Annotated in this window: 44 protein-coding genes (2 of these 44 running past the window's edge); 21 read left to right on the top strand and 23 right to left on the bottom strand. The window is 40.5% G+C overall.

Translation table 11 applies throughout. From position 1 onward, the window contains the following. Nucleotides 1-126: the 3' portion of a hypothetical protein gene (locus H8B21_RS18235; protein WP_165295434.1), read on the top strand. The gene continues 150 nt to the left of window position 1, outside the view; 126 of the gene's 276 nt are visible here — the last part of the coding sequence; the start codon falls outside the window, past its left edge; the stop codon is at nucleotides 124-126. Nucleotides 127-135: 9 nt separating this feature from the next. Here H8B21_RS18235 and arfB read toward each other — a convergent pair whose 3' ends face one another. The 14 genes from arfB to H8B21_RS18300 form a co-directional block, all read right to left on the bottom strand. Next, entirely contained in the window at nucleotides 136-543 is a 408-nt protein-coding gene (gene arfB, locus H8B21_RS18240) for an alternative ribosome rescue aminoacyl-tRNA hydrolase ArfB (protein ID WP_190315287.1), read from the bottom strand. A 104-nt stretch (nucleotides 544-647) separates the two neighbouring features. Beyond that, complete coding sequence (locus H8B21_RS18245; RefSeq protein ID WP_190315288.1) at nucleotides 648-2342, bottom strand: RagB/SusD family nutrient uptake outer membrane protein; 1695 nt, start codon at nucleotides 2340-2342, stop codon at nucleotides 648-650. Between the two features lie 18 nt (nucleotides 2343-2360). After that, nucleotides 2361-5633, bottom strand: a complete 3273-nt coding sequence (locus H8B21_RS18250) for a SusC/RagA family TonB-linked outer membrane protein (RefSeq protein WP_223815129.1) — start codon at nucleotides 5631-5633, stop codon at nucleotides 2361-2363. Then, nucleotides 5515-7659, bottom strand: coding sequence for a surface glycan-binding family protein (locus H8B21_RS18255; protein ID WP_223815130.1), 2145 nt, complete (start codon nucleotides 7657-7659; stop codon nucleotides 5515-5517). The genes H8B21_RS18250 and H8B21_RS18255 overlap by 119 nt, the downstream gene beginning before the upstream one ends. Before the next feature lie 32 nt (nucleotides 7660-7691). Then, entirely contained in the window at nucleotides 7692-9770 is a 2079-nt protein-coding gene (gene hepC, locus H8B21_RS18260; protein ID WP_223815131.1) for a heparin-sulfate lyase HepC, read from the bottom strand. Between the two features lie 20 nt (nucleotides 9771-9790). Next, nucleotides 9791-11047 carry an MFS transporter gene (locus H8B21_RS18265; RefSeq protein ID WP_190315290.1) on the bottom strand — a complete coding sequence of 419 codons (1257 nt, stop codon included), beginning with the start codon at nucleotides 11045-11047 and terminating at the stop codon, nucleotides 9791-9793. A 195-nt stretch (nucleotides 11048-11242) separates the two neighbouring features. After that, entirely contained in the window at nucleotides 11243-15328 is a 4086-nt protein-coding gene (locus tag H8B21_RS18270) for a hybrid sensor histidine kinase/response regulator transcription factor (RefSeq protein WP_190315291.1), read from the bottom strand. 15 nt (nucleotides 15329-15343) lie between these two features. Next, nucleotides 15344-16708 carry a sulfatase family protein gene (locus tag H8B21_RS18275; RefSeq protein WP_190315292.1) on the bottom strand — a complete coding sequence of 455 codons (1365 nt, stop codon included), beginning with the start codon at nucleotides 16706-16708 and terminating at the stop codon, nucleotides 15344-15346. A gap of 19 nt (nucleotides 16709-16727) precedes the next feature. Then, nucleotides 16728-18227 carry a sulfatase family protein gene (locus tag H8B21_RS18280; protein WP_223815132.1) on the bottom strand — a complete coding sequence of 500 codons (1500 nt, stop codon included), beginning with the start codon at nucleotides 18225-18227 and terminating at the stop codon, nucleotides 16728-16730. A gap of 4 nt (nucleotides 18228-18231) precedes the next feature. Continuing rightward, complete coding sequence (locus tag H8B21_RS20690) at nucleotides 18232-18615, bottom strand: sulfatase/phosphatase domain-containing protein (protein ID WP_223815133.1); 384 nt, start codon at nucleotides 18613-18615, stop codon at nucleotides 18232-18234. Continuing rightward, entirely contained in the window at nucleotides 18605-19735 is a 1131-nt protein-coding gene (locus H8B21_RS18285; protein ID WP_223815134.1) for a sulfatase-like hydrolase/transferase, read from the bottom strand. Before H8B21_RS18285 ends, H8B21_RS20690 begins: the two co-directional genes overlap by 11 nt. A 24-nt stretch (nucleotides 19736-19759) precedes the next feature. After that, nucleotides 19760-21436 carry a RagB/SusD family nutrient uptake outer membrane protein gene (locus tag H8B21_RS18290; RefSeq protein WP_190315293.1) on the bottom strand — a complete coding sequence of 559 codons (1677 nt, stop codon included), beginning with the start codon at nucleotides 21434-21436 and terminating at the stop codon, nucleotides 19760-19762. Nucleotides 21437-21447: 11 nt separating this feature from the next. Beyond that, nucleotides 21448-24597: a SusC/RagA family TonB-linked outer membrane protein gene (locus tag H8B21_RS18295; RefSeq protein ID WP_190315294.1), complete on the bottom strand. Its 3150-nt coding sequence runs from the start codon at nucleotides 24595-24597 to the stop codon at nucleotides 21448-21450. Between the two features lie 48 nt (nucleotides 24598-24645). Next, the gene (locus tag H8B21_RS18300) at nucleotides 24646-27243 is read right to left on the bottom strand and encodes a DUF4962 domain-containing protein (RefSeq protein ID WP_190315295.1); all 2598 of its coding nucleotides are present in this window, start codon (nucleotides 27241-27243) and stop codon (nucleotides 24646-24648) included. Between the two features lie 343 nt (nucleotides 27244-27586). On the opposite strand from H8B21_RS18300, the gene H8B21_RS18305 reads away from it, so the two are divergent. From H8B21_RS18305 to H8B21_RS18345, 9 genes are all read left to right on the top strand, one after another. Beyond that, on the top strand, nucleotides 27587-28783 hold the full coding sequence (locus H8B21_RS18305; RefSeq protein WP_190310307.1) for a glycoside hydrolase family 88 protein: 1197 nt from the start codon (nucleotides 27587-27589) through the stop codon (nucleotides 28781-28783). 6 nt (nucleotides 28784-28789) lie between these two features. Continuing rightward, the gene (gene hepC, locus H8B21_RS18310; protein WP_190315296.1) at nucleotides 28790-30760 is read left to right on the top strand and encodes a heparin-sulfate lyase HepC; all 1971 of its coding nucleotides are present in this window, start codon (nucleotides 28790-28792) and stop codon (nucleotides 30758-30760) included. A 133-nt stretch (nucleotides 30761-30893) separates the two neighbouring features. After that, complete coding sequence (gene bshA, locus H8B21_RS18315) at nucleotides 30894-32030, top strand: N-acetyl-alpha-D-glucosaminyl L-malate synthase BshA (protein WP_190315297.1); 1137 nt, start codon at nucleotides 30894-30896, stop codon at nucleotides 32028-32030. Between the two features lie 66 nt (nucleotides 32031-32096). Further along, a complete protein-coding gene (pyrH, locus tag H8B21_RS18320) occupies nucleotides 32097-32801 on the top strand; it encodes a UMP kinase (RefSeq protein ID WP_190315298.1) in 705 nt (234 codons plus the stop codon). Between the two features lie 26 nt (nucleotides 32802-32827). Then, the gene (gene frr / locus H8B21_RS18325) at nucleotides 32828-33391 is read left to right on the top strand and encodes a ribosome recycling factor (protein ID WP_190315299.1); all 564 of its coding nucleotides are present in this window, start codon (nucleotides 32828-32830) and stop codon (nucleotides 33389-33391) included. A 113-nt stretch (nucleotides 33392-33504) separates the two neighbouring features. Next, nucleotides 33505-34479: a sugar phosphate isomerase/epimerase family protein gene (locus H8B21_RS18330; RefSeq protein ID WP_190315300.1), complete on the top strand. Its 975-nt coding sequence runs from the start codon at nucleotides 33505-33507 to the stop codon at nucleotides 34477-34479. 12 nt (nucleotides 34480-34491) lie between these two features. Then, nucleotides 34492-34995, top strand: coding sequence for a SixA phosphatase family protein (locus tag H8B21_RS18335; RefSeq protein ID WP_190315301.1), 504 nt, complete (start codon nucleotides 34492-34494; stop codon nucleotides 34993-34995). A gap of 5 nt (nucleotides 34996-35000) precedes the next feature. Further along, a complete protein-coding gene (locus H8B21_RS18340) occupies nucleotides 35001-37028 on the top strand; it encodes a thioredoxin domain-containing protein (RefSeq protein WP_190315302.1) in 2028 nt (675 codons plus the stop codon). A gap of 5 nt (nucleotides 37029-37033) precedes the next feature. Then, entirely contained in the window at nucleotides 37034-37534 is a 501-nt protein-coding gene (locus H8B21_RS18345; protein WP_190315303.1) for an FKBP-type peptidyl-prolyl cis-trans isomerase, read from the top strand. 53 nt (nucleotides 37535-37587) lie between these two features. On the opposite strand, the gene mnmD is transcribed toward H8B21_RS18345, so the two are convergent. After that, complete coding sequence (mnmD, locus tag H8B21_RS18350; protein WP_190315304.1) at nucleotides 37588-38262, bottom strand: tRNA (5-methylaminomethyl-2-thiouridine)(34)-methyltransferase MnmD; 675 nt, start codon at nucleotides 38260-38262, stop codon at nucleotides 37588-37590. Nucleotides 38263-38403: 141 nt separating this feature from the next. Here mnmD and H8B21_RS18355 point away from each other — a divergent pair, with 141 nt between their 5' ends. The 4 genes from H8B21_RS18355 to H8B21_RS18370 all read left to right on the top strand — a co-directional run bounded on the left by H8B21_RS18355 (nucleotide 38404) and on the right by H8B21_RS18370 (nucleotide 43879). Next, entirely contained in the window at nucleotides 38404-38829 is a 426-nt protein-coding gene (locus tag H8B21_RS18355; RefSeq protein WP_190315305.1) for a cytochrome c maturation protein CcmE domain-containing protein, read from the top strand. A gap of 88 nt (nucleotides 38830-38917) precedes the next feature. After that, nucleotides 38918-41395, top strand: coding sequence for a cytochrome c biogenesis protein CcsA (gene ccsA, locus H8B21_RS18360; protein WP_190315306.1), 2478 nt, complete (start codon nucleotides 38918-38920; stop codon nucleotides 41393-41395). Further along, nucleotides 41395-42159, top strand: a complete 765-nt coding sequence (locus H8B21_RS18365; protein WP_190315307.1) for a Rossmann-like and DUF2520 domain-containing protein — start codon at nucleotides 41395-41397, stop codon at nucleotides 42157-42159. Before ccsA ends, H8B21_RS18365 begins: the two co-directional genes overlap by 1 nt. A 169-nt stretch (nucleotides 42160-42328) precedes the next feature. Next, on the top strand, nucleotides 42329-43879 hold the full coding sequence (locus tag H8B21_RS18370; RefSeq protein ID WP_190315308.1) for an FMN-binding glutamate synthase family protein: 1551 nt from the start codon (nucleotides 42329-42331) through the stop codon (nucleotides 43877-43879). A 32-nt stretch (nucleotides 43880-43911) separates the two neighbouring features. Here the strand turns inward: H8B21_RS18370 and H8B21_RS18375 are convergent, their stop codons facing one another. Further along, nucleotides 43912-44352 (bottom strand): MarR family winged helix-turn-helix transcriptional regulator, encoded by a 441-nt coding sequence (locus H8B21_RS18375; protein WP_223815135.1) that lies wholly within the window; start codon nucleotides 44350-44352, stop codon nucleotides 43912-43914. A gap of 120 nt (nucleotides 44353-44472) precedes the next feature. Here H8B21_RS18375 and H8B21_RS18380 point away from each other — a divergent pair, with 120 nt between their 5' ends. Beyond that, on the top strand, nucleotides 44473-44868 hold the full coding sequence (locus H8B21_RS18380) for a hypothetical protein (RefSeq protein WP_190315310.1): 396 nt from the start codon (nucleotides 44473-44475) through the stop codon (nucleotides 44866-44868). On the opposite strand, the gene H8B21_RS18385 is transcribed toward H8B21_RS18380, so the two are convergent. Both H8B21_RS18385 and H8B21_RS18390 read right to left on the bottom strand, forming a co-directional pair. Next, on the bottom strand, nucleotides 44862-45644 hold the full coding sequence (locus H8B21_RS18385) for an amidohydrolase (RefSeq protein WP_190315423.1): 783 nt from the start codon (nucleotides 45642-45644) through the stop codon (nucleotides 44862-44864). The two genes, H8B21_RS18380 and H8B21_RS18385, sit on opposite strands and share 7 nt — an antisense overlap. A gap of 88 nt (nucleotides 45645-45732) precedes the next feature. Then, a complete protein-coding gene (locus tag H8B21_RS18390) occupies nucleotides 45733-46710 on the bottom strand; it encodes a polyprenyl synthetase family protein (RefSeq protein WP_190315311.1) in 978 nt (325 codons plus the stop codon). 33 nt (nucleotides 46711-46743) lie between these two features. On the opposite strand from H8B21_RS18390, the gene H8B21_RS18395 reads away from it, so the two are divergent. Together H8B21_RS18395 and H8B21_RS18400 are read left to right on the top strand one after the other, a co-directional pair. Beyond that, on the top strand, nucleotides 46744-47946 hold the full coding sequence (locus tag H8B21_RS18395; protein WP_190315312.1) for a glycosyltransferase: 1203 nt from the start codon (nucleotides 46744-46746) through the stop codon (nucleotides 47944-47946). Continuing rightward, a complete protein-coding gene (locus H8B21_RS18400; RefSeq protein WP_223815136.1) occupies nucleotides 47943-48275 on the top strand; it encodes a metal-sulfur cluster assembly factor in 333 nt (110 codons plus the stop codon). The genes H8B21_RS18395 and H8B21_RS18400 overlap by 4 nt, the downstream gene beginning before the upstream one ends. On the opposite strand, the gene H8B21_RS18405 is transcribed toward H8B21_RS18400, so the two are convergent. Both H8B21_RS18405 and H8B21_RS18410 read right to left on the bottom strand, forming a co-directional pair. Next, nucleotides 48272-49522, bottom strand: coding sequence for a cation:proton antiporter (locus H8B21_RS18405; protein WP_190315313.1), 1251 nt, complete (start codon nucleotides 49520-49522; stop codon nucleotides 48272-48274). The genes H8B21_RS18400 and H8B21_RS18405 overlap by 4 nt on opposite strands. 9 nt (nucleotides 49523-49531) lie before the next feature. Continuing rightward, nucleotides 49532-50014 (bottom strand): cation:proton antiporter regulatory subunit, encoded by a 483-nt coding sequence (locus H8B21_RS18410; protein WP_190315314.1) that lies wholly within the window; start codon nucleotides 50012-50014, stop codon nucleotides 49532-49534. A gap of 249 nt (nucleotides 50015-50263) precedes the next feature. Between H8B21_RS18410 and recJ the strand changes: the two genes are divergently transcribed. Genes recJ through H8B21_RS18430 form a run of 4 tightly spaced genes read left to right on the top strand, consistent with a single transcriptional unit; the run spans nucleotide 50264 to nucleotide 55384 of the window. Beyond that, nucleotides 50264-51958, top strand: a complete 1695-nt coding sequence (recJ, locus tag H8B21_RS18415) for a single-stranded-DNA-specific exonuclease RecJ (protein ID WP_190315315.1) — start codon at nucleotides 50264-50266, stop codon at nucleotides 51956-51958. 32 nt (nucleotides 51959-51990) lie between these two features. Then, nucleotides 51991-52725, top strand: a complete 735-nt coding sequence (lptB, locus tag H8B21_RS18420; RefSeq protein ID WP_190315316.1) for an LPS export ABC transporter ATP-binding protein — start codon at nucleotides 51991-51993, stop codon at nucleotides 52723-52725. A gap of 26 nt (nucleotides 52726-52751) precedes the next feature. Beyond that, nucleotides 52752-54266: a GH3 auxin-responsive promoter family protein gene (locus H8B21_RS18425; protein WP_190315317.1), complete on the top strand. Its 1515-nt coding sequence runs from the start codon at nucleotides 52752-52754 to the stop codon at nucleotides 54264-54266. Between the two features lie 50 nt (nucleotides 54267-54316). Continuing rightward, on the top strand, nucleotides 54317-55384 hold the full coding sequence (locus H8B21_RS18430; protein ID WP_190315318.1) for a branched-chain amino acid aminotransferase: 1068 nt from the start codon (nucleotides 54317-54319) through the stop codon (nucleotides 55382-55384). 27 nt (nucleotides 55385-55411) lie between these two features. On the opposite strand, the gene miaA is transcribed toward H8B21_RS18430, so the two are convergent. From miaA to H8B21_RS18445, 3 genes are all read right to left on the bottom strand, one after another. Next, nucleotides 55412-56314, bottom strand: a complete 903-nt coding sequence (miaA, locus tag H8B21_RS18435) for a tRNA (adenosine(37)-N6)-dimethylallyltransferase MiaA (protein WP_190315319.1) — start codon at nucleotides 56312-56314, stop codon at nucleotides 55412-55414. After that, nucleotides 56314-56898 carry an IS1096 element passenger TnpR family protein gene (locus H8B21_RS18440; RefSeq protein ID WP_190315320.1) on the bottom strand — a complete coding sequence of 195 codons (585 nt, stop codon included), beginning with the start codon at nucleotides 56896-56898 and terminating at the stop codon, nucleotides 56314-56316. The genes miaA and H8B21_RS18440 overlap by 1 nt, the downstream gene beginning before the upstream one ends. Before the next feature lie 64 nt (nucleotides 56899-56962). Next, a protein-coding gene (locus H8B21_RS18445; protein ID WP_190315321.1) for a CCA tRNA nucleotidyltransferase crosses the window boundary here: on the bottom strand, nucleotides 56963-57671 show its end. It continues 710 nt past the right edge of the window; 709 of the gene's 1419 nt are visible here — the last part of the coding sequence; the start codon falls outside the window, past its right edge; the stop codon is at nucleotides 56963-56965.

Consider the following 57671-nt stretch of genomic DNA (forward strand, 5'->3'; position numbering starts at 1 on the left):
ACTCAACGTAATGAAGATTTCATTTCCAGATTCCTACACTTAGAGGGACATAAAGTGGCATTTTTGGCCGCCTTTGAAAAAGATGAACAAGGACGACCTTTGGCTGTAAGCCATTTTCGGGAATAGGAGTTACTATTAATCGAAATTGAATTTCTTTCTACGATTCTGTTTCTTTTGGGATTGCTTTTTCTTTCGATCTAATCGATCCAGAATTTGGGACTTAGGAATTTTTGTTGCTACCCGTTTCTTCTCCTTTTTTAGCGCTTGATAAAGGAGATCAAAGAAACGTGCCGTGACAATCTCCTTATTCTTCACTTGGCTTCTTTCGGTCGAAGCCTCCATTTGCAACAGACCGTCTTTATTTAATCGGTTGGCTAATTTTTGGCGAACACGTATTTTCTCATCTTCTGTCATACTTTCTGATTCATTGACATTCCAGATAAGTGTTACCTTTGATTCCACCTTGTTTACATGCTGTCCTCCTGCTCCTCCGGAACGGGAGGTTTTGTACGCAAGCTCTTTTTGTAACAATTCATTGTTCATAATTTAAATTTAAGTATTTTTCTCAGTTAAATAAAAAACTCCACACAAGATCATATAGCTTATGTGGAGCAATAAAACATTGATATACTATTTTTATATCTTCCCTACCAACCTGGGTTTTGTTCAAATTGCTGCATTAAGTCCATATCCCGTTGCGGGATAGGATACAATTCATGTTTACCTTGTGTTGTATACCCTGGTTGCCCAACTACATAATTCGGCGAATTAGCAGATTGCCACCATAATCCTAAGTTCACTGCTGTAGCCCGCACGGTTTCATAATAGATTCCCCAACGGATAAGATCAAGTTTACGGTGCCCTTCAAATGCCAATTCGAATGCACGTTCTTTTCGGACAGCGTCCCGAAATCCACTAATATCTAAACCAGACGGTAAATCGGCCAAATTACTGCTTGCTTCCATTGGCAATCCATACCCTCTTCTACGCACCATGTTGACAGCCGCATAAGCATCTGCCGTAGGTCCTTGCTTCCATTCATTTACTGCTTCCGCGTACAGTAATAGCACATCGGCATATCTTAAAACATACCAATTGATATTTGACATATCGTTATTGATGAGCGCATTACTTTGGGGCACATATTTCTCCGTATCCCATTTGCCTGGTGTGTAATTTTGTTTTTGCGGTTGTTTTCTAGTCGGATCAGCATCGTCCGCTCTAGCTTGTTCGTCCGTATCATTCGCTCCTTTTACCCATAGTACTTTTGCCGGGTTATATTGATAATTAGCAATCGCGATATCTCTACGCAAGTCTTCAGGATATGTACGCCAATCAAGCGCAAAAGTGTGTACAACACGCACGTTTCCCGCGTTTCTTCCTCGTTGACCCGCGATTTCTGTTGCACGGACACCATTCCATTTTCCTATCCGGCCAATGGGATCTTGTGCCCCGTTTACTGCGGTAGGTGAATAGAAAGAAGCTTCAATCAAACTCTCTGCCGGGTTCCAGATACCGGAGCCAGCATTTTTCCACAATTGCTCGTAATCGGAGAGCAAACCATGTTTATTGGAGGTTATTAAAATTTCCGCCGTATTGGCTGCCAATTCCCATTTTGATTCATCTCCAACAGGATATCCAGCCCAAGTCGCATATACTTTTGCCAATAATCCTAGAGCTGCACCTTTCGAAAATCGGAAACTATTATCACTTCTTTTGGTGTCATCAGCTGCGTAAGGCAGATTTTTTACTGCATACTGTAAGTCTTGTTCAATAAACTCATACACTTTAACAGGCTCTTCTTGCACAAAAGTAGACGGATGTTGATTAGACATTGCCGTATTCGTTATTAATGCGATGTGGCCATATCGACGCAACAACTCAAAGTAAAACAATGCTCTCAAACTTCTAGCTTCCGCGATGTATATAGTTGCCAATTCCCGATCCTCATTGGAATAGTTTTCCATCTTTTCCTCAATACCTTCAATAAAATCATTGGCATTATATATACCATTGTATAATGCGGCCCACGTCCGTTGTATTTCAGCTTGATTTGCCGAAAAGGAATTGGTTGGTATAATCCGAAAGTTCTCATTAGAATTACCTTCCACTTGGGAAATATCAGTCCCCAGCGGAAACAAAATAGATAAATGATAACCATACACTGCATCTACAACCATGTTACGATATACTCCCAACAGTACATTTTGTGCTTCTGCCGCATTCGTCATGTAATTATTTTTGTCGATATCCGTATACGATTCTTCCGATAGATAGTCTGAACAAGCCGTATTAAACATTAATAAAACACCTGTCAGGATATAATATATTACTCTTTTCATCTTTCTTAAAGTATTTCGTTAAAACTGCACTTCCAATCCAAATGTAAACACCTTACTCCTTGGGTAAGCTCCCCAATCAAGTCCAGGTGTCATAGGATTACTCGCGTTTACGCTCACCTCCGGGTCATACCCACTATATCCCGTTAGTGTCCATAAATTTTGCCCTACCGCATATACGCGAGCACGAGACAATTTTGCCTTGCTGATCCATGTAATGGGTAAATTATAGCCAACCGCCACATTTTTTAACCGCAGAAAGGAACCATCTTCGATAAAGCGGGAATACACATCGTTCGTCACATACCCATTCGTAGACGGTACTTTATTAGAAGCGTTTGTAGGCGTCCAACGATCGGCTACCTCCGCTAACATATTCCGGCGACCGCTGCGGGATTGTGTTGAATACAAACGGGTCGCATTATAAACATCGTTGCCATAATTAAACTGGAACAGAAAGCTTAAATCGATTCCTTTATACTGAAAGCTATTCGTAAACCCGCCAAACCATTTAGGAATAGCATTTCCGATAACCGTACGATCATCTGTAGTAATGATACCATCACCCGTTTGATCTTTATATTTTACCATACCTGGCGCCAGATTCGACATCCGCCGGTTGTCTGTAACGCCTTCTTTCAATAGTAATCGTCCGTCCGGCGTTGTATTAAAATCACTGTATTGATAGATTCCATCAAATTCATAACCATACATCAGTCCTAACGATTGTCCTACGTACGCAACATAATCGTATTCCGTAAAGTTGCTATCAAAATTCGAGCGGGAAAACATGGCTTCTACACCGTCTTGTAAAGCCCTCAATTCATTTCGGATAAAAGAGATATTAAAACTCGACTCCCAAGTGAAGTCTTTCTTTTGGATAGGTCTACCGACAACCGTCCACTCAAATCCCTTGTTACGAATTTTACCGATATTCTGGTACTGCGCATCAAAACCCGTTACATGCGCAAGTGATTGTGCTAGCAGTAAATCCCTGGTATCCTTTACGAACAAATCGGTAACCATTGTCAATCGATTGTTGAAAAAGCCCCAGTCAAGTCCAAGATTTATCGTAGAAGCTCCCTCCCATTTCAAGTTTTCATTTCGAAGATGTTTTGGTGTCAGTACGGTATGTGTAGTGGTGCCGATACCATATCTACTCAACTCATATAAATCCAAAGAAAGATAATTCGGTATTCTATCATTTCCAACTATCCCCCAACCTGCACGGAGTTTTAGGTTGGATAATACGCTGACATCTTTTAGGAAGGATTCTTCCGAAATACGCCAAGCCGCCGCAAAGGATGGAAAATAACCCCATTTATTCTTACTAGAAAAAACAGTAGAACCATCGGCACGCATAGTAGCTGTTAATAAATACCGATCACCATAATTGTAATTTGCACGAGCAAAAAATGATAAGAGCTTTTGGTCAAAAAAGTCTGTTGTAACTCGGCTAGGTGTAGCCCCTACACCAAGATTATTATTTCCAAGATTATCAAATGGAAAATCCATCGCTTGCCCTAATAGGTATTCTGTGCTTCGGAAAGAAGCCTCCTGTCCGACCATGACATCATAGCTGTGTTTGTCATCTATCTGCTGTTTCCATGTCAGGTTATTGTAGTTCACCCATCTTAGGTTTTTTCCAGCTTGCGTTTGCCCGTATGGTTTCTGTCCGTTACGATAAGCTTGTCTGGAGTCTTGCTTGTAAAAAACATCATTTCGATAATTTGTGGTATTGTATGTTCCGGCCGATCGGAATGTCAATCCTTTCAATATCTGCCAAGTAACAGAGAGATTTGTTCCCCATAACTCTTGTCTCCTGTCATTTGTCACCGACTCGGTTTGCAAGACGGGGTTCACCTGTGCAAGACTTTGACCTTCTTCCAACATCTCCGGGTCTATTGCAGATTCCAAAAGCGTTCGATCATCTACACGTAATCCACCAGTAGGACGTGCACTGAAAATTTGGGCTAGCATATTAAATCGTCCGGCATCTTCTGTCGTACCCACCCCCGCTCTATTGACCATCGCATAATTAACGCGCGCATCCAATGTAATGGAATTGGTCAGTTTCTGATTGATCCGCATATTAGCTGTTGTCCGACCAAATCCGCTGTTATTGAATATCCCATCTTCCTTGTATCGGTTGAAGGAAAAGTTATACCGTGTTGCTTCAACACCCCCATTGACCGATACATTATGGTCTTGCGACCAAGTAGGACGAAATGTTTCTGACTGCCAGTTAATACCTGGAACGCCAATGTAATCCTCTGCCGATTGGTATTTGAACGGAACACCGTCATCATCTTCTCCCTCCCTATAATAAGTCGAGGCATAACGATCGTTTACATCTGCTTGCAACTTCACAAATTCATACGGCGACAACAGTTCCAATTGCTTATATATCTCGCGGTGGCTGGTTGCTCCGGTATAGGTTATCCTTGGTTTCCCTATTTTACCTTGCTTTGTCGTTACCAACACCACGCCATTTGCCGCTCGTGCTCCGTATATCGCTGAAGCCGAGGCATCCTTTAAGACATCAATTGATTCAATATCCGTATTAGCTAAAAAATCCAGATTACTCACCTCGAAGCCATCTACGATATAAAGTGGCGAGGCATCTCCGGTTAATGTCCCCACTCCACGGATATTCACGCTAAAACCAGAGCCTGGCTCACCGTCAGCCTGAGTAATCTGCACACCAGCTACCTGTCCACCTAAAGCACCCAAAACAGAACTTGTTCTAAACTCTTCGATATCCTTTGCTCCTACCGATGCTACTGAACCGGTCAAATCACCACGCTTCACTTCTCCATATCCGACGACAACAACTTCTTCCAACGCCGAAGCTGAAGGTGCTAATCTAATAACTAAGTTATTCTGTCCGCTGATTCGTAGTGCCTGATCGATGTATCCTACATAACTGATTTGTAATGTCTGTCCTTGGCTCACCCGTATAGAAAATGTACCGTTATCATCCGTTGATGTGCTTCCGGGTTGTCCGACCACCGCGACCGTCGCTCCTTTTAGAGGTGTTTCAGATTCATCAAGCACAGTTCCTTTCAGTGTGACACGTTGTGCATACAGCCCAACGGACAACAACAATGCGATAATGGACATGATGAGCCTCTTGTCCAATACTTTCCTTATTATCATATTATACATATTCTTCTTAAAATTTTGAGTCAAACCATAAAACAATCGGAAATATCTGTCCGCCACTTGCAGGGTCATTGCCATTGGTTTCAAAAGTGACCTGTCCCACCATAACACCATTAGCAGTTTCTCCATTATACGTCCATTTATTCGGATTCACGATTACTTGAAAGGTATTGGGATCTATATACGCCAATGTCTGATGATGTGTGTTACTGCTAACATTTCCGAAATAAGACAATGGATCTCTTGACCCGTAATTTGGATTTATTCCTCTATTTTGTGCGTAGGTATTCCAAAGATTCTGTAAGAATGTATTCGCACCATTTGGTTGCCCGCTTCCGTGCGTTCCGAAGAAATTATAGTAATTGAAGTTCCGCCTGTAATCCAATGTGAACCTGCTCATATTATTCACACCATTAATATTAGGCTGGATGGAGCGCCCACCTGCACCGGGATTCACTTGGAAAACAAATGGTGAATATTCAACAACAACCATTTCAGAAGCGTTGCTCGGCGAGGCCAAGGCTTCTGAATTATGGAAGAATACAGGTGTTTGTATGGAATACTCCGATGGCGTGCCTTTTCCTGCAGTAGCCGTCACCATGAAGACACCACAATTTCTGGCAGCAATATTTCCCAGGGTAATTTTGCCGGTGTTTATATCTATTGTTGTTCCTGAGCCCTGATGAATACCTTGGATTTCGTAAGTCACTGATACCTTTGCATCCGTTGTCGGCGTTGGGCTAACCGAAGAAAGCGGCGCGCCTACTGCAATACGAAACTGGTTTGCATAATTTTCAGCCGGCGATAGCCCTAAATTATTTCCATATCTTACATAGGTAAAGTAATTCGGGTTAGCACGCACGGTCAAGGTGAAAGAGGCAATAGTCGGATTGGCTTCTTCACTTTTCGGGTTTGTTGCTTTTACCTTAATGGTATAGTTTCCGATAGGAATCGTATTCCCCTTAGGTGAACTGATATTGCCCACGTGATCAAGCGTTATATTACCTTGCAGTGGAGATGGCAAATCAAGGAATTCAAAGCGCACCTCATCCCCTTTGAAATCGTCATCCAGACTTATATCAAAAGCAACCGCCTGTATGGCATCTACATTTTGGTAAGTAAAATTAGCTATTGGTTCAATATACTCTACCACGTCTAACTCAAACACATCTTCAAAATCGATCCCTTCTGCAGCATAGGCATTCTTCACATTCACAGTCACTGTGTATTTTTGCCCTGCTGTAAGACCATGGTTCTCTGCGACCGAAATGACGCCCGTTTGCGGGTTGATTGTTATTTTATCTGTTGCTGGCAGGATATTTTTGATGGCATATTGCACTCCCTCAGTCGAACCTTTTAACGCAGGTGTATTACTACGAAACGTTGTTTTTCCACTAAACTCTGATTCTTCTTCTAATTTTCCCTGAGCAGGCGTATACGTTAGTGCTAAAGGTTCGGAGGTTACATCAATTTCAATTGCATTTTCAAATATCCCTTCATCCTCTTTTGACGCACCAGTTGTCAATTTTAGAGCAAGTACATATTTGCCAGGAGATAGGCTTGCATCTCCCCGTACAATGGATATCAAACCGGAAGAAGAGATCGCAAAATACTTAGAAAAATCACTTCGTGCTATTTCATACTTGGTAATAGAAACGTGGTCGTCATCTGTTGTTACCTGAGCTGTAGGCAATTCTATCGGACTGGATGCATCCACGACATCCGCCCAGCTCACTGTCAGCTTGTTCGGCGTGACAGTAATCCCATCGGGAACCGGCTTCATCATATTGATTGCTAACGCATCTTTAAACTCATACCGTGTTCCATTCGAAGAACAACTAATGGTAAGCTTATATACCCCCACGGGCATATCCGATGTTTCTTTGATGCTAATACTACCTGTTTCCGAATCGATTTCGAAGTTATTTCCGGAATGTGTCACATCGTCTAGCGTGACATGTGCAATCTTAAAATCTGTTGGTGCAGCTCCAATGTATGAAGGCGGATTAATAACACCCGTCATAGACGGACCTATATCCGTCATCCCAGTATAGTATAATGTAAAATCTGTACTGTCAACAACCTCCGTTTTTTCACACGCTGTCGTCACAAACAAGGATACCCATAGTATGATAAGATATTGTTTCCACTTCATTTTTATATTTATATGGTCCATAATAGTATATGTTAGAGATTACAATTTAAATTATATGTTTTTCCATTCACAACAACGTCAACGCTCACTCCAGAATCTCGATAAGACTCTTTAAACTTTGCATTAATTTGCACGGAAGCTGCTTGGTTAGCGGGATATAACACGGTGATATAACGGGCGGTTTGATTTGCTCCTTTTTCCATATTGATCTTATAGGCCTTGCGGTTTGTCATGACGCCCGGAGCATAGGAAACCCGGCCTTCGAACGGAGTCGTTGTCAACGTTTCGTTTCCAAATGTTCTGGCGATGATATTATTTCCGTCAGCAAAATGAGTATGTGCGCCATGCTGTGCCGTCGATAATACGACTTCATCTTCCCCTTCGCACAGGTGGAAGTTCAGGTTAACCGTTCCTGCCGCGTTCCCAATACCTTCATCCACCAATACAAAGAATTTCTTTTCTACAAAGAAGATATAACGACGATGTTTTAAGTTATTATAGCCTTGATTTTCCGTTACCACAACCTCCTGCTGGCCATTCGAAAACACCCCGAGTGATTTACCTTTTGCATTAACAATATTTTGTTCATTAAGCGTCATGGTATTATGTACTCTCGTCTGACGGTACCATATCCTGGCACTATTGTCGCCATCACTCATATACGCATATACACCAGCATCCGGGAAGAAATTCCGTCCATTGTGATAGAGCTCAAACGTTCCGTTATCCGGCTGGTTATGGCTCCATACCTGAATGGGGCCTTCTGCATAATTATTGCTATGAATCAACATCGTGGAAGAACGATCCCACCCGTTGCGCAACATATAGTAACCAGAAGATACGAATGCTTGGGATTCGGTAGAGGGCTGCGTTCCACGTTGACCATATGTACTCATATACAACAGTTCATTGTCTTGCGGAAACATCTCGTTATATCTTGAGAAGTTTCGATTAAGTACTGATCTCGTCCAAGAGCTCTGCCGTGTATCATTGAAGCCCGGAACAAGCTGACCTCCCGGAGGGTTCAAAAAATAATTAGGGTATGTGAAGTGCATGACTACTTGTGCTGCTTTATGCAAATATTGATTGAAATTTGCCGCTGCATCACCGACTATTTTTTTATTTGCTTCTGCCAATTTCATGATTTCATAAAAATCGGCTATGGCGCTGATATGGTAACTGAAATCCAATTCATAATGCATCCCGTCTTCCAAAAACTGGTTTTTCACTTCCGTATCCAAAATCTGGAAACCTGTATTTCTCCAGTTCGCTGCTTGTTTGAATTCGGGGAACAAAACGCCCGCTGACACCAACGCGCTTGCCTGTGATATTAAGATATTACCACTATCATAAGGGTATTCCACTAGAAAATCAGCGTGCTCGGCAAAATGCACCATAAATTTGGTAAACCATTCCGGTGTGAAATTTGTCGAATTTTTATAATACTCAAATAATTGAGTTTGCCCCAATGTCCGCTCCGCTACTTGAAGTTGCCACCAAGTCGTATTGTTCGTTCCAGATGCTGGTTTTGGATTATTTTCCAGCCAATCGCCATATACACTAATCCAAGACTGAATGTGCTTTTCATCCTTAGTTACACGATATACCTTAGCCTGTGGCACGAACCACTGATGCCTATGCAGTTGCCGTTGGTACTCGTTATCTGCTCCTACTGGCTCGAACGCCCAATTAATTGTACCTCCATCATTTAACGAGTAAGGCATTTTAGCATTGGCATCTTCAAAATAATTGTTCACAAAAAAGCGATAACTATCTAGTGCAAAACTCGCTTTGAGTTTATCATCTTCACTAGCCGATGGATTGATAAGCGAAATTACCGGATTCACGATACCGGTTCGCGACCGATAGTACTCTAGGATAGCTTGTGCAGCACGTCCATACGCTTCCGATTCATAGAATGTCTTCGCATTTTCCAGTCCCGGATAATCGAGATTGATTACTTCAAATATTTGAGAATCTATCGCCAAATTCCAGTTATTCTGTTCTTCATCGTCAGCTGTTGAACCTGGATTCTTGAGGTTCTCTTTCGTGCAAGCAAGAAAAACCAACGCCATAAAATATATAGCGAGGTGTTTTAAGGTTATCATCATATTGGTTAAATTTTTATTCATTAATTAGGTCGAAATAATTCTTTTATTTCCACAGTTTTATTGGGTATTAGTGGTTTAGCATAATAAGCTAGAAATAAAATATAACCGACTGTTAGGTACAGAACGGTCATGGCGTACCGTAACCCAATATAATCGCCCAAAGATCCCACGATCAAAGGCATTAATGCCCCCCCGAAAATACCGGAACACAGTATTCCCGAGAATGAGCCATGATGCTTTAATACGGAATTGAGTGCCAGAGAAAAGATAATGGAAAACATCACTGATATGGAGAATCCGCACGCCATAAAGGCATAGTACGATATTCCCTTCACGCCAAACAACGCGAACGTTATCATCACTAACGTAATGGCGGAGGCTATCTTAAGAATCAATCTTGAATCAAATATTCTTAGCAGTCCTAAACCTACAAAACACCCGATAGACATTAATCCCCAGAACCAAGCAATCACTCTAGCTCCTTCTGTAGTGGGATCGACCCCATGATACTGCTTTAAAAATTCAGACATCCAGTTTGCCAGTGCTTGCTCTGTACCTACGTAAGCCACAATTCCTAGAAAGAACAAAATAACTTTTTTATCTTTTAACAATTCTGCATACAGCGATAGTGTTCCAGCTTTTTCGTCTTGTTTTCGATTCACCTTTGGTATGTTGATAAGGGCAACGGTTAAGAATACCACGATGAATATCAAACTAAACAACCAATATAGCACCGTCCAGTTCATCTCTCCTCTAATCAATGAAGACAAAAATTTTGCTATCCCATCTGCGGATGCCGGTTGTGCGATTTTCTGCATTAAATAAGTAAAGACGAATGGGCCGACAAAAGAGCCTAAACCAAAAACCAATTGCCCCAATACGGAGTAGAATGCAAAATTCTCTTCTCCTCCTGCAACCCGCATTAGCGGATTGATAATAACCTGCAACATCGCCATTCCAATGCCAATCGTAAACAAGGAACCTAAGGCGATGGTATAAACTGGATAAACGGCAATAGCGATAGATCCTAAAAAGTTAAGCGTAAAGGCAATAAGCATGGATTTTTTTTCGCCTAATCGCTCTACCATCATTCCCGCCGGGATGGACATTACGCCATAAGCAAGGAAGAAAGAAAAAGGTAAAAATGCAGCCATTGTAAGACTTAATTGATAAGTCTCGATAACAATCGGAATCAACGGACCTATGATATTGGTGACAAAAGAAATCACAAACCAAATAACCAAAATGATCGCGACTAAAAACTTACTTCTTTGCATCTTTAAAAACGATTATGACTGTGAAAATTTTAGGTTTTTCTCTTTTCATGTTTAAGGTATTCATTTCCGCTGTACGAAAGCTAAATACCTTAACACTTCATCAAAATTAAACTTGATGAAGATTGACCCATTTCAATTTTGATTATTAATGTTTCAATATTGGTTAAATCGATTCATTTTCCCCTTAAAAACAGCTTAGGGCACATTTTTTTCTAAATATTCGCTAGGCATAAATCCATAATATTGCTTGAAAGCCGTAGAAAAGTAGGATGGGGAATTAAAACCACACATATATGCGATCTGTGCTACGGTATATTGTTTTTGTTTCAATAAATCCACTGCTTTTTTAAAGCGGATACGTTTAATAAAATCTGTTGCAGATTCCCCTGTAATTGCTTTCAATTTGAGATACAGATTGGAACGGCTCATCCCTATTTCTTTACTAAATTTATCTACAGAAAAGCCAGAATCACTCGTATTGGATTCGATGATGGTAATAGCCTGACGCAAGAACTCTTCATCCATAGCATTAAAAGCGATATTTTCCGGAACAATCTCGTTACTAGAAGAATAGTATTCTTTTAGTCGTTTTCTGGTTCTTAGAATATTCTGGATTTTAGCATCCAATATGGCTACGGAAAACGGCTTAGCAATATAATCATCCGCCCCGACGGCCAATCCTTGTATTTGATCACCTGTTTCAGTTTTTGCCGTTAATAGGATAACCGGAATATGGCATGTATTGATATTCTGTTTTATTTTTTTACAAAGTTGAATACCGTCAACTTCCGGCATCATCACATCGGAGATAACCAAATCGAACGCCTCTTTTGTCAATATATCTAACGCTTCCCGTCCATTATAAGCAACCCTTGTTTCGTAACGTTTTCCGAAATAATGATTTAGATATTCTACAATCTCTCGATTATCATCCACAATCAATAAGGTTTCGCGCTCCTGCATGGATGCATCAACTTCTTCAGAATGGCTAGTCAGATGAGCATCAGCGGCATCTGGTATCTCTTCCTTTCCAATAATGGCGTCATAATCCACCCGTTCCTCTGGGGCATAATATTTTTCGTCGTAAGGAATTTGGACGGTAAACACACTCCCCTTCCCTATTTCACTTTCTACATCAATACGACCGTGATGCAATTCCACTAACTTCTTGGTGAAAGCTAATCCTATTCCCGAACCTAGGTTCATTTCGCGGGAATCTACTTGATAAAACCGTTCGAAGATTTGTGATTGCTCTTCCGAAGGAATGCCGATTCCGGTATCCAAAACGCTGATTACGAGTAACTCCTCTTTTTTCTGAAGACGGATACTAATCTCCCCTCCTTCTTTGGTATATTTAAAAGCATTGGATAGTAGATTGAAACATACTCGTTCTATCGCATCCCGATCAAAAAATCCGATCATCTTTTCTTCGGGACATATAAATGTATAGCCTATATTATTCTTTTCTGCCATCGTACTGAATGATTCGTAGATTTCTTTCACAAAACGTACGATATCACTCTCCGCAATCTTCAGTCTTTTCGTATCTGCTTCTACCTTCCTAAACTCCAATAGCTGATCCACCAACTGATATAATCTTTTGACATTCAATAACATCAATTCAAGATATTTTTTTATGGTCGAATCTATATCTTTATTATTTAGGAGTTCTTCCAATGGCGATATAATCAATGTCAATGGTGTCCTAAATTCGTGTGAAATATTGGTAAAAAAGTTGGTTTTCATCTTATTGATTGTGTCCACTTTTTCATGTTCTATCCTCTCTAATCGCAGCTTACTACTTGCAAACTCACGTTGCAGACGTTCCATTTTGAGTTGGTGAAGTGTCCGCATACGTTCTGTGACAACAGAATAAGCGACATAAGCAATAGCCAGCCCAAACACCGATATAATGATATAAAACCAATTGCTTTTCCACCATGGCGGCAATATTTTAATTTTTATACTACGCATGGTGCTGAATTCTCCCAAGGGACCGACAGCCTCAACTTCAAACTTATACGTACCCGCCTTTAAATTCGTATATGTGGCACTTGATACGTCCGTGCGCTCCACCCAGTCCTCATCAAACCCTTCTAACCGGTAGCGATATCTGATCTTGCTGGGAGCGATATAATCGAATGTATTAAAATAGATGGTAAATTGCTTATGGTCATGATTCAGCTCAAATGAAGATTGTTTATCAATATGCTGGTCTAAAATCTGATGGTGATCTCCTGCAAATACAGGTCTATTCAACACTTCCAATCTGGTGAACATAATACGAAGCTGGAGTTTCTTGGGAACGGCTTCCTCGGGTTTGAAATACGTGAGACCATTGATGCCCCCAAAAAGCAATATACCATCAGACGTTTTCTCTGTAGCAGAGAGGTTAAACTGACTGATCTGTAAACCGTCTCGATTGTCAAACAATAAGTATTCGCCATTTTGTGGATCAAGCCGCAATAAATTTTTGGCGGTTGTAAGCCACAAATTTCCATCATTATCGCATAGCATCCCATAGATGATGCCTTCTATTCGCTTTCCGTTTTCAAATATTTTAAAAGATTTACTTTGTTCATCGTAGTAATTCAGACCATCTCGAGTGGCTACCCAAATTGTCTGATTTTTATCTTCTACAATAGCTGTAATAACGTCACTACTCAGATTTGATCCGGGGAAAACCTCAAAAACAAGTTGGTCGGGATATAGAATGTTGATACCATTGGTCGTTCCTATCCATATCCTTCCTTTACTGTCTTCCACCATGGTTGTAATTTCATCAGCTGAAAGCCGAGTTCCTTTTTTGTCCAGATAGATATGGGAAAAATTTTGATTCGATTCATTAAATCGATCGAGACCAGATCTTGTCCCTACCCAAATACGTCCCGTTTTGTCTTTTAAAAGCGCATACACCATGTCGCCCGCAATAGACGTTCCATCCTCCGGATTATGTCGAAAAACAACCGTTTTTCCGGTTTTAGGGTTAAATATCCCCATACCTGCATTGTGTGTACCGACAAGTACATTCCCTTGATTATCAAAAGCGATAGCTTTAATATTATTAGAGGCAAGTGAAGTCACGTCTTCTTCGCTATGTGAATAGAATTGAACTACATTTTCTTTCCGATTCCAAAAATTCAACCCTTTATCATTAGTTCCTATCCAAATATTTTGGGCTGCATCTTCTTTAATAACGTTTACGACATTGTCATTTAGAGAGAGATTACCTGTATTTCTATTCAAAAAGCTAAACCGGATATCATCGTTGTGGAAGTAGGAAACACCGCCATAAAAGGTCCCCATCCACATACCATTTTGCTTATCCCGATAAATATATCGAACGGAATTTTGGCTTAATGTATGCGGAACGGACGGTTGCTGAAAGTAGTTTTGTATGACCTTGGTTTTTACATCGAGTATGCTCAATCCTTTAAATGTTCCAACCCATAAATTGCCTTCCTCATCTTTGGCAAGACTCCGCACATCATCATCCGCTAGACTGGAATAGATCGAACCAATCCTATGTTTATATTGTTTTATTCCACGAGTAACACGGGTATATTCAAAAAGCCCATCTCCTTCCGTGCCTATCCACACGTATGTACTATCTACAACAATGTAGTTTACATTTAGTCTTGCATCCAACGCAAATTTACTGACCTTCTTTTGATTGCTGTCCAATTGCAAAATACCTATATCGGTACTAAGCAAAAGCAAATGGTCCATTCTGGCAATACTCGAAATACTGTTAACTTCAGTAGCAAAATCGCCTAGATCAACCTTGTGAAAACTGTCGGCTACCACATCCAATTGATACAGGTCACCGCCATTTGTTGCCATCCATAGCTTACCATCCATATCTTGACCTAAAGCAGTTACAAACCACTCTCCTGCCTTAATTTCGAGATCGTAATTATGAAAGGATTCGGTAACGTAATCAAATGAACTAATCCCTTTATTTCCACCAACCCACAATTTTCCTTTACTATCTACATACAAACTTCGAATATAAGAGGAGGAAATGGTGGTGGTATCCGTTTTGTCCGGTCTAAATACTTGGAAAGAGTTTCCATCATAACGATTAAGGCCGTCTTGAGTACCCAACCACATAAAGCCCAAACTATCCTGCACAATGGTATAGACGGTGCTTTGCGAAAGCCCTTGTTCTATTGAAATCGTTCTGAATTGCCGTTTAGTGTCTTGTGTCCATTGTGCGCATACACACAATGGACAGACCACATAGGCCAGAAAGAATATTTTCAATAGGTGTAATTTCATTTGGATGGCTCAAATTTACAAACCAAATATTTCTCTTTCTGTATCCGAATAGTTTTTCAAGTAATTTCGCATATCAGCGAGGGTTGTTTGATAACGCTTATCGTATACTAAATTTTTTGTTTCTCCCGGATCGGACTTTAAATCAAACAGCTGTTCTCTTCTTTCTCCTTTACTGTAAATAATATATTTATATTGCGATGTAATAACGGCTCGACCTTTTATATCCAGCAAAACGGTATTATCCGCAAAATCGGTCTCTACGACCAATGTATCTCTCCATTCGCTCTGTTTACCATGCATAATTTGACTGATATCTCTACCTTTTAGGTAAGAGGGCCCTTCAATCCCGGCATAAGAACAAGCAGTTGTCATGATATCCGTCCCGTTACAAATAAGTCGATCATTGACTTCTGGTTGAAAATCGCCAATCTTAGAAATAATAAAAGGTACTTTGATCGATTCTTGATACAATACCTGTTTTTGGTTCCATTGATGAGCAGCATATCCATCACCATGATCACTGGTAAAGATAATAATCGTATTGTCTTCCAAACCATATTTTTTAAGCCCGTCTAAAATCATCTGCACATATCCATCAACTCGCTCTACCAATCTATTATATGCCCAACGATATTGTCTCCATCTTCCTTCCCCCCAATCTATTGACGGATAGGTGCGCAGGTTTACTTTTTGTTGTTCACGTATAATCGGAGGTTCAAGAGGTGATATCTTCCAATTGTAAGGTAACTCTGGGCATTCTTCCGGAGGCGGAGGGTTGTCTATAAAATCCATTTTTAAATAGTCGTCTCGTGCCCATTCACAAATATCGTGTGGATTGAGAAACGAAGCCACTAACAAAAAAGGATGGTCTTTGTTTTCTTTCATGAACCGCGCACTGTAAGCAGGAATTGCAGCATCCATGAAATCACCTGTCCAGGTATTTTCAATATATTCGAATCCATGTTGAGCGATATTGGATGCCGGCAATGGTATGTGCCATTTGCCTACGTAACCTGTTTTATAACCCGCGTCTTTAAATATTTTACCCATAAACAATAAGGAATCTGGCCATTGTCCATCTTCTTCTGGATAATTCCCGATAAAGCCGTTCTCACTGGGCATAACGCCACTAAACATCGACGAACGTGACGGCGTACACAAGGGTTGTGCACAATATGCCTCCGTAAATCGCGTACCGTTCGACGCCAAGAAATCCATGGCCGGCGTGTGCAAATCTTGGTTTCCGGCACAACTCATCGCCTCAGCTGTTTGCTGATCGGTCATAATAATCAATATATTAGGACGATCTGAACGATCTGTCTGTGCACTTAATACAGCACACCAGAGAAATACGATAAAAAATGAAATGCATGTTTTCATGTTACTTTTTTGCTTTAATCTATTTCAGATAATTGTACATCGTATCAAGATTAAATTTCTCTATGGCTTCTTTGCTTGGCACCGGCGTTTTGTCTATCTCACTAAAGTAATCGGTGCTATCCCATATAATCTCTCCACCTGTTTCTCTCGGGTCTTTTGTTTCTTTTAAATGGGCAATCATTTTAGACGACAATTCTTGCTTGATCGCTTGATAATCCGCATCGTCGGCTAAATTATGCAATTGATCTGGATCATTTACAATATGATACAGTTCTTCCGACGGACGTTTTGCAAATGCCAACTCAAACGCTTGCTTTGCTATCGGTTCATCTTTATGCTCCAAAATAAAAAATTTCGCCGGTCCCGGGTAGTTTAACATATACGGATCGACATCGCCATATAATGGCGGATCACCTGCAGGCCATCTATCCGCCTCATAATTTTTAATATATAAATATTCTTTCGTCCGAATAGCTCTTCCCGGATAACCTAATCCATGCTGCCTTACAAAAGCATGTCTTTCTCTTCCTATGACGACAAATTCTCGAGAGTCTGCTATTTCCCCATCTTTCTCCAATATCGGCAGCAAACTTTTTCCGGTCATGTAATCCGGCACCTCTGCTTTCGCCAGTGTTAGGAAAGTTGGTGCCAGATCAAGTAATGTGACTAAGTCCTCGGTAACAGCATCTGTCTTAAATTTCTCTGGCCAAGAAACAATCAACGGCACCCTTGTACCAAAATCGTAAAGATTAGCAAGACCTCTCGGCATCTGCCATCCGTTATCGCTACAAATCAATACGATCGTGTTTTCTAAATGACCGCTTTCTTCCAATTGCTGCATAATCTCTCCTACTTCTGTATCAAACGTTTGTATAGCGGCGTAGTAATCCGCAATATCTATTCGCACATCTTCGGTATCTGGTAAATAAGCCGGTGCGTTGATTTTATGGATGTCAATTCCTGCCTTTTGCCCAGAACCAACTTCATAAGGTCGATGCGGATGTAAGCTATTAAACCAATAACTCCATGGCTCGCCTTTTTTTGCATTTTTAATGAAATCTGCAAAGTTCCGGTATTGGTCGCCTCCCGGGTTTCGTGTTCTACCATTGGCCTCATAGCTACCGGGCCCCCAGCCTTTTCCATCATACCCTACGCGGTAGCCGGCTTTTTCCAATAATTCGGGGAAAACTTCGAATTTTGTTGGTAGCGTTCCCCATAAGTTCGCACCTTCTTCTATACGCCAAATATCTTGACCAGTTAGTAACGCAGCTCTCGCTGGTGTACAGGACGGTGAATTACAGAACGCATGCGTAAAACGCACTCCTTCGGATGCAATTTTATCCATGTTTGGTGTCTTCACTACGGAATCACCATATACTCCTACGTGATTCCACGATTGATTGTCAGACATCAACAATAAAATATTGGGTCTATCCTGTTCTTTTTCGGAGGTACAGGATAGGCAAAAAGCTATTGCCAATAAACAACAGCATTTTATACGGGTTATCGTATTCATCATCTTTTTATTTTTCGGTTGGGTTTGTATCTTGATATTGTTCTTGTAATTGTTTCAGTTTACGATGCATCTGCTGCGCTACATCAGCATACGCTGCGGATTGATACACATTGTTCATTTCTTTTGGGTCTTTTTCAAGATCATACAGCTCCCATTCATCAATATCATTATAAAAGTGAATCAGCTTATACCTGTCTGTCCGAACGCCATAATGTCTTTTGACCATATGCCAACTCGGATACTCGTAATAATGATAATAGACGGCATCGCGCCAATTTTCTACTTCTTTCCCGTCGTTATCAATCACCGGCTTTAACGACTGACCTTGCATATCTGCGGGGATTTCGACACCTGCATAATCCAATAAGGTAGGTGCAAAATCAAGGTTCATTGCTAAAGCAAATAATCGTATTGTCTAACTCCCCTTCTTGTTCCAGATAATCGAGCAATCGACCTACGTTTTCGTCTACCGCAGCCACACAAGCCAAATAATCTTTCATGTATTGTTGATACTTCCAACGCACCAGATCATCCCCCTTCAAGTTTAAGCGTCTATATTCTGCTACGCGTTTATCATACACATCCGTCCAGGCTTTCTTCTCTTCTTCGGTCATCCGATCGAACACTTGAAAAAAGCGTTGCTTATCTACTGATTTATTATTCGCTTGGGTAAAATCGTCTTCTTTTGTATCACCAATCGTTTCTTTTGGAATTTCAGCTAGAGAATCTAAATCTGCTGCTGATGCCAGTTTCAAATCCCATGCGTCCCACATGTCGGAGGATATATTCATCAATTGCTCTTTCGCGGCTCTTCCTCTATTACTAAAATCGTCTAACAAGTTTGCAGGTTCCTCAAAAGTGGTATTATCAAACATACCCAAGTGTCGCGGTGCAGGAAGCCAATTTCGATGAGGCGCCTTATGCTGATAAATCAATAAAAAAGGTTTCTCTTTATCTCTATCATTTAGAAAATGGATCGCCTTATCCGTAATCACATCGGTCACGTAGCCTTTCTCCGCCACTTTTTTACCATTTTCTATAAATTCCGGTTGATAGTACTCTCCTTGATTAGGGAGAATACTATAAAAATCAAAGCCTACCGGCATTGTTCCTAAATGCCACTTCCCAATCATCGCGGTTTGATACCCCGCTTCTTTCAGTAGTTGTGGATAGATAATCTGCGTACTGTCAAACACGCTATGGTTATCTTTAAAACCGTTGATGTGACTATGCTTCCCTGTTAGGATAACCGCTCTAGAAGGACCACATACCGCATTCGTGACGAAACAGTTGTTAAACTTAATCCCTTCATCTGCTAACCGGTCTAGATTAGGCGTGGAGATAAAACGCTTGTCGTAAGCACTCAGCGCTTGTGTTGTATGGTCATCGGTCATAATGAACACGATGTTCAATTTCTTCTGCTCTTCTTTCTGAGGAGATGAGCAAGCCGTTGCTCCTACAAGTAATGCAAGGGCAAACAAACGGCCTATCTTATTTCTTATCGTTATCATTTTTTATTAGCGTAGCCCTATGTGTTAATAATTTGGATTCTGGGTAAGATTTTGATTAATGTCTCTTTCTTTTTGTGGAATAGGGTATAGCTCGTGTTTATTATCCGTAAAGTAGTTTCCAGCTATATACGGAAAGTTTCCATATATCGCATTTAGGTCCTCTTGCGCCGCTCGCAAGGATGTACCTAATCTATTCCATCTAATCAAATCAAATTTTCGAAACCCTTCATAACACAATTCAAATGTTCGTTCTTCTACAATCTTCTCGAAGAATTCCTCTTTGCTAAGCCCGCTAGGTAGATCGGCTGTAGCCGAAGGCTGATCTACAGGCACGCCAAATCCACGCCGTCTTACCATATTTAGATACCAATACGCGCTGCCATCCGAATTTGCTCCCGGACCATTTATTTCATTTTCTGCTTCAGCATACATTAACAGAACGTCCGAATAGCGTAATAACACCCAGTTTATATCCGTGTTATTTAAATCTTTCGGCTCGGTACCCTGCCAATCTCTTCTCCATTTTCCAGGAGTCCATTTTCGCACGTTTGCCAGAATAGGATTTGATAAATCTACTTTCTGACTACTACCATTGATTTCATATCGAGCGATCGCGATATCTTTCCGTTGATCCGCGGGATCATATTTATCATATAACGTTGGAATTATCCGAAAGAATGCATTTGCTCTTCCATAAACAGCTCCCGCCGCCGTAAGCGGACTATTCCAGGAACCGATATAACCGCTATATGGCCGTGCACCAGATGGATTAAAAAAAGCAACCTCAAACATACTTTCTTTGGGTTCAAGTTTCAATTCGCAATAATTTCTAAATATCGTTTCATAACTTGTGTTCAATGCATGTTGTCCACCATCAATAATCTCTTTTGTGAGTCGTCGCGCCTCTTCATAGCATGTCAAATAATTGGAAGGTCGCTCCATCTGTCCGTTCTGTCTTAACGAATATCCACCTCGTCCTAGATATACTCTCGCCAAAATTCCTTTTGCTGCTCCCCTACTTATACGTTCGTCAAGTGGTTTTTCGGATGCTTCTGGAATATCGGGAATCGCCTCTGTCATATCTTGAATAATCTGATCGTAGATTTCTTCTTTATCCGTTCGCGCCGATTTCATATCATCTGTGGCTTTTGTATAGTCTGTTTTTAATGGAACATCCCCATATAGCCGAACCAGATCAAAATAGTAGAGTCCACGTAAAAATTTAGCTTCTGCCAGACATCTTCTTAATTCAATTTTCTCTGCTTCACTTCCGTTCGCAAACATATCCATTTGTGGTATGTTTGCGATCACGAGGTTCGCTCTATTGATTCCTTCATAGAGTGCCCGCCATGCTTCGGTGATATAATTATGACCTGTAGCAAAGTTATAATGCGCCAATGTTCTATTGTCGTTTGAGAAACCCGTTCCTTCCATATAAGCCAGGTCCGAATCGATATCAAATACCAAAGACATATAAAATCCATAGGTATTTTGACTCGCCATAATTTCATATACACCCAGTGCTGCTTTTTTTGCATCCTCAGTATTGTCAAAATAAGTCTCTGCCGCATATAACGAATAAGGGTCTTCTTCCAACCATTTTGAACAGGAGGTTAGCGCCCAGGTTGAAACTGCAAAAGCACACCAAACGACATACCTCGCAACATTGTTCTCTATAAAGATTAATTTCTTATTTTTCATAATTTTCATTTTTATAGTGATAAATTAATGCCTGCCACAAAGGATTTAGCGCGTGGGTAAGCTCCAAAATCAATCCCCGGTGTTAAACCGGTACTGTTTCTCGAACTCACTTCGGGATCATAGCCTGAGTAGCCCGCAATGGTTCCCAGATTATAGGCTGTTGCATACACCCTTAGTCCATTAATTTTAAATCTAGAAAGGAAACTCTTTGGAATTGTATAACCTATACTGATATTGTTGATTCGTAAAAAAGAACCATTTTCAACCACATAATCATAAAAACGTAGTGCTGTATTGCTGTTATAAACCGGCACGGTTTTTCCTTCGTTCATCGCTGCCAAGGCTGCAGGGTCGGTTACTCTATTACCACTTGCATCGATAGACATCCATCTATCTGCGAAATAAGAAAGTGTACTGCGATAATCCAATTGTGTTTGACTGCTATATAACTTATTGGCATTGTACACATCATTTCCATAAGCCCAATTGAGGAAAATGCTCAAATCAATCCCCTTATACGAAAATGTGTTATTAAGCCCGCCCATACCTTTGGGTATTGCGTTTCCAATAACCGCTCTATCGTCAGGATTAATTGTTCCATTTCCATCAGTGTCAACAAACTTTAAAAAACCAGGCTGTGGTATATTGTTATTATCATATGGTATTCCATCTTTTAACGTATAGGTTTGGGTATTGGAGTCAAAATTAAAATCATCGACTTGGTATAAACCATCTGTCTTGTATCCATACATCTGTCCTAATGCCTGTCCTACTTGGATGATATAATCGCTCTCGGTCAATACTCCCCAGTCCGAAAACACATTCCTAAACGATTCTCCATCCGTTAATGCCAATACCTTATTTCTATTAAATGCCCAGTTAAAATCGGTGGTCCATTTAAAGTTTGGCGTATTAATATTGGTTGTGTTTATACTTAATTCCACACCGCTATTCTGTGTCGATCCTGCATTAATCAACATTGTCGAGTAGCCCGAACTCATCGGTACTTCCGCTTGCAGCAAAAGGTCTTTTGTAGTATTTCGGTAAAGTTCAGCTGTCAATTGTATACGCTGATTAAAAAAAGCCATATCCAATCCTAAATTCTCTGCTCTTGTAGCTTCCCATTTCAGATCCGGATTGGGCAACGTATTCGGAAATACGGTCACATTAATTCGGTCGTTTAATGGGTAAGTACCTGTAGACAATAAAGCAAGGGAAGTATAGTTTGCAATTCGGTTATTACCCGATGTACCGATAGAAAAACGAAGTTTTAAGTCGGAAAGAATACCTTGGTTTTTCATAAAATCCTCCTCAATGATTCGCCAAGCGAAAGATGCCGCAGGAAAGTATCCAAATTTATTGTTGGGACCAAACTTTGAAGATCCATCAGATCGTAAACTCGCAGACACCAAATATTTACTTTTGTAATTGTAATTTGCTCTCGCAAAGAACGATATCATCCGCTCATCTTGGTTATTGGATTCACCTATAAAAGTGGATGCTTCATACAGATTATCCAAGCCCAATGTCTCGTCAGGAAAACCCGTTGCTGTAACTCTGTTATACTTGGTCAAGAGGTAGTTCTGCTCTTGCCCTAATAAAACATCAAATTTGTGGTCTTGATTGAATGTATTTTCATACATAAGCGTGTTGGAATAACTCCAACCACTTCGTACCTGATCTGCCATAGAGCCTTGTGGACCATTATTTCGTTTTGCCATCATCGAACGTCTATCGTAGAACAAATCCGTCTTTGTCGAGATGTTTCTGTAATTCACCAGACCTCGATAAGTGATATGGTCTGTTAGCTTATATTGTACGTCGGTATTTAAATAAAGAAACCTTCCCAAAATATCTCGGTGTTGTGATTCTGCATTGACTAAAGGGTTTTGCAACGTGTTACCTTGTACATCTTCCAGTGCCGGATCTTCTTCCATGTTTAGGAAATCTTCATCGGTCCCCGCCAATCCATAGAGCGGTCTATACGTTAAGATATTCTGTAGCTGATTGAGATAGGTGTTTCCTTCGTTCGTTCCTAACCCGTATACTTTCTGCTCCGAATAGTTAACACTTCCATTTAAACTCAACCGCTCATTGGCTTGATGGTTTAGAGAGAGTTTTGCCACATGCTTTTTTGCCCCACTATTCAACATGATTCCTTCATCATTATTCATCGAATAGAAAAGGCTATACCGCGTAGCTTGATTTCCACCATTTACACCTATTTTATGGTATTGACTATTCGCAGTACCTCCAAAAACCTGCTCTTGCCAGTTTATACCTGGCCGGTTCATATACAATTCTTCCAGTTGATCAAATGTACCATACGTTTGTTCAAACCTTGCCAGTCGTGATTCATCGGCCAAACTTCTTTCATATTGCAAAACGGTATAGTCATATGGTTTCAAAACCGGCAATGTATTGTTTATACTTTTACCACCCATGTAGGTATCATAGGTTACATTGGTCCGTCCGGCTTTATTTTTCTTCGTGGTCACTAGGATAACACCATTCGCCCCTCTGGAACCGTAAATAGCGGTCGATGCCGCATCTTTCAAGACATCGATACTCTCGATATCGGTTGGGTCTAAGAAATTTATACCTTCTGTTTGGGGAATACCATCAATCACATACAAAGGTTCGTTACTCTGGGTGATAGATCCTCCTCCACGAACTTTGATGGACATTTCCGATCCGGGAGCTCCTTCCGATGCGGATACCTGTACGCCGGCAAGCCGACCAGCCAACGCCATCGTCACATCCGGCACAGGAACTTTGTTCAATTCCTCGCCCGAAACAGAAGCCACCGAGCCTGTTAAATCCTTTCGTTGCACGGAACCATAACCGATAACAACCACCTCATCCATACTCTTCGTTTCCTCCAATAATTGGACGCTTCGTGTGGCATTATCTCCCGCTTTTATTTCTATCGGCGTGTATCCGATATACGAATAAATCAATACCGCATCTGCGCTGCTCGTTGTTATCGCATAACCACCTTTTGCGTCTGTGGTCGTCTCTTTATTCGTTCCTTTTTCCTTAATACTAACACCCACCAGTGCCTCTCCGGTTTGACTGGTCACGACTCCATTCACGGTAGTTTTCTGCGCATACAATATAGTACTGTATAGCAAGGATAATATAAACAGTAGCTGTCTCATAGATAATACTTTCGTTTTTGATTAAACCTTATTTCATATTCTTATTTTCTAAATTTCCAAATCCGGTAGTTGATCTTTTAATACCGTTGTTTTCCCATTTTCGGTAACTGTCGTTACATCATTATATTCGAGCGAAACATCTCCTTTTTTATTTCGTACAGAAAAAGATGGAGCACCTGTGCCGTTTATATTGACACGAATCACCCAATCATCTACTTCGATTGTATTTTCATCTATCCAATGAGGAGCAGATACCACCTCTTTCTTATGATGGGTACGAATGACTGTCGCATAACGATAAACAGCCTGTTTAGAAGATATTGCTGTAAAATGCCAGTGGTTTGGATACGGAGCGAAATGCCCTTTATCATCAGCCCGCAACCAATTAATTGCCGGAACAAAAAATTGATCGGTTTGTTGAGTATGCAAATTCTCCGGAGCGAAAATATAAGCATTCGACTCACCATTCTGATTGGTTGCTTTTACATGTACCATCTTTTCACTCGCATGAACTTGCATTGAATCTTCTACCGTATGCAATAAATAATTCCATGCTACCGGTTCATAGGCTTCAAGCTCATCATATACAAACAATAGGTGGGCGCCACCCAGTTGTACAATATGTCGCCTAAACGTTTTTAGCTTATTTTCATCCCATCCGTTTTCCGGAGAATAGTCAAGACCGGAAACCTCTCCTCTTTTTAACCAAAGCTCGGAAATCACTTTTCCATAAGCATTAGATGCATCACCAACAACATAGCTAATTTTACTTCCGATATAATGCCGTGGAATCCAACCATAACCTTCTGTTCCTATCTTCTGCCCCATTCCATTGACCAAAATGGTATTATGTGCACGCGTGCTTCTGTGGCTATAGACACTATGTTCGTCTGTAAAACTGACATGATGACCACTACTGTAAAAAAGTGGCTTACCATCATAAAAGGTATTAAACGCATTTTGATTTGCTACGGCGTGAGAGGTAGAACCGTACGGGCTGGAACGAAACGTCGCCATAGCATTTCTTGTTAAATTTTTCCAGCTAGACATAAAGGTGGCAATGCCTGTGTTTCTAAAAACGTAGGATAATGGCAAATCTGCCAAGCCTTTTCCTATTGGTAATGGGGTATCATTTTGAAGTCGGAACCAGGATAGATCGCCCGGTTTGGCTCCAAAGCCTCTTTTTAAGACATCTGGTTCATCAGCTTGGATTGTCCGAACATAATCCGCCAAATAACTGTTATTGGTTAACTTTGCCAAAGCATCCGCATACCCCACGCGCTGTCCGTTTGGTTTAGCGACACGTAGATGTGCACTTCCGTTACCTGCCGATTTGGAGAATGGTGGCTGCTGAAATATGACATACATCGCCGACCCCTTATACCACGGATCTTTAAAAAAGTCGTAACCACTTAATTTGCTATAAAGCAAGGGTACTTCTATCAACGTGCGGATGTTGACATGGAAATAAGAATCACCATTATGCCATCCACCATCGTCATTTACACCGGGGAAACGTGCTATCCATACATTATAACAATAATCTGCCCATTTCTTTGCTTCCGGCAATTCACCATAGGTAGCAAAAGCCGCCATCGTAAAGATACGTAAGGTCATTTGTACAGAATGATTATCGGCTATATGTGCTTCGAAATGATTATGGAAACGGTTAAAGAAATTGCTTCCATGCTCTTTTATTTCTCCAAGCAATAAAGCCTTTTGTTCCTTCGAAAGTAAATCATAAAACGAGTCATATGCCATCGTACTCAACGAAAGCAATGTAGAGGCATTGAAATCGCCTTTAAGATAAGGGCTATCTCTCCAACTCACCATTTCTTCGATCCTATACATAGCCGCCTTAAAATAACGCTCATCTTTCGTCAAAAGGAAAGCCCGAATTAAGCCTTCGGTATTTGCTTCTTCCCTATCAACGACTCTCCGACTTTCGCGTACCAACAATGCATTACGCTTTACTTCCAAATCCAGCTCGGCTACTTTGCTTGTATCGATAACATCAGCTAAATGTTTGACTTCTTCATCGACGACTTTGTTGGCATACTCAATATACCAATCGCGTTCTTCCTTATTTTTGCATTTCTCAATAAACGCATCCCATTCGTCTTTTTCGACCCAAATTCTGGGATGCGTAGTGGGCAGTTTCGCCATTAGGTTAGAAAATGTAGGCGGGTTAAATACGTAGCCGTCATTTATGACGGTAAACCGCAACACCGGCGACCAATCTGTCTTTTCACCATCTGCATACCCATATTGCCAAAACCAGTCCCCATTTTCGTATATTTCCGCTGCATTATAGAATGCCCAGGGACAATCGGCTTCAATCACCTCTTTCCGGAACAAACTATCTTGGGAAATACGCAGTCGGTAATTTATTTGATTGGGGTCTGGTTTTTGGTCACCATGCTCTTCCTCCATCCCATCTAAAGCAGCATGCGCTTTACTTGTTGTTCCGAGAGGCCACATAAAGGCTACTTTTCTATTTTTTACAACGGCTCTATCTAATGGATATGGCGTTGCCCGCATCTCGTGCATCAAGGTCACATCGTTAAGCCGTAGCGTCGCCTGGCCGAGCACCTCATTAAAAGACAAGAATTGCACCAATATGGCAAGGATAAATATTCTTCTCATGATGTTAGATTTACATTGTGATAACTACATCAAAAGTAACTGTAATCGCTTCTCAGCTATTTAAATTTTATCCAGAATACTTTTAATTTTGGTTAATCACACCAAATTATGCGTCTTTTAGGGCAGCCTGAGCAACGCTTAATTGCCACCCCAACCTTCTGGTATTCATCAAAATCAAAATGATTTTGTTTAAAACTGAAAGAGCATTACAAACAAGCTATCTAATTTTATGATTCAATAAAAAGCGAAGATTATTATGAGACCATCATGATTTTTCAGACCACATCGTGGGATGAATAAATCTGATAGCTTCATCACCATTAAAAAAAACAAAATTATACAGATGAAAAAAATTGCTAGCCTCCTAATGAGTTGTATTGCCTTATCATTTATAGGGAATCAAGCACAGGCACAAGACGATTTGAATTGGCTTAAAGATGCGAAACATCGTGCTGTACATCAATTAAAGAAAGCTGCTGACACGTATATCCCTGGATTCTCTCCTCGGTCTATTAATCATGATGGTTCTGTACGGTTGGCACACCAAGAAGACTGGACTTCCGGTTTCTTTCCCGGCTCCCTATGGTATGGATACGAGATATCTGGTGATAAGGCTTTAGCCAGTAGTGCACGGAAATTTACCTTGGCTATGGATTCTTTACAAGATTTCACCCATACGCATGATTTAGGATTTATGATCTACTGTTCTTTCGGAAACGGATATAGAATCACTAGGGACAAGGCGTTTTTGCCTACGCTGAAGAAAGGTTCTGATAATCTCTACAAACGTTATAACAAAACAGTTGGTGCAATCCGCTCTTGGGATTTCGGCCATTGGGAATTCCCTGTTATTATAGATAATATGATGAACCTCGATTTTCTATTTTGGGCAAGTAAAACATTTAATAAACCGGAATATGCGGATGCTTCGGTGCAGCATTCGCTCACTACGTTAAAAAATCACTACAGGCCCGACAACAGTTCATATCATGTTATTAGTTATGATACACTTTCTGGACGAGCTATTCAAAAAGAAACCCATCAAGGACTAACGCATGAGTCGGCTTGGGCAAGAGGGCAAGCTTGGGGATTATATGGTTACACGATGGCATACAAGGAAACAAATAATCCCGTCTTTTTAAAACATGCCATCGATATTGCCAAATACATTATGGAACACCCTAACGTGGACGAAGACAAAATACCTTATTGGGATTATGATATTCATAACGGTGGAGAAAGAGCGCCAAAAGATGCCTCTGCAGCTTCCGTTATCGCAGCAGGATTAATAGATCTAGCACAGTTTACGGAGAATAATGCCTACTTCGAATATGCAGAAGATATTTTACAATCATTGTCCTCTCCGGAATATTTGGCAGGAGAAGATACCAATGGATACTTTATCCTAAAACATAGTGTAGGGGCATTTTTATACAATTCAGAAATAGATACACCTTTAAACTATGCCGACTATTATTATTTAGAAGCTCTTGTACGGTATGCGAAAGCTAAAAATATAGATTTAAAAACCTTAAATTAGAACCCCATGAAATTGAAATTTCTATATCTGTTTATCCTACTTTTCCCACTGTCCGTTATCGGGCAAAAGAAATCCAGTATTTCTAAGGATGATTTTGCCATCCTTAATCTGGATCACCCGGGATTAGAAAAAGTTAAACAATTGGTTTCCAAACAAAAATACCAAGAAGCTTCCAAAACGCTGTTGAATTATTATAAAAAGCGTACAGACATTAAACATCCAGATTACAATCTTGCGGATAAAGGTCGGTTTTTGGGCAAGAAATTATCCAAAGATAATCAAGAAAAGGCCGACAAAGGGCTAGATCATCACTTTTATGTTCATAAAGGTTATGGTTACTTTGACTATGGAAAAGACATCAACTGGGAATACTGGCCTGTTAAGGACAACGAAGTAAGATGGCAACTTCATCGTCATTATTGGTGGACTCCAATGGGTTTAGCTTATTGGTCAAGTGGAGATGAAAAATATGCTAAAGAATGGGTCGCACAATATGTGGACTGGGTGAAGAAAAACCCTAAAGGACTCTCCAAAGAGAATGACCGGTTTGCTTGGCGTCCATTAGAGGTATCACATCGTATTCAAGAACAGACAGGCTTATTTAATATGTTCTTGACTTCGCCTCATTTCACGCCCGAATTTCTGATGGTGTTTTTAAACAACTATAATAAGCATGCAAACCATATATTAGAAAATTACTCGGAAAAGGGCAACCATTTACTTTTCGAAGCACAACGTATGATTTATGCAGGTGCGTTTTTCCCGGAATTAAAAAATGCACCTACTTGGCGTAAAAGCGGAATCGAAATCTTAAATACAGAGATAAAAAAGCAGATCTATCCAGATGGTATGCAGTTTGAATTATCTCCCAACTACCACACCGCTGCCATTAATATCTTTTTGAAAGCGCTACGAATGGCACAATTGGCGAATATTGACCATGAGTTTCCGCCATCTTATAAAGATATTATAGAAAAAATGATCATGGCGCAGGTAAACTTTTCTTTTCCAGACTATTCATTTCCAATGTTTGGAGACGCGTGGGTAGCCGACAAGAAGGTCTCTATTAGAAACTTTCAGGATTGGCAGCAGATATTTCCAGAAAACAACACAATAACCTATTATGCTACAAACGGTAAAAAAGGAGAAGCACTTCCCTTTCTTTCTCACGGGTTGAAAGATGGCGGATTTTACACCTTCCGAAACAGCTGGAAAGATAACGCCACGGCTATGGTACTCAAAGCAAGCCCACCGGCTTTCTGGCATAGTCAACCGGATAACGGAACATTTGAGTTATGGGTGAAGGGTAGAAACTTTATGCCTGATGCGGGCGTATTTGTTTATGGTGGCGACGAAGAAATCCTAAAGCTACGGAATTGGTACCGTCAGACAAAAATCCACAAGACGTTGACTTTAAATAATGAAGATATAGAAATCAACGATGCGCAGCTTATTAACTGGCATACTTCTGACAAACTAGATGTTCTGGTCTATAAAAATCCAAGTTATGCAGGATTGAATCATATCCGGACGGTCTTATTCATTGACCAACAATATTTTATCATCTTAGATAAAGCTGAAGGAAAAGATGTCGGTAAGGTCGGTATTCACTTCCAATTGGTTGAGAATAGTAACCCGGTATACAATAACCAACAAAATAGTGTTACCACAAGGTTTAAAGATGGTAATAACCTATTCATTCGCAACTTTAATCAAGACCAAGCACAATTAGCAGAAGAAGAGGGAAAAGTTTCTTACTTCTACCGGACCGAGGTAGAACGTCCTGCTTTTGTATTTGAACAAAACAAGACAAACGAAAATAGTGTAAATTTTGCCACAGTGCTCTACCCTTATCAAGGGGAACATGTGCCAAATATTGTTTTTGAAGAAGAAACGGGTAATGACCCAGAGAGAGGCAATATCCATTTCTCTATTTCCGTAGACGGAAAAAAACAGACGATTCAGCATCGTTTTTAACATCGTTATAAAGCGAGAAAAAAGAGCAAGCCAACCGAAATCGGTTTGCTTGCTCTTTTTTTTCAAAAAAATTATTGCAAAGCAATTATAAAACCATCCTTATCTTTGCGCTTTATCTTTACATATTATTTGAATGAAAATAGGCATTGTATGTTATCCTACCTTTGGGGGAAGCGGTGTAGTTGCAACAGAACTTGGTAAAGCATTAGCTTCCAACGGTCATGAGATCCATTTCATTACCTACTCTCAACCTGCCCGGCTAGATTTCTTTTCGGAAAACCTTTACTACCATGAAGTAGCGGTTGCCCAATATCCACTATTCGACTTCTCGCCTTATGAATCTGCTTTGGCAAGCAAGCTGGTGGATGTTGTCCGATTCGAACAACTGGATTTGTTGCACGTGCATTATGCCATTCCACATGCGTCAGTCGCCTATTTAGCGAAACAGATATTAGCCACTTATGGTATTCATATTCCAGTAGTAACTACTTTACACGGCACCGACATCACACTGGTGGGAAAAGATAAAAGTTTTAACCCCGTAGTGACTTTTTCCATCAATCATTCCGATGGGGTAACGGCTGTTTCGGAGAATTTACGTGAACAAACATTAGAATCCTTTGAAATTACCCGAGATGTGCGGGTGATACCTAATTTTATAGATTTCTCTCGTTTCCATAACAAGAATAGGGAACATTTTAAACGCGCCATCGCTCCCGAAAATGAGCGTATCATCATTCATACCTCTAATTTCCGAAAGGTAAAAAACACACAAGACGTTATCCGTATTTTTCAAAAAGTAAATGACGTTATACCGAGCAAACTTTTGATGGTTGGCGATGGTCCTGAACGACGGAATACAGAAGAATTAGCACGTCAGTTAGAAGTTAGCCAAAATGTACGCTTTCTCGGAAAACAAGATGCCATTGAGGAAATCTTATCTGTTTCAGATTTATTTTTAATGCCTTCCTCTTCGGAAAGTTTTGGGTTGGCTGCTTTAGAAGCAATGGCATGTCACGTACCCGTTGTTTCCTCTGATACCGGAGGGCTACCAGAACTGAATATCAATGGTGTCAGTGGATTCCTGAGCAATATTGGTGATATCGATGATATGGCAAAAAATGCAATTCACATTCTGGAAGATTGTGACCGATTGCAGGTTTTTAAAGATGCTGCCTTCGCCAGAGCAAAAGAATTTGATTTAAGCAAAATCCTCCCCCTTTACGAATCCTATTATGAAGAGGTCGTGGAAGGAATGAAAAAAGGGTAATATAATGGTGGGAGGCTAGAAAAAAAGTTTTATCTTTGGCTTTTGGAAATATTCCAAAAAACGATCATGAAATATAAACGTATCCTACTCAAACTCAGCGGAGAAGCCTTAATGGGCGAACAAAGTTATGGCATCGACATCAATCGGGTGATGCAATATGCAAACGACATTAAAGAAATTCATAGCCAAGGTTTAGAAATTGCCATTGTTATCGGTGGAGGCAATATCCACCGGGGATTAAGTGCAGAAAAAGCTGGGATGGATCGGGTACAAGCTGACTATATGGGTATGTTGGCAACCGTCATTAACAGTATGGCATTACAAGATGCGTTAGAAAAAGTCGGTTTAAAAACCCGTTTACTGACAGCGATTAAAATGGAACAGATCTGTGAACCTTTTATCCGTAGACGTGCCGTGCGACACCTTGAAAAGGGGCGAATCGTTATTTTCGGTGCCGGTACAGGCAACCCTTATTTTACAACCGATACAGCAGCGTCTTTACGCGCTATCGAAATCAATGCAGATGCTGTACTTAAAGGCACGCGCGTAGATGGTATATATACAGCTGATCCGGAAAAAGATGCGTCTGCTCAACGTTACGACAAGATTTCTTTTCACGAGGTTTATGAGAAGGGATTAAATGTGATGGATATGACGGCATTTACATTATGCCAAGAGAACAACCTTCCTATCATCGTCTTCGACATGAACAAACCCGGGAATCTAAAGAAACTAGCCAATGGAGACCATATCGGTACAGTTGTTAGTTAATTTATTACAAAGAAACACATAAAGATATGAATGAACTGATATCCTTAGAATTAGAAGATTGTAAAGAGAATATGGGTAAGGCCATATCACATACGGAATCTGAACTGACTAAAATCAGGGCGGGTAAGGCTTCTCCCGCTATGTTGGATGGAATCTCGATAGACTACTACGACAGTATGACACCTCTTTCTCAAGTAAGTAATATCAATACTACCGATGCCCGGACTATTGTTATCCAACCTTGGGAAAAGAATTTAATCAGCACTATCGAAAAAGCTATTGTAGATTCGAATATCGGATTAAATCCGCAAAACGATGGTGCTATTATACGTTTAGCGGTACCTCCGTTGACAGAAGAACGCCGTCGTGATTTGGTAAAAAAGGTAAAAGAAGAAGCCGAGAAAGGTCGCGTGGCTATACGGAATATTCGCAAAGACGCGAACGAATCCATTAAGAAACTAAAAGGTGAAGGAATTTCGGAAGATGAGACTAAAGTGGGCGAAGGCGAAGTACAGAAGCTAACGGATTCTTTTATCGCTAAGGTCGACCAGCTTGCTGAATTGAAAGAAAAAGATATAATGACTGTTTAGATTTATATTTCTCTAAGCTCAAACAAAAAGGATTCTAAAAAAAATAGAATCCTTTTTTCGTATTTTTTACCTAACTTTCATCTCGGATTACCGATTTTTAAAGAAATTAAAGTATGCAAAGTAATAGAAGAAGATTTTTACAGCAGGCAGGTTTGGGTTTATCCGCTGCTTTTCTGAGTCCATACTTATTCTCATGTCAAGACGATAGATCAGGAAATAGCCCTTTTCATAATTTAGGTCTTCAGCTATATTCCATTCGCGATTTAGTGAATGAAGATCCTATAAAAACAATAAATACCGTTGCTAAAATAGGATATAAACATGTGGAAACCTTTGGCGTAGACACTAGTACTGAAACCTATTGGAACATCTCTATTTCAGAATTGAAAAAGGTATTGGACGATAATAACCTTAAAACACACAGCGGTCACTATGACATGTCCAAATACCTTAATAGGCAACTCACAGACCATGAAAATATTGAAAAATATATAGAAATTGCTCACCAATTAGGACAATCTTATATTATCGCTCCTATCACGCCGATGGATGACCTCAATAACTTAAAAGTAGAGGATTATCAATATGCGGCCGATCAGCTTAACAAAGCAGGTGAGATGGCTAAAAAAGCGGGGATTAAAGTCGGTTATCACAATCACTTCTGGGAATTACGGCAATTTGGCAACGGCACAAAAGGGTTGGATATACTCATCGCTTTTACAGAACCGGAATTAGTTGATTTTGAACTGGATCTTTTCTGGATAGAAAAGGCAGGTTTTAGCCCCCAATCTTATTTCGAAAAATATCCTGGACGCTTCCCGCTATGGCACATCAAGGATATGGATAGGCAGTTTACACAACCTGTTGTAGGTGAGAAATATGACAAAGCTGATTTTACAGATATAATGAAGGAAGTGAAATTTGCCGAAGTCGGAACAGGTGCCATAGATTTTATTAAAATTGCCGCTGAAGCAGATAAATCAGGGTTAAAATATGCATTTGTGGAGCAAGATGAAATCTATATGCCAAATAAGTTCGAAAGCATAAAGAAAAGCTACGATTATGTTAAGAAGAGTTTAGCAAAATAAGAAGAGTTGAATATGAAACAGAAATCGCTTTTTATTATTCGGCATGCAAAGGCTGAATTACCTATTTTCGGTAAAGACGACTTCGACAGAGATTTGCTTCCCAAAGGAACTAATCGCGCTGAACTTATTACCCAAAAGCTAAAAGCACAGTTGCCGGCTATGGATGAAAAAACGCTCGTTATTTCCTCAACAGCTAACCGCGCAATGCAAACAGCAAAGATTTTTTGCGATATCTTAGGTTACCCGGAGGAACGCATTGTTTGGGAGCCAAAAGTTTACGAAGCGCATTATCTTTTTCTAATGAAACTTTTAAACGATGTACCGGCATCTTATGATTATGTATTGCTATTTGGGCATAATCCCGGAGTTTCCGATCTTGTTGGATATGTCACCGACCGTTTTGTGAATCTTAAAACAGCGCATACAGCATATTTGGAATTGGAAGAGGGGATAGATTATTCGTTATTGTCAGCAAATACAGCATCATTAAAAAAAATCATTACAGAAAATGACTGAAAAACATGGCCAACAAACTCCAATACGAAAACTCCCCTTATCTAAAACAACATGCACATAATCCCGTCAATTGGATGCCTTGGGGAGAAGAAGCCTTACAGAAGGCCAGAGACGAGAACAAGCTTATTATCGTTAGTATCGGTTATTCTGCCTGCCATTGGTGCCATGTCATGGAGCGTGAAAGCTTCGAAAATGAAGCTATTGCGCAGACAATGAACACTTTCTACGTACCTATTAAAATCGATCGGGAAGAACGTCCGGACATCGACCAGATCTACATGATTGCCGTGCAATTGATGACCAATGCCGGAGGTTGGCCCTTGAACTGTATCTGCCTACCCGATGGCCGCCCTATATATGGAGGCACTTATTTTAGACCACATGATTGGCAACAGGTATTATTACAGATCGCACAAATGTGGGAAGAAACACCTGAAATGGCCGTCGATTATGCCAAACGCCTGTCAAACGGTATAAATCAAGCAGAGAGAATTCCTATCGCTTCTGTCCCTGAGGCGTATACTAAGGCTGATGTGCACGATATCGTGACTCCGTGGAAAGCACAATTTGACACGATAAACGGAGGCTACAGTAGAGAGCCGAAATTCCCCCTACCGAATAACTGGTTGTTTTTCCTTCGCTATGCGGTGCTTGCGAAAGATCAACCTATACTAGAACATGTACACTTTACCTTACACAAAATAGCAAATGGAGGTATTTATGATCAAATTGGTGGAGGATTTGCCCGCTATTCAGTAGATGGCCTATGGCATGTCCCTCATTTTGAGAAAATGCTATACGACAACGGACAACTTATTTCTTTATACAGCGAAGCTTATCAACAACGCCCTACTCGATTATATGAAAGAATTATAGAGGAAACCGTCGATTGGGCGGCACGAGAAATGCTCGCGGAAAACGGTGGTTTCTATGCCGCCTTGGATGCGGACAGCGAGGGAGTCGAAGGAAAATTCTATACCTTTTATCAAGAAGAACTCGAAAACGTACTAGGTGAAGACGCTCCCCTTTTTATCGATTATTTTCATGCAACGAAGACTGGAAATTGGCACGAAGAAGGTACCAATGTACTATATTGTGCTATCGATGGAGATAAAATGGCTCGAGAAAGTGGATTCTCCCAAGATGATTGGGAAACGTATTTACGCGAAATAAAAGGAAAACTTCTAGCCTATCGCGAAAAACGAATAAGACCGGGATTGGATCACAAACAACTAACCTCTTGGAACGCACTATTTTTGAAAGGACTCGTAGATTCATATCGTGCATTCGATAAACAGCAGTATCTCGACCTCGCCGTCCAAACTGCAAATTTCATTAAACAGTATTGTTTTTCTGAAGATAGCTTACTCCATCAACCGGCAGATCACAACCGGCAGATTTATGGTTTTTTGGATGACTATGCTTTTACAATAGAAGGTTTTATAGCACTCTATGAAGCCACATTTGAAGAAGATTGGTTACACGAAGCCCATAGTTTAGCTGAGAAGGCAATAGAGCTGTTTTATGATGCGGAAGATAAGACATTTTTTTATACTGCCCACAGTGCGGAAGAACTGATTGCCCGCAAAAGCGAAATTATGGATAATGTTATTCCGGCATCTTCCTCGGCCATCGTGCGGATGCTCTATCGATTAGGTGAGCTATTGGATAAAGAAAGCTATATATCCATTGCTGACCAAGTATTTGCCAATGTTTTCCCACATATCAAACAGTATGGATCGGCCTATTCCAACTGGGCTATCCAACTTTTGGAACATGTGTACGGAAACAACGAGATCGCACTTACCGGCACGGAAGCAATCACTTGGAGAAAACAGCTAGACAAGCATTATATTCCAAATAAAATAACCTTGGGAGGAACAAAAAGTAATCTACCGTTGTTAAAAGATAAAGCGGGTATGGAATCAAAATCCTACCTTTGCAAGAATAGAGCATGTAGTTTACCTCAAAATTCGGTGGCTGCACTACTAACATTAATACATAATAACAGGGATTCGTCCCAAATAAATTAAACAAAATGGCAATAGAAAACAACAATGTCGTTGCATTGAATTACAAGCTTCACACCGTGGAAGCAAACGGAGAGAAAGCATTTGTAGAAGAAACCACAACTGAAAACCCTTTGACTTTTCTATATGGAGTAGGCATGATGCTACCCAAATTTGAAGAAAATATAGCTGGATTAAACATCGGTGACAAGACTTCGTTTACGTTAGAGCCAAATGACGCCTACGGTGAAAAAGACGACCGTGCAATAGCACAACTACCTGCTGATATGTTTAAAGAAACAGGTCTTCCTCCAGTTGGTGAGGTTTTACCTTTACAAGATAATGAAGGCAATCAGTTCCGTGCAGTCGTCGTTGAGGTTACGCCAGAAGCGGTAGTAGCTGATTTGAACCACCCTATGGCTGGTAAAACACTGAACTTTGATGTCGAGATTTTAGCTGTGCGCCCCGCTACCGAAGAGGAATTGGCACATGGCCACGCACATGGCATCGACGGCGAGTCAGGCCATTAAGAACTCAAAATTAGGAACAAAGAACAAGGATAATCCTTGTCTTTGTTCCTTTATCATTTTTCTTTTATAGCCCTCAACATTTCTCGTTTACCCGGCGCACCTGGTGCTTTCTCAATAGAAAACCCTAAAGCTTTCATTGCGCGCTTCAGATTTCCGGTAATAGCATAGGTAACAAATACTCCTCCCAGCCTTAAAAAGGAACACACATGTGCTAAGGTTTCTACGGTCCACATCTCAGGCTGATGTATAGCTGCAAAAGCATCGAAGTAAATAACATCAAATTTTCTTACACTTCCGGCTTGGAAATTTAACACCTTTTCATGTGCAATAAACAAGCTAATAGAATCTGTAAAAGTAATTTCTTGTGCCTGCGCTTGTTTATAGTGATGCTGAAAGCTTGACCAGATTTTTTGCTTTACAAAGTTTTCATATCCGGTTTTTAAAATGATTTCTTCGCTAAGTGGATATGCCTCAATACCGACATATTGTAAACTTATACCTTGGCTATCAATATAATCGGCCGTCAATAGAAAATTCAACCCCGTACCGAATCCCACTTCCAATATAGCAACATCAGCCGGTTCCTCCTTTTGCAAGAAAAACTGCAGTCCCGATCGCAAAAAAACATGCTGACTTTCTTGTAAAGCACCATGCTTAGAGTGATAATGTTCTCCAACTTCGGGGTGATATAAAGTAGACGAACCGTCGTCTGTTATGACAAATTGCATAGCAAAGTTTATTTTTACAAATTTATTTATAAAATGCAGAGGAATTGTATAGAATAATTCTAAATAGTTTACAAAGTTTGACAAATTCCCATCTTGCAAAAGCATTTTGTAATTTTGTATTTCATTTAGAGATAGTGCAATATGAAGAAAAGTTCCATCATATTAATTGTTATCATTGCTATAGCTATCGCGATGATTGTTGTTATTTATACAGACTCGAGTACGTATTCTACTTTTACGGAAGCAAGGGAGAAAAAAACAGAGCTTTATGTCGTTGGCGTACTGAATAAAGAGAAGGAGTTACATTACGATCCCATCAAGGACGCCAATCATTTTTCTTTCTACATGTACGACAACGATAGTACGGAATGCCAAGTTGTATTTAGGGGCTCTAAGCCACAAGATATCGAACGATCGGAACAAATCGTATTGACTGGTAAAATGGAGGGCGATGTGTTTCATGCCAGCAAGATATTGATGAAATGTCCATCAAAATATAATGAAGATGAGGTAGAAGTCATCGAAACAAGTGTAGCGCCTGCAACGGCATTTTTGAGCGTAAAATAGCCTTATTAGTTATTTTTTAAGCCCTGATAAACTGCTCCATCAGTTGGTGGTGCATCTTTTTAGATAATTTTTACTTTTACTTTGAATAATGGACGTTAACTACGTTGGAGAACATCTTTTACCGGGAAAAATTGGACAATTTTTTGTGATTCTTTCCTTTGGCGCAGCCCTTTTTTCTCTTATCAGCTATTTCTTTGCTACACGTGAACCCGAAGTTAAATCTTGGAAAACACTTGGTAGAATTGGATTTTGGGCCAATTTGATATCCGTTGTTGCTATCGGAACTATTCTGTTCTATCTCATCTATAACCATTATTTTGAATACCATTATGTTTGGGCGCATTCTTCAAAGTCGCTTCCCACACACTATATTATTTCTTCTTTTTGGGAAGGGCAGGAAGGAAGTTTCTGGCTCTGGATGTTCTGGCAAGTAGTATTAGGCACGATCCTCGTGCTTAAGGCTAAAAACTGGGAAGCACCAGTTATGACATTCGTTATGCTGTGTCAAGTATTCTTAGGTTCTATGCTAATTGGCATCGAAATATTCGGTTCGCGCATCGGTAGCTCACCGTTCATCTTACTGCGGGACGCCATGCAAGGCCCTGTCTTTAGTCGACCAGATTATTTAAATATGATTGGAGACGGACGCGGACTAAATCCACTATTGCAGAATTACTGGATGGTAATCCATCCTCCTACCCTATTTCTTGGCTTTGCTTCTATGGTTGTCCCTTTTGCATATGCGGCGGCCGGCCTTTGGCTTAAACGTTATAAAGATTGGATGAAACCTGGTTTGCCCTGGGCACTTTTTGCTGTTATGATTTTGGGCGCAGGGATTATCATGGGATCTTTCTGGGCGTATGAAGCACTGAATTTCGGTGGTTTTTGGGCGTGGGATCCGGTAGAAAATGTATCGATTATCCCCTGGCTCACACTTATCGCGGCTGTCCATGTGATACTTGCCTATCGTAATTCCGGACATGGTTTCTTTACCGCCACCTTCTTGACGATGATCAGTTTTGTACTCGTCATATATGCTTCCTATCTCACTAGGAGCGGAATATTAGGGGAAACTTCAGTCCACTCGTTTACGAGCTTAGGGATGTCTGGCCAACTCATTATTTTCAATCTTACTTTTTTGGTATTGATGATTGTGATGCTCATCTGGCGGAACAAAGAAATGCCGTCCTCTAAACAAGAAGAAGACATTTACTCGCGTGAATTTTGGATGTTTATTGGAGGCCTAGTGCTTACTGTAGCCTGTATACAGATGATAGCGACCACTTCTATCCCGGTATTTAATACGCTGTTTGGTACAAAAGTAGCCCCTCCTGTAGATCCAATTCCACACTATAATAAATGGCAGGGTGCATTTGCGGTGGTCATCATGCTCGTGACAGCTTTTACACAGTTTTTAAAATACAAAAAAACCAATCCGAAAAAATTCTGGGTATCCACTTTTGCGTCTTTTCTATTTGCAGTTATACTCAGTGCTATAATCGTCTATTTCACAAAGACATACACCAATGTAATGTATATCTTGCTGACTTTAACCTGTATATTCTGCCTGTTGGCGAATATGCGTGTTTTGGGCGATGCTTTGAAAGGTAAATGGCGGTTGGCCGGATCTGCTGTTGCACATATCGGATTCGCTCTTTTACTTTTGGGAGCCCTTATTGCTGCGGCAACCAACGAGGTTATCTCTATCAACGAAAGTCGTTATATTCAGGTACAGAACTTTGGTCAGGAAGGCGACAAATTTTCAGATCCAGGTGAAAATCTGTTCCTGACAGAGGGAGAACCAAAACAAATGGGTGATTACCGGATCACCTACGTAGGTGACAGCGTCGCTCCTCCGAATGTGTATTACAAAATATTATATGAACGTATTGACGAGGAGACAGGAAATGTCAAGGAATCTTTTATGCTGCGCCCGTTTGCACAACATAACCCTGAGATGGGAGGGCTAATTGGTACGCCCGATACCCGCCATTATCTTACACACGATATTTACACCTTGATCACCGCAGCAGCTGCGGAATCACAAGTACAAGCAGAAAATATTCCTTCGGAGGAGCAAACAGGATATGAAGATTATGATGAGCCGGCTACTTATCAGGTTAGTATTGGTGATACTCTCCGGTATAGAAATGGTTTTTATGTTATTGAGGGGATCAATAGAGAGGCCACATTAAATAATATCCCTAAAGGAGAAGGAGACATTATCGTAGGGTTGAAGATTAAGGTTGTTGCAGCCGACGAAAAGGAATACAACGTAGAACCAATTTTTTTGATTAAGGATGGGCATAGCTACGATTTTAATAAGGATGTTACCGACCAAGGACTCCGTTTCCGTTTCACCAATATTTTACCAAAGGAGGATAAATTGGAAATCATGTTGTATCAAAAACCGTTGCCAGAGAAAAAATGGATTGTCTTTAAAGCGATTAAGTTCCCTTATATCAATTTCTTTTGGGCCGGTACCATTATTATGACTATTGGTTTCATCATGGCTATCTATCGTCGCCTAAAAGATGCAAAGATATCTAAACAAAATCCTGCATAATGACTGTTGTTATATTAGGAAGTGGAAATGTTGCTACTCATATGGGAAAAGCATTTCATACCCTTGGACATCAGATTTTACAGGTGTATAGCAGAAATAGGGCCAGTGCGATTGCATTGGCTTCGGTTTTAAACGCCGAAGCGGTAGATACAATCGAAAATATCACCGATAAGGCTGATTTATATTTTATCGCGGTCGCTGATCAAGCCATACAAGAGATAGTCGACCAACTTCCCAAAGACCTGAAGGGGATAGTCGTACATTGCTCAGGTGCAACGGATATCAATATTTTAGCACACTTCCCTTTACACGGCATCATTTATCCAGTACAAAGTCTCCGTAAAGATGTTCCTACTCCTTTAGAAAACATCCCTTTTGGGATAGAGGGTAGCAATACCGATACCACTGACCGTCTTCTTCAGATGATGCAAAATATCTCCGTGGGATCTTTCTTATGTAATAGTACACAGCGTCTAGCATTGCACATAGCAGCGGTATTTGCCAATAATTTCAGCAACGTACTTTACCAAATAGCTTATGATATCGTAGAAGAACAGAATTTGCCTTTTGATTTACTAAAGCCTATTATTCTTGAAACAGCGCAGAAAGTGCAAAATCAGATTCCAAAAGCTATACAAACCGGACCTTCTGCACGAGGAGATATGGAAACTATCCAAAAGCATTTACAATTTCTTATGAAAACCCCGCATTGGCTTAAAATATATCAACAACTAACCGAAGAAATCACTAGAAATAAGTGCTAAACTGAGAAATATTACCAAACAAATAAATCTTTCGCAAACCTGCTTCTTTTTTCGCTTTCATCCAATAACTTCCTAATTTTGCATGCAACCCTTAGATCATGGTAATTAATGGCTCGCAGTTTGCTAGTCATAAGGTAGTTACGCAACGTAAAATATATCATATAAAGTTATGGCAGTTAGAAAACTCATTCTATTAACGATAGTTGTCATCAATCTCGTCATTCTCTCTTTTGGCATCATTTTCACGCCACGCTGGTTTTGGTTACTTATCATTCCCTTTCCATTGATGGTACTGGCTTTTTATAATAGCTATCAAAGCAAACACGCAATTTTACGCAACTATCCTATTTTAGGCTATTTCAGGTTTTTCTTTGAAAGTATCCGTCCGGAGATGCGACAATATTTTTGGGAATCTGATACTGACGGACGCCCGTTTAACCGCAGACAGCGCTCTATTGTCTATCAACGTTCTAAAAATGAACGGGAAACGGTAGCTTTCGGGATGCAATCCGATCCACAAGCCATAGGAAATGAGTGGGTTGCCCATTCTGTTTTTCCTTGTCATATCGAAAACCACGATTTACGGACAACCGTTGGCAACCATTTCTGTAAACAACCCTATAGCCTAAGCGTGTTTAATATCTCCGCAATGAGTTACGGCGCGCTAAGCAAAACAGCTATTACGGCGCTTAATAAAGGAGCAGCTTTACAAAATTTTGCTCATAATACGGGAGAAGGAGGCATCAGCCCTTATCACATCAATGGAGCCGATTTGATTTGGCAAGTTGGTACGGGATATTTCGGTTGCCGTAATGAAATGGGCATGTTTGATCCAGAGCTATTTGCAGAAAAGGCAACACGTCCTTATGTGAAGATGATCGAATTAAAATTATCGCAAGGAGCGAAACCGGGTCATGGAGGAATATTACCCGCAGCAAAAAATACGCCCGAAGTAGCAGCTATTCGCCATGTCATCCCTGGGACAGATGTGATGTCGCCTCCAGCACATAGTGCCTTTAATTCTCCTGAAGGTATGATACATTTCATCCAACAGTTGCGGGAGCTATCGGGCTACAAACCCGTAGGTTTTAAATTGTGCGTAGGCGACAAACAAGAGTTTATTGACATCTGTCACGCGATGTTAACCACACAAATATTTCCCGACTTTATTTCTGTTGATGGTTCGGAGGGAGGAACGGGTGCCGCGCCACTGGAATTTACGGACAATTTAGGTATGCCTTTATACGACGCCTTGTCTTTTGTGACGACTACCCTTATCAAATTCGGTTTAAAGAAACATATAAAATTAATCGTTTCGGGTCGCATTGTTACCGGCTTTGACCTATTGAAAGTAATTGCTTTGGGTGCAGATGCCTGCTATAGCGCAAGAGGAATGATGTTTGCATTAGGTTGCATCCAAGCATTAAAATGTAACGAGGACGTTTGCCCTGTTGGCGTTGCTACACAACGACCTCATTTATACAAAGCGCTTGATGTAGAAGACAAATATATACGGGTTGCGCAGTTTCACCGTAATACCTTGCGTGCTACAGTAGAAATTATGGAAGCTTGTGGATTCAAAAAATTAGACGACGTTTCCGCAGATAAATTTTTCCGCAAAGTTGATAGTGTAACCACTTTAAGTTTTCAAGAGATTTACTTTAAAGACACCGGTAAGCTGGTCAATAGCCATAGCGCTTTTGAACCCCAGGAAATCTAATATACTGCTTTACTACTTTACATCTTCACGAATCACGACAAATTACTATATAAAACGTCCAGTGTGTTGCGCGCCCTTACCATATCTTCTCTAGCTACGCCTTCCAAAGCCTGGTTGATTGTTCTTTTTGCCTGACGTAAACAAGTTTCCTTCATTTGTCTACCTTGTTTTGTCAAAAAAATGAGATTTGTACGTTTATCATCTTTATCATTAACACGAATTACTAATTTAAGCTTTTCTAAATTATTAATTAAGCGAGATACACTCGGTTTATCGCGAAAGGTTAAACAAGCAAGTTCTTGTTGGGTTCGTCCTTCTTCAATCCATAAATAATATAGAAGAGACCATTGTTCCGAGGTAATACATACTCCTTCTTCTTTTAGATTTCGTTGCAGCCGTCTTCCCAACGCCGCATAGGCTTTTCCTGTCAGAAAAGAAAAAAAATCGTCCGTATCTTCAAAATTGCCATTCATATTGGATAACATTAGGGTTAGAATAATTGTATATACAAACAAACCAAAAAACTAAATACGATGCAAATAAAATCTAATATTTCATCATTTTTTTCTAAATTTTTAATTAAATTTACCCTTATGGAGAACTTTTTGCCTGCATTGTTGATTATAGGGGGCGTGATTTACAAAATCTATTCTGAATATCAGAAAGAACAAGAGAAAGCACGTCGACGGATGCCACAGACTCCTCCACCACCAACACCTCCTACCCCATCCGAGCAGCAATCACAACGTACTGTTATCGAACCGACGATGTCGATTCCTATTCCGGTTCCTCCGAAAAAAACCGAGCGTACGCGCGATATGCCGGAAGAAGTGAGAAAAACAAGGGAGAAAAGGTTAGCGGATACAAACCATATGAAGAAGATACCCACGAAAGTCGAACCCCAAATAGAAGAAAAAGACAATGCAATACCTTTTGACTTACGCGAAGCGGTTATCCAATCGGCTATATTGAATAGGCCTTATCAATAGTTTTTTATTGAAAAATCATCTGCATCCGCCAAGAACGGAAACTGCTCTCGGGATTTAATCAAATCAGCGGGATTTAAAGTAAAAGTATATAAATCTTCGTCTTCAGGTTTATAGTAGACAACATCTCCATTCGGGGAAATACACATCGAGCCTCCTGAATAGTAAATTTCATTGCCGTCATATCCTACACGGTTTACACCGATTACATAAGCTTGATTTTCAATAGCACGCGCTGGGATAAGCGCTCGCCAATGTGCAGACCTTTTATCTGGCCAGCAAGCGGTATATACTAATAGATCGTAAGAGTTCCCTAAATTCCGAGACCAAACAGGGAATCGCAGATCATAACATATCATAGGACACACCCGCCAGCCTTTGAGATTTAAAATAATACGGGAATTTCCGGGGGTAAAAACTTTATTTTCTTCAGCCATTCCAAATAAATGGCGTTTGTCATAATGTACAAAACTACCATCTGGAGACATCCACACAAAACGGTTGTAATAATGACCATTTTCTTCGATGATTAGCGTCCCTGCAACAACGCAGTTATAAGCTTTGGCATGATCATACATCCAATGCATCGTCGGCCCATCCATCTTCTCTGCACATTTCTCAACATTAATGGTGAAGCCGGTATTAAACATTTCTGGCAACAAAATAAGATCTGTTTTTTCCTTCAATGCAGATAGGCGTAGTGATAAATTATTTAAATTTTTCTCTACGTTCTCCCAAAACAAGTATGCTTGAAATATCGTTATTTTAACCGGTTCCATATCTGCCATGTGCAACTTAATATTTTTGTTTATGATGTTCGACAAATTACTAAAAAACTAGAGTTTTATCAATTTTTAAAGCAAACCTCTAACGTACGCGATACATCAGCGCGTCTGCCAGAGAAAAAAGAGCCTGCTTTTTGTCTGATGGTATCTGAATCGCCGAGAGTTTTTCGTAAGCAATAGTCGTAAATTTTTCTTTCTGATATATAGCTAACGTCTGAATATCATATTTAGCGTATAAGTCCATCATTTTATCTACTTTTCCCGGTTCAACATCGATGGTTTGCCCTAATAGATACGTTAGTTCTTTTTGGTCTGCCAGGGAAATAAGTTCTTGCAGCTTTACAAAAAGAATTGTCTTTTTATTCGACAAGATGTCCCCCCCTACCTGCTTACCAAAACTTTTGGGATTTCCATATACATCCAATATATCGTCTTGCAATTGAAAAGCAATCCCTAGATTTACGCCAAAATCGTAAAGTAGCTTTTGTGATCGATCATCTGCCCCTGCAATAATAGCTCCCATTTGTAGAGCACAACCGAGCAATACAGATGTTTTCAGCCGTATCATGTCAATATATTCCGATTCAGTTACAGAAGCCCTTCCTTCAAAATCCATATCATATTGCTGTCCTTCACAAACCTCCAATGATGTAGCATTAAAAAGACGCAACAAAGCAGGGATTTTATCTGTGGGACATTTCGCTAGTTCCTGATAAGCTTTGATCAGCAGTGCATCACCCGACAGTATAGCCACATTGCCATTCCATTTTTGATGTACTGTGGGCTTACCTCTTCGTAAAGGAGCGACATCCATGATATCATCATGAATTAAAGAAAAATTGTGAAAAAATTCTATCGCAGCACTTGCGGGCAGTGCTTGCTCTATAATGGATTCATCAAAAAGCTCTGCACCCATCAATACCAATAACGGGCGTATCCGCTTCCCTGATAAAGACAATATGTAGCGAATCGGATCATATAAATATTGGGGAACCGGAGGAAAATCTACTTTTTCTAAATAACTCTGAAAAGCTTTTGTGTGTACTAACTCTTGGAACATAGCTAAAAAATGATATGCGAAGATAAGGATAAAATGGGAAATACTATCTTTGTAGAAACCCGATGTCCTATGCGTATTTTCGTCGTACACAATTTTTACCAACATGCAGGAGGCGAAGATGCTGTCTTCTATAAAGAAGTAGAAGCTCTTTCGACAGAACATGAGGTGAGAACATTTACATGTCGAAACCAAAAAGATAAAAAAGGAATCACGCAGTTTATGAGCTATCCTTTTAATCTGACTATAAGCCGAAAAATTAGACAGGCTATCCTTGATTTTAAACCGGATATTGTACACATTCACAATCTGCACTATGCTATAGGTCCTTGGTGCATTCGTAGTATACACAAATTAGGGGTGCCCATCGTAATGACATTACACAATTTTCGTTTACTATGTCCTTCAGCAAGTTTGTTTTATCAGGGTGAGATATTTACCCCAAGTATACAGCAGGATTTTCCGTGGACAGCCGTTCGTATGCGCGTATTAAACGATTCCCTTGCAAAAACTTTCTTGACCGCTTTCACCTATTGGGTGCACCGGAAGTTGGGCACGTGGAACAAGGTAGCAAAATTCATCGTCCTTTCTGACTTTGCAAAATCGCTTTTCCTAGGATCTACCTTTCCCGTAGCAGAAGATAAATTTGTTGTCCGGCCAAACAGTGTAAACGTGACGCCAAAACGCACTATAGGAGGAGAGGGCTTTTTATATATTGGAAGGCTGTCAGAAGAAAAAGGAATTGTTCCGTTACTGCGCGCCTTTGCCAACCTCCCTTTCTCCTTATCCATTTATGGTTCTGGGCCACAACAAGATGTGGTTGAGCGTTTTGCTGAACGCTTCGAACATATACACTATTTTGGGCATCAACCATCGGGGATATTGCAGACGGCCATGGAGAATGCCAATGCCCTAATTGTTCCTTCGGTGTGCTACGAAGGGATGCCCTTAACCATCATCGAAGCCTACGCGCAGGGAACCCCCGTGCTGGCAAGTAAGATTGGTGTTTTAAAAAAAATGGTATTACCTTTGTATACAGGGATGCATTTTCTTCCCAATTATCTAAGGGGTATAGAGAGCACAGTAATTAAATGGATAAGTCTCGATGAGGCCACCAAACAACAAATTCGGGAAAACTGCGTAGCGGAATACCAAAAGCACTATACGCTCCAAAAGAATATGGACAAATTGATTGCAATATACGAAGAAGCAATCCAACAACAAGGAGGAAAACAATGAGCAACATTATTATCATGGATAAGTTGAACCTAGCGACTGCAATACAGGAACAACTGGAGACAGTATACGATCCCGAGCTTAAACCGGCGAATATCGTTGATTTAGGGCTGGTATACGAGATCATAACAAAAGAAGACGGTATAGCCAAGATCGTCATGACATTGACTGCTCCGGGATGTCCTGTTGCAGGTGAGATCATGGAAGAAGTACAGAGAAAAGTAGCAGCTGTTCCAGGTATTAGAGAAGCTCTTGTAGAACTTACGTTCGACCCACCTTGGACAAAAGACATGATGACTGAGGAAGCGAAGCTAGAGCTGGGACTTCTTTAGGAGGAAGACGTCCCTGCTGATTCTTCCAGTTGCTCTAATGTCTTTTTCTGTTTCAAAGGAGCAGCGTCTTTTCCGAACAGCGCAGCCCATAATGTACGTGATTCTTTTGTCAACAGGGGAGATACGATGGATAAAATAAGCACATAGACAACAACAAAGGACTGAAGAATAGGGAGCAAACCTCCCGCTTTTCCAATATTTGCCATAATAATGGAGAATTCTCCTCTTGCTGAAAGAGTAAAACCGATATCAAATGAAGCTTTGGGTTTTCTACCCGAAAATCTGGCAGCGAAATAACCCGATGCCACATTGCAAATGATCGTAATAGCCGCAGCCAATGCTGCCCAGCCTATAGCTCCTCCTAAAGTGTACATATCAATGGACAACCCGAAACTAAAAAAGAACATCGCACCGAAGAAATCGCGATAGGGAGCGATCACTCCTTCAATCTTCTTAATATAGCGGGAATCAGCGAACACCAATCCGGCCATCAATGCTCCAATGGCCTCCGCAACATGTATCGTTTCTGAAAATCCGGCAATGATAAATAACAGACTGAATATGATCAAGATGAACAGTTCGGGTGATTTGTCCTGTAAAAGCCGGTCAATGGCAGGAACAAGCTTCCTTCCTAATATCAAAAACGTCAGAATGAAGCCTAGTGCCAGCAAGGATGTTCCCAATACCGACCAGAAAGAAGTTCCCCCTGTCAGAATCAATCCCGAGAGGAAAGAGATATGCATGGCGATAAAAAGGTCATCAAACATAATCATCCCCATAATAATCTCTGTTTCAGGATTCGCTGTCCGTTTTAAATCCGTCAGCACTTTGGCAACAATTGCGGTGGACGAACTGGTCATGACTCCACATAAAACCATCATTTCCTTAAAGGGAAGATCCATGAGCCAGCCAATTAATACACCCGAGATAAAATTGAGAAAGACATAAATCATCCCCCCCGTAACAATGGATTTCCCAGATCGCATTAACCTTCCTACAGAAAACTCCAATCCCAGATAAAACAAGAGGAAAAGCACGCCTAACCGCCCCATGAAATCTATAAAAGGTTTACTCTCTGTAAACGTAAGGTCAATATGTCCAAATTGGGGGGCGTGTTGTCCAACTACCATACCGATTATTATAAAAAATGGTATTACCGAAAATCGCAACTTGTTAGCTAACAAGCCAACAATAGCGACCAACAGTACGGCGATACCAACTTCTAATACTAGGGTATGTGATAGCATAGGGTTAAATTAGGATGTTAGGATTTCTTTCAATTGTTTAATATTCGCCTTTTTCCCGGCCACTACCAATGTAGTTCCTGGTGTAATCACATAATCCGGACCGGGATTAATGATGGTGTCTTCTTCTTTGATAGCAGCAATAATCGATGCCCCCGTACGCTGTCGAACCCCCAATTCTCCGATACTCTTGTTAACACCATCACTAGGAGCGCCTACTTTATACCATTCAATCCGCAAATCGTCCAATGCCAATTCCATGGTTTCCAATGCTTTGGGCTTATAAGACAACCCCCCAATAATACCCGCTACCTGGCGGGATTCTTCATCAGAAAGTGTCATAACGCAGTGCGTCTCACTGTCGTCTCCTTCCGAACGATAAAGTTCGCGTTTACCGTCGTCGTGGATAACGACCACCATGTGGTCACCGGCTTCCGTCTCAATTTGGTACTTTTTACCTATACCAATCAAGTCGCTTTCTCTAACTATCGACATAGCAAAAAAATTAAATACAACGTTCGTATTCTTTCTTAGAACACTTGTCTCAAGCAAAACTAGCAAAAATATTTAGAGAGTCCTGAAAAGCTTTCAACAAAAAGCCCATAAAAAGGATCCTATCTCCTGTATAGCTTTTTATTTACTATAACCTAGTAAGCCACAATCTCTTTTATTTCGAACGGCTGTCTTCATTAGGTAAACCCATTTACAAAATGTATATTTACACGTTAATACAACGGCAACGATATGCAAAAAAGATGGGTGGTTAAGCCAAAAAACAATGTTCAAAAAACCAACAAACTGTGTGATGAGTTGGGTATAAACGCTGTAATAGCAGAACTGCTTCTCCATCGTGGTATCGAAACCTATCAACAAGCCAAGCATTTTTTTCGCCCTAGCTTTGATCTATTACACGATCCTTTTTTGATGAAAGATATGGATAAGGCCATATCTCGAATTGAAAGAGCAATTGGCAACAAAGAGAAAATACTGATATACGGTGATTATGATGTCGACGGTACTACTGCCGTTTCGGTTGTCTATAGTTTTTTTCGTGATTTCCATTCCGGTTTGGAATTTTATATTCCCGACCGATATCTGGAAGGGTATGGTATTTCTTTCAAAGGGATTGACTATGCAGCAGAAAACGGTTTCTCTTTGATTATTGCCCTGGATTGTGGTATTAAAGCCATTGAGAAAGTCAATTATGCGAAAGCTAAAGGAATTGATTTCATCATTGGGGACCATCATCTTCCAGGCAGCACTATTCCAGATGCAGTGGCTGTATTAGATCCTAAACGTAGAGATTGTCCATATCCTTACAAAGAACTATCGGGATGCGGTATAGGCTTTAAATTAATTCAGGCCTTTGTCCAAAAAAATGATATGGATATGCAACTCGCCTATCAATACCTTGATTTGGTGGCGGTAAGCATTGCGTCAGACATTGTACCTATTACTGGAGAAAACCGGATACTCACTCATTTTGGACTCAAAAAATTAAACACCAACCCAAATTGTGGACTCCAGGCGCTCATCAATCTTTCTTCCAATAAAAGTGGACATTTTTCTGTCGGAGATATCGTTTTTCAGATTGGCCCGCGTATCAATGCCGCCGGACGCATCGAACATGCTAAGGATGCGGTTAAACTATTGATTTCAAAATCGTTAGCAGAAGCCGAAGCATATTCAACGACTGTTGATGACCAGAATACCGTGCGTAAAGGATTTGATCTCAAGATAACTGAGGAAGCACTGGATATCCTTGACAACAATGAATTATTAAAACAACGCAAATCCACCGTACTTTTTAAAGCTGATTGGCATAAAGGCGTGATTGGCATTGTGGCTTCACGTTTAACAGAAAAATACTACCGACCTACTGTTATACTTACGCAAACCAATGGACATATTGCCGGTTCAGCACGATCTGTATTGGGCTTTGACCTTTACGAGGCATTGAGCGAATGCGCCGATTTATTAGACCAATATGGCGGACATAAATATGCGGCGGGTCTTACTATGCGTGTGGAAAATGTACCAGCATTTCAAGAAAAATTTGAAGCCGTAGTACAGAACAATATTACGCCCGAAATGCTTCAGCAAGAAGTACTCATAGAAACGGAATTAAATCTTAAAGACATCGACAGCAAATTTTGCCGTTTATTAAAACAGTTTGAACCTTTTGGCCCACAAAATGAGGCTCCTATCCTTCTCACGCGCAAAGTACAGGGTTCGGGATATATCGTAGGCACGAATCACATCAAAATAGTAATAAAGCAAAAGGACTCCGTATCCTTCGATTGTATAGGTTTTGGATTGGCGGAACATATAGACTATATCAACGAAGGACATAAATTTGATATCTGTTACACCATTGAAGAGAATAACTGGCGAGGCAAAAAGAATTTGCAATTAAATATCAAAGCAATACGATATTAAAATATATTTGTATAAAACGATTAAAGTAGTAGATGATTTTAAAAGCAGAACATTTAATCAAAAAATATAAACAACGGACAGTTGTCAATGACGTGTCTTTTCATGTTGAACAAGGCGAAATTGTGGGTTTGCTAGGACCAAATGGTGCTGGAAAAACAACTTCTTTTTACATGATTGTGGGATTAATCAAACCAAACGGTGGCCATGTTTTTTTGGACGATCAAGAGATTACACAAGATGCGATGTTTCAGCGTGCGCAAAAAGGAATCGGTTATCTAGCGCAAGAAGCGTCGGTATTTCGAAAATTGTCAGTAGAAAATAATATTCTCGCAGTTTTAGAAATACACTATAAGAATAAAGAAGAGCGCTTGGCGAAACTGGAAGAACTATTAACAGAATTCAGTTTACATAGAGTCCGTAAGAACCGCGGAGATCTTTTATCAGGTGGAGAAAGGCGCCGTACGGAAATAGCAAGGGCATTAGCTGCAAATCCACATTTTATCTTACTGGATGAACCGTTTGCCGGTGTGGACCCTATCGCGGTGGAAGAGATACAAACGATTGTCTCTAAACTTAAACGAAAAAACATCGGTGTATTGATTACCGACCACAATGTACAGGAGACGTTGTCTATCACAGATAGAGCCTACCTGCTGACGGAGGGAAAGATAATGCTTACGGGAACTCCCGAGGAAATTGCTGACAACGAACTAGCTCGTAAATTCTATCTAGGCCGCCATTTTGAATTGAGAAGGAAAAAACTATAAAACTAGCGTAACAGAAACCTTTATACATGGCATTATTGAATTCTCTCTTTACATGGATCATGAAAAAGCGCATTCATCAGATTGAGCTTTTCATGAAGTATCCCCATGATGTACAAGAAGAATGGTTTCAAAGTTTAATTTCGACGGCGGAAGCTACTGAGTGGGGAAAAAAATACGACTATAACAGTATCCTGACACCAGAAGAATATAAAGAGCGCGTTCCAATCCAAGATTACGATGATATCAAAGGGTATGTGGATCGTATGATCAAAGGAGAGCAAAACTTGGTGTGGCCTTCCGACATTAAATGGTTTGCAAAATCATCGGGTACTACCTCAGATCGCTCGAAGTTCATCCCTGTAAGCATGGAGGCTTTGGAAGACTGCCATTATCAAGGTGGAAAAGACATGCTCTCTATTTATTGCCACAACAAACCGGAAAACAAAGTCTTTACAGGTAAATCAGTTGTCATTGGGGGATCATCCCAAATCAATAATTTCAGTCCGGATTCTTATTACGGCGATTTATCTTCCATTTTGATTCGTAATCTTCCTTTCTGGGCAGAATTTAAGCGCACGCCTAATCTGGAAGTGACTTTAAATCCGAATTTTGAAGAAAAAATCGAACAGATCGCCCAAATTACAATCAAGGAAAATGTCACAAGCCTGGCGGGTGTTCCGACCTGGAATATTGTCATGGCAAAGCGGATATTGGAAATTACGGGCAAAAGCAATCTTTTGGAAGTATGGCCTAACTTGGAGTTTTATGGACATGGCGGCGTAAGTTTCAAACCATACCGAGATTTATTTAAACAACTGATTCCTTCGGATAACATGTATTATCTCGAAAACTATAACGCTTCCGAGGGATATTTTGGTTTGCAGGATCAATCGGACTCTGAGGATCTTCTGCTCATGTTGGATTATGGCATTTATTATGAGTTTCTTCCCATGGAGCATGCTCTTGAGGAACACCCTAAAACGTTGCGATTAGACGAAGTAGAAATTGGAAAGAATTATGCCTTGATCATATCAACGAATGCAGGTTTATGGCGTTATAAAATCGGAGATACCATCAAATTCACCTCTTTATCCCCTTACCGTTTTCAAATATCCGGACGCACAAAACAATATATCAATACCTTTGGAGAAGAGCTTATTGTGGATAATGCGGAACACGCGCTGCAGATAGCTTGCCGAGCAACAGACGCTATTATCCGTGACTACACAGCGGGGCCTGTTTATTTCAGAGATGGGGAGGCTGGTGCACATGAGTGGATTATTGAATTTGAAAAACAACCCAACGATTTTCAAAAATTCTGCGATGCTTTAGATAATGCTTTACGGGAAATCAATTCCGATTACGACGCCAAGCGCTTCAAAGATTTAGCATTAGCCTATCCTATTGTCCACCGGGCAGAAAAGGATATTTTTTATAAATGGATGAAAAGTCGCGGGAAACTTGGCGGTCAGAATAAAGTTCCCCGCCTTGCGAATGAAAGAACCTATCTGGACGCTTTGTTGAAAATAATGAATGCTTAATTATATTCGTACTTTTTTCCTAAATTGCACACATTAAAAATTTTAATGTGATGAGCGATACGAATACTTATTCCATTCGCGTAGAGCCAACGAAAGAATCAAGACTCTCGCAAGTAGATTTCAGCAATTTGAAGTTTGGTGCTATCATGTCTGACCACATGTTAGTCGCCACCTATGATGACGGTGCATGGCAAGATGTGGTTGTCGTCCCTTATGGAGACTTCACCGTCAATCCATCGATGTCTGCCTTGCATTATGGTCAAGCTATTTTTGAAGGAATTAAAGGTTACAAATTTGCCGATGGAACAGTAAGTATATTCCGCCCAGATAAAAATTGGGAACGTTTCAACAAATCTGCAAAACGTCTTCAGATGCCAGAAGTTCCTGAGGAAATTTTTATGGATGGTCTGAAAACATTATTGGACGTGGATCGCAATTGGGTACCATCGCAGGAAGGCACATCCCTATATATCCGTCCGTTTATGTTTGCAACCGAAGGCGCGTTGGGTGTCCATCCATCTAAATCGTATACTTTTGCCATCATTACTTGTCCTGTGGGCGCTTATTATAGTAAACCAATCAGCTTAAAAGTGGAAACGTATTATACACGAGCTGCAGAAGGTGGAGTTGGGTTTTCGAAAAACGCAGGAAATTATGCACTTTCTTTATACCCTACCCAGTTGGCAAATGACGAGGGGTATGATCAAATCATGTGGACAGATGCTAATGAGCATAAATATGTAGAAGAGGCAGGCACGGCTAACTTGATTTTCCGTATCGGTGATACGATTATTACACCACATGGTGATACAATTTTACATGGTGTTACCCGCCGTACAATCATGGAACTCGCCGAAAAATGGGGATACAAAGCAGAACAACGTAAAGTTTCCGTACAAGAATTGATTGACGGTATTAAGGATGGTCGCGTATCAGAGGCTTTTGCTGCCGGAACTGCTGCAACGGTCACGCATATCTCTAGAATTGGCTATGAAGGACAAGATTATGAACTGCCTCCAATAGAAGGAAGGGAATTTTCCAACAAAGTGCTGGATTATTTAAATCAACTTCGATACGGTAAAATAAATGATCCGTTTGGATGGAACTTCATCGTATAACTATCTTTTTAAGGTAGGGGTTGAGCCCTACCTTAAAAAAGATAAAATCCCTTCCCAATCATCTGGGTCAAACCATACCGTATCCCCATATTTTTTGAACCAGGTAATTTGCCTTTTTGCATAACGCCGGGAATTCTGCTTAATACGGGAAATAGCTTCCTCCAGTGTGATTTTCCCGTCGATAAAATCAAATATCTCTGCATAACCAACTGTCAATAATGCCGGCATGTTCCGATAGGACAATAACGAGCGTACCTCATTCACTAATCCCTTTTCTATCATCTTGTCCACACGCAAATTGATACGATCGTATAGCTTTTGCCGTTCCATATTCAACCCAATAGTTACGATCCCAAACGGGCGTTCAACCGTTTCCCGTACACGATAGGATGAAAAGGGTTGCCCTGTCGCTTCATAGACTTCCAACGCACGGATGACACGTTGAGGGTTGTGTATATCTGCGTGGCGATAATAATCGGGATCGACCTCTTTAAGTTTTTGCTGCAATGGCTCTAGCCCCTTCCGTTCAAAAATGTCATTCAACCGTTCGCGTACAGCAGCAGGAGCTTTAGGCAGATTATCCAATCCCTCACAGACGGCACGCACAAAGAGCCCCGAACCACCTACCATAACGACCTCATCATGCTTTTCAAACAACGTTTCGAGCAGGGATAATGCATCTCGTTCAAAATCGCCCGCCGAATATTCTTCCTCGATCGAATGTGAATCAATAAAGTGGTGCTTTACTTCCCTAAGCTCTTCTGCATCCGGCTTCGCTGTGCCGATAGACATCTCCTTGTAAAACTGTCTAGAATCAGCAGATATAATTTCGGTTTTAAAATGTTTGGCCAAGGTAATAGCCATAGCAGTCTTCCCTACCGCGGTAGGCCCAACCACTACGATTAATCTCTTTGTATCAGCACCTGCCATCAATATTCATCTTCCGCCCCACGAGTCCCTTCCCCTTCCTCTCCTTCTTCCTCTTCGCCATCAAATAAATCGAAGTCTTCATCTTCGTCAACTCCGTATTCTGTATCATCTGTCGGCAGATCCTCGTCCTCATCATCCTCTTCATCTGCTGTCGATAACGGAAAATTCGCAGCTGCAACTTGCTTGGGCACCGTTCCGACCGTCTTAGATACCAATGGGTATTCCTTACTATCTTCCTCTTTTAGAATTTTAATCAGTTCCACATGAAAGTCATAAGGACGGTCAAAGTTATAGACATAATAAAATTTTTGATGTGGATCGTCGATAAACTTGCTCAAACGAATACCCTCCATTTCTAGCACACCGTTACTCTGTTTTCTTTCCGTAGGCAGAAAAGCAATCTCTGTCCCTTTTTTCCACTGATCATTACTAACATAAAAGGACGAAGAAACATTTGGAGTGTAGCCGGTAGCGTTATGGATAGCCTGATGCAATTCTAAAAATGTAGCTTTCGAAGGCATATCTATTTCCCGATATACATCCTCATAATCCTCAAAAGTTACCCTAAATCTGTAAATAGCCATTCTTAATCGTATCGTTTAGTTTATCATTTATACCAAGGTTAAAATTACAATAATTTTTAAAAAATTAAAGGACTGTATTCGTTTTGGGCGACAAACCTAATTGCTTGCCTTGCTTTAGGATAAAAGATAAAGCCTCTTCACGCGAATTAGGAATTTCTCCTTCTAAAATAGCTTCCCTCATGGCGTTTTTGATTATACCGACAGTGCGTCCTGACCCAATTCCAAAAAGAGCCATAATATCCTCTCCCGACACAGGAGGTTGCCAGTTTCGAATTTTGTCGCGTTCTTCTACATCTTTCAATTTCTGTTTTACGAGCTCAAAATTATTGCGGTATTTTTTCTTTTTAAACTCATTCTTGGTTGTTACATCGGCATGACACAAAAGCATCAATGCATCAATATCATCCCCTGCTTCATAGAGCAACCGACGTACAGCAGAGTCTGTCACAATATCTTGTACCAACACAATAGGTCGCAGGTGCAATTGCACCAGTTTTTGTACAAACTTCATTTTGTCGTGAAGTGGAAGTTTCAGTTCGGCAAAAAGCTTCGGTACCATCCTTGCCCCCCTATCTTCATGCCCATGAAAGGTCCACCCGACCCGCTTATCATATCGTTTGGTAGCGGGCTTCGCTATATCATGCATAATTGCTGCCCACCGTAACCATAAATCGTCTGACATGGCTGCGACATTGTCTAAAACCTCCAACGTGTGGTAAAAATTGTCTTTATGTCCGCGTCCATCTATTATATCGACCCCGTATAAATTGTAC

Source organism: Sphingobacterium chuzhouense, from assembly GCF_014692525.1.
GTDB lineage: Bacteria > Bacteroidota > Bacteroidia > Sphingobacteriales > Sphingobacteriaceae > Sphingobacterium > Sphingobacterium chuzhouense.

Bases quoted from the DNA above. Each gene is read 5' to 3' on its own strand.
- arfB (WP_190315287.1), bottom strand. From the start codon at position 543: ATGAACAATGAATTGTTACAAAAAGAGCTTGCGTACAAAACCTCCCGT.
- H8B21_RS18245 (WP_190315288.1), bottom strand. From the start codon at position 2,342: ATGAAAAGAGTAATATATTATATCCTGACAGGTGTTTTATTAATGTTT.
- H8B21_RS18250 (WP_223815129.1), bottom strand. From the start codon at position 5,633: ATGGAGAAACTGCTAATGGTGTTATGGTGGGACAGGTCACTTTTGAAA.
- H8B21_RS18255 (WP_223815130.1), bottom strand. From the start codon at position 7,659: ATGAAGTGGAAACAATATCTTATCATACTATGGGTATCCTTGTTTGTG.
- hepC (WP_223815131.1), bottom strand. From the start codon at position 9,770: ATGATGATAACCTTAAAACACCTCGCTATATATTTTATGGCGTTGGTT.
- H8B21_RS18265 (WP_190315290.1), bottom strand. From the start codon at position 11,047: ATGCAAAGAAGTAAGTTTTTAGTCGCGATCATTTTGGTTATTTGGTTT.
- H8B21_RS18270 (WP_190315291.1), bottom strand. From the start codon at position 15,328: ATGAAATTACACCTATTGAAAATATTCTTTCTGGCCTATGTGGTCTGT.
- H8B21_RS18275 (WP_190315292.1), bottom strand. From the start codon at position 16,708: ATGAAAACATGCATTTCATTTTTTATCGTATTTCTCTGGTGTGCTGTA.
- H8B21_RS18280 (WP_223815132.1), bottom strand. From the start codon at position 18,227: ATGATGAATACGATAACCCGTATAAAATGCTGTTGTTTATTGGCAATA.
- H8B21_RS20690 (WP_223815133.1), bottom strand. From the start codon at position 18,615: ATGAACCTTGATTTTGCACCTACCTTATTGGATTATGCAGGTGTCGAA.
- H8B21_RS18285 (WP_223815134.1), bottom strand. From the start codon at position 19,735: ATGATAACGATAAGAAATAAGATAGGCCGTTTGTTTGCCCTTGCATTA.
- H8B21_RS18290 (WP_190315293.1), bottom strand. From the start codon at position 21,436: ATGAAAAATAAGAAATTAATCTTTATAGAGAACAATGTTGCGAGGTAT.
- H8B21_RS18295 (WP_190315294.1), bottom strand. From the start codon at position 24,597: ATGAGACAGCTACTGTTTATATTATCCTTGCTATACAGTACTATATTG.
- H8B21_RS18300 (WP_190315295.1), bottom strand. From the start codon at position 27,243: ATGAGAAGAATATTTATCCTTGCCATATTGGTGCAATTCTTGTCTTTT.
- H8B21_RS18305 (WP_190310307.1), top strand. From the start codon at position 27,587: ATGAAAAAAATTGCTAGCCTCCTAATGAGTTGTATTGCCTTATCATTT.
- hepC (WP_190315296.1), top strand. From the start codon at position 28,790: ATGAAATTGAAATTTCTATATCTGTTTATCCTACTTTTCCCACTGTCC.
- bshA (WP_190315297.1), top strand. From the start codon at position 30,894: ATGAAAATAGGCATTGTATGTTATCCTACCTTTGGGGGAAGCGGTGTA.
- pyrH (WP_190315298.1), top strand. From the start codon at position 32,097: ATGAAATATAAACGTATCCTACTCAAACTCAGCGGAGAAGCCTTAATG.
- frr (WP_190315299.1), top strand. From the start codon at position 32,828: ATGAATGAACTGATATCCTTAGAATTAGAAGATTGTAAAGAGAATATG.
- H8B21_RS18330 (WP_190315300.1), top strand. From the start codon at position 33,505: ATGCAAAGTAATAGAAGAAGATTTTTACAGCAGGCAGGTTTGGGTTTA.
- H8B21_RS18335 (WP_190315301.1), top strand. From the start codon at position 34,492: ATGAAACAGAAATCGCTTTTTATTATTCGGCATGCAAAGGCTGAATTA.
- H8B21_RS18340 (WP_190315302.1), top strand. From the start codon at position 35,001: ATGGCCAACAAACTCCAATACGAAAACTCCCCTTATCTAAAACAACAT.
- H8B21_RS18345 (WP_190315303.1), top strand. From the start codon at position 37,034: ATGGCAATAGAAAACAACAATGTCGTTGCATTGAATTACAAGCTTCAC.
- mnmD (WP_190315304.1), bottom strand. From the start codon at position 38,262: ATGCAATTTGTCATAACAGACGACGGTTCGTCTACTTTATATCACCCC.
- H8B21_RS18355 (WP_190315305.1), top strand. From the start codon at position 38,404: ATGAAGAAAAGTTCCATCATATTAATTGTTATCATTGCTATAGCTATC.
- ccsA (WP_190315306.1), top strand. From the start codon at position 38,918: ATGGACGTTAACTACGTTGGAGAACATCTTTTACCGGGAAAAATTGGA.
- H8B21_RS18365 (WP_190315307.1), top strand. From the start codon at position 41,395: ATGACTGTTGTTATATTAGGAAGTGGAAATGTTGCTACTCATATGGGA.
- H8B21_RS18370 (WP_190315308.1), top strand. From the start codon at position 42,329: ATGGCAGTTAGAAAACTCATTCTATTAACGATAGTTGTCATCAATCTC.
- H8B21_RS18375 (WP_223815135.1), bottom strand. From the start codon at position 44,352: ATGAATGGCAATTTTGAAGATACGGACGATTTTTTTTCTTTTCTGACA.
- H8B21_RS18380 (WP_190315310.1), top strand. From the start codon at position 44,473: ATGGAGAACTTTTTGCCTGCATTGTTGATTATAGGGGGCGTGATTTAC.
- H8B21_RS18385 (WP_190315423.1), bottom strand. From the start codon at position 45,644: ATGGAACCGGTTAAAATAACGATATTTCAAGCATACTTGTTTTGGGAG.
- H8B21_RS18390 (WP_190315311.1), bottom strand. From the start codon at position 46,710: ATGTTCCAAGAGTTAGTACACACAAAAGCTTTTCAGAGTTATTTAGAA.
- H8B21_RS18395 (WP_190315312.1), top strand. From the start codon at position 46,744: ATGGGAAATACTATCTTTGTAGAAACCCGATGTCCTATGCGTATTTTC.
- H8B21_RS18400 (WP_223815136.1), top strand. From the start codon at position 47,943: ATGAGCAACATTATTATCATGGATAAGTTGAACCTAGCGACTGCAATA.
- H8B21_RS18405 (WP_190315313.1), bottom strand. From the start codon at position 49,522: ATGCTATCACATACCCTAGTATTAGAAGTTGGTATCGCCGTACTGTTG.
- H8B21_RS18410 (WP_190315314.1), bottom strand. From the start codon at position 50,014: ATGTCGATAGTTAGAGAAAGCGACTTGATTGGTATAGGTAAAAAGTAC.
- recJ (WP_190315315.1), top strand. From the start codon at position 50,264: ATGCAAAAAAGATGGGTGGTTAAGCCAAAAAACAATGTTCAAAAAACC.
- lptB (WP_190315316.1), top strand. From the start codon at position 51,991: ATGATTTTAAAAGCAGAACATTTAATCAAAAAATATAAACAACGGACA.
- H8B21_RS18425 (WP_190315317.1), top strand. From the start codon at position 52,752: ATGGCATTATTGAATTCTCTCTTTACATGGATCATGAAAAAGCGCATT.
- H8B21_RS18430 (WP_190315318.1), top strand. From the start codon at position 54,317: ATGAGCGATACGAATACTTATTCCATTCGCGTAGAGCCAACGAAAGAA.
- miaA (WP_190315319.1), bottom strand. From the start codon at position 56,314: ATGGCAGGTGCTGATACAAAGAGATTAATCGTAGTGGTTGGGCCTACC.
- H8B21_RS18440 (WP_190315320.1), bottom strand. From the start codon at position 56,898: ATGGCTATTTACAGATTTAGGGTAACTTTTGAGGATTATGAGGATGTA.